Consider the following 44,608-nt stretch of genomic DNA (forward strand, 5'->3'; position numbering starts at 1 on the left):
GCCGCCGCCGCGGCGTGCGGGAATGCGGCGGTTGCGGGCGGCGGATGGCCGGGCGCTGGACGATGCGCTGGTGCTGGTGTTTCCGGGTCCGGCGACCGCGACGGGTGAGGATCTCGTCGAACTGCATTGTCATGGCGGCCGCGCCGTCGTGGCCGGGGTCGAGGCGGCGCTGGGGCTTTGCCCCGGGTTGCGATCGGCGGAACCCGGCGAGTTCACCCGGCGGGCGCTGACCAACGGCCGGATCGATCTCGCAGAGGCCGAGGGACTCGGCGATCTGCTCGCCGCGCAGACCGAGGGGCAGCGGGTCGCGGCGCTTGCGGCTGCGGAGGGACGGGTCAGTCGCGCGGTGCGCGCTTGGCTGGCCGCGATCGCGACGCTGTCGGCACGAGTCGAGGCGGTGCTCGATTTTTCGGACGAGGGCGATGTGCTGGACGACGACGCGATGCTCGCCGCGGTCGCGCGCGACATGGTTGTACTCGGCGACGCGATCGATACGGTGCTCGCCGCGCCACCGGTCGAGCGATTGCATGACGGCATCCGCGTCGTGATCGCAGGGCCGCCCAACGCCGGCAAGTCGACGCTGCTGAACCTTATGGCGGGCCGCGATGCGGCGATCGTCTCGCCGATATCGGGCACGACGCGCGACCGGATCGAGGTGCCGGTCGTGCGGGAGGGAATCGCCTATCTGCTGACCGATACCGCGGGATTGGCCGACGCGACCGACGATCCGGTCGAAGCGATCGGGATCGAACGCGCGACCGCGGCGATGGCGGCGGCAGACCTATTGGTGTGGCTCGGCGACGATGATCCCCCGCGAATAGCGGCGATCGTCGTCCAGCCGCGCGCCGATCTGCCCGGTCGTGGACGATTGCGCGCGGGGGGCGATCTGCTGGTATCGCAGGCCGATGTCGGATCGATCGAGCGATTATGGGCGGTTCTGGGGGAACGTGCGGCGGCGTTGCTGCCACGCGGCGATGCGGTGGCCTTGCGCGAACGGCAGCGTCGGCTGTGTGCAGCTGCGCGGGACGATCTGCGTATGACGACGACGGACGCGCTGGTGATGGCGGAGCATTTGCGGCGGGCGCACCGGTCGCTTGCGGCGATCCTCGGTATCGATGCGACCGAAGCGATGCTGGATGCCTTGTTCGCGGGCTTCTGTCTCGGCAAGTGATGTTCCACGTGGAACATCTTTGACCCGCTTGGCAGTGATGCCTTAGGCAAATGCGATGTACGACGTCATCGTCATCGGAGCCGGCCATGCCGGGGTCGAGGCTGCAGCCGCGGCCGCGCGGCGCGGCGCGCGAACATTGCTGCTCACCTTCGACCGCAGGCGCGTCGGGGCGATGTCGTGCAACCCGGCGATCGGCGGTCTCGGCAAGGGTCATATCGTCCGCGAGGTCGATGCGTTCGACGGGTTGATCGCGCGTGCGGCGGATGCGGCGGCGATCCACTACCGAATGCTCAACCGGAGCAAGGGGACCGCCGTCCAAGGTCCGCGCGTACAGGCCGACCGGCGACGTTACGCGGGCGCGATCCGGATGATGCTCGCGGCGCAACCGGGGCTCGATATCGGCGAGGGCGAGGCGGTCGGCCTGGCGGTTCGGGGCGATGCCGTGCGCGGGGTCGTGCTGGCCGACGACACGATCGTCGCCGGCCGGACGGTCGTGCTCGCCACGGGTACGTTTCTCGGCGCGCGAATCTACCGCGGCGACGAGCGGGCGGAGTCGGGCCGGATCGGCGAACGCGCGGCGACGCCGTTGGCGGCGCAGTTGCGCGCGCTCGGCCTGCCGATGGCGCGGCTGAAGACGGGGACGCCGCCGCGGCTCGACGGGCGGACGATCGACTGGGCGATATTGGCGGAGCAGCCATCGGATACCGCGCCATGGACGATGTCGCCGATGACGCCGCGGCGCGCCTTGCCGCAATTGTCCTGCGCGGTCACGCGAACCAACGCCGCGACGCATGCGATCATCGCCGGCGCATTCGATCGATCGCCCCTGTTCACCGGTGCCATCGACGGGCAGGGGCCGCGCTATTGCCCGTCGATCGAAGACAAGGTGAAGCGGTTCGGCGACCGCGACGGGCATCAGATATTCCTCGAGCCGGAAGGGTTGGACGATCACCTTGTCTATCCCAACGGCCTGTCGACCTCGCTGCCCACCGACGTGCAGGCGGCGATGGTCGCGAGCATCGCCGGGCTGGAGCGTGCCGTCGTCATGGTGCCGGGCTATGCGGTCGAATATGATCATATCGACCCGCGCGCGCTGGACCACCGGCTGGCACTCGGCGCTATCGAGGGGGTGTTCTGCGCAGGCCAGATCAACGGCACGACGGGATATGAGGAGGCGGCCGGGCAGGGGCTGGTGGCGGGGTTGAACGCCGCGGCATGGGCGTCGGGCGAAGCGCCGGTCATGCTCGACCGGGCGTCGAGCTATACCGGCGTCATGATCGACGATCTGGTCCTGCAGGGCGTCACCGAGCCTTACCGGATGCTGACCGCGCGCGCCGAATATCGGCTGAGCCTGCGATCGGACAATGCGGAGACGCGATTGGGCGCGGTTGCGGCCGCGGCGGGCTGTCTGGGGCCGGACCGGATCGCGCACCAGCGACATCGGCGCGGGGCGAAGGCGGCGGCGCGGGCGGCGCTCGATCACGCGATCACGGCGTCGGCGCTGGTCGATCGCGGGGCCGGTGTCGGACTGGACGGCGCGCGGCGGACCGCGTTCGAATGGCTTCGCTTCGACTGCGTTTCCCTGGCGCACGTCGCGCCGGGGGGAATTCCGGCAGACGCCGACGTCATCGCCGAACTCTGCGAAGATGCGCGTTATGCACCGTATCTCGACCGACAGGCGGAGGAGATCGATCGCCTGCGGCGCGACGAGGGTGTGATGTTGCCCGCCGATATCGACTTTGCGGCGATCCCGGGATTGTCGAACGAGATGGTCGACCGGCTCGGCAGCGCGCGGCCGCCGTCGCTGGCGGCGGCATCGCGCATCCGCGGCGTGACCCCCGCGGCGCTGTCGGCGATCCTGCTCCACGCGCGCCGCCGCGCCGCGTGACGGAGGACGAGGCCAGAGCGATCCTGCGCACGCGGTTCGGCCCGGCGGTAGAGGCCAGGCTGGAGGCGTTCGCGGCGATGGTCGTCGCGGAGAATGCCGCCCAAAACCTGATCGCGCCATCGACGATCGCGCGGATATGGGGTCGGCATATCCTCGACTCGCTGCAACTGGTGGCGCTCGCGCCCCGCGGGCGGTGGCTCGATATCGGGACCGGCGGCGGTTTTCCTGGGCTGGCGGTGGCGATCGCGACCGATCTGCCGATGACGCTGGTCGAGCCGCGCAAGCGGCGGGCGCAGTTCCTGTCCGACTGCGTCGATCGATTGCAACTGGGCCACCGCGTCACCGTGGTCGGGACTCGAGTCGCGAACGTGGATGCCACCGCGGACGTCATCTCCGCCCGTGCGGTCGGGTCGGTCGACACGTTGCTCGGCTGGGCGTATCGTTGTGCGACACCGACGACGCGCTGGTTGCTTCCGCGGGGCAAGATGGATTATCCCGTGCTGCAGGCGGCAGAGGGAAAATGGCAGTTTATGTTCCACGTGGAACAAAGCCTTACCGACCCCGAGTCGCGAATCCTGATCCTGGACGGAGTAAGACCGCGATGATCTGCATTGCGGTGGCGAACCAGAAAGGCGGGGTCGGGAAGACCACCAGCGCGATCAACGTCGCGACGGCGCTGGCGGCGACGGGATCGCGCGTGTTGCTGGTCGATCTCGATCCGCAAGGCAACGCGTCCACCGGTCTGGGCGTACCGCAATCGGCCCGCAACAAGTCGAGCTACGATGTTCTGGTCGGCGAAACCGGCATCGATGCCGCGACGATCGCGACTCGTGTGCCGCGGCTCGATCTGCTGCCGGCAACGGTCGACCTGTCGGGCGCAGAGATCGAGCTGGTCGAGTTCGACGCCCGCACGCACCGACTGGATACCGCGATCAAGGCATCGAGCGCGCGGTGGGACATCGTCATGATCGATTGTCCGCCGTCGCTCGGGCTGCTGACGATCAACGCGATGGTCGCGGCGGATTCGCTGCTGGTGCCGTTGCAATGCGAGTTCTTCGCGCTGGAGGGGCTGTCGCAATTGCTGAGCACGGTCGAGCGGATCCGGGCGCGGTTCAACCCCGGATTGTCGATCCTCGGCGTCGCGCTGACGATGTACGACCGTCGCAACCGGTTGACAGAGCAGGTGTCGACCGATGTCCGCGCGGTGCTCGGCGGGGTCGTGTTCGATACCGTCATCCCGCGCAACGTCCGCCTGTCCGAAGCGCCGAGCCACGGCCTGCCCGCGCTCATCTACGATCATCGCTGTTCGGGGTCGGAGGCGTATATCGCGCTCGCCCGCGAACTCATCGCGCGGCTGCCCGCGTCGGCGAAGGCGGCATGACCGACAAGCGCGCGCGCCCCGGGCTCGGCCGCGGTCTGAACGCGCTGCTGGGCGAGATCGCGCGCGAACAGCCGGTGACGCCGGGCTCGATCGCATCGCCCGGTGTACGGATGCTGCCCGTCGGATCGCTGTCGCCGCATCCGAACCAGCCGCGGCGGCGCTTCGACGAGGCGCTGCTCGACGAACTCGCCGCCTCGATCGCATCGCGCGGGCTGATCCAGCCGATCGTCGTCCGGCCCCATCAGCATGGCTATCAGATCGTCGCGGGCGAACGGCGCTGGCGCGCGGCGCAGCGGGCGCGGTTGCACGAGGTGCCGGTCGTCGTCCGCGAGCTGAACGATTCCGAAACGCTCGAGATCGCGCTCGTCGAGAATATCCAGCGCCAGGACCTGAACGCGATCGAGGAGGCGCAGGCCTATCAGCGGCTGGCGGGCGATTACGGGCACACGCAGGATGCGCTCGCCAAGATCGTCCACAAATCGCGCAGTCACGTCGCCAATCTGCTGCGGCTGCTCGAATTGCCCGAGCCGGTGCAGGCCCGTGTGGTCGAGGGGACGTTGTCGATGGGCCATGCCCGCGCGTTGCTCGGCGCGCGCGATATCGAGGCGCTGGCGGACCAGGTCGTCGCGCGCCAATTGTCGGTGCGCGAAACCGAAAAGCTCGCGCGCGACATGAAGATGGGGCGCGCGCGGGCGGCGGCTGCGCGCACGCGCAACGTCGAAGCCCCCAATGCCGACATCGCCGCGCTGGAGGGGCAGCTCGCCGACCTGCTCGGCCTGTCGGTGCGAATCGCGCATGCCGACAAGGGCGGGACGCTGTCGCTCGGCTATTCGACGCTCGACCAGCTCGACATGCTGTGCCAGCGGCTGACGGGCGAGACGATCTGACGTCGTATATTCCGACACCTGACAATCATCGCAATCATAATGTAATGCAAACTTGACAACCGAACCGCGACAACGTAAACCGTCCTTGACTCGAGGACGGGGATACTTGTCATGGCCAATCCGGCGCAGCGGCGCTACAATCGGCGGATCATCGCACTCGGCGTCGTCTACGCGCTCCTGCTGTTCGGCGCGGTCGCGCTATTTGAAGCGCATCGGCTTCATGGGGCGCTGGCCTATGTCGTCGCCATCCTGCCGTCGCTGCCCATCGTCGGGATGTTCGTGGCCATCGGCCGGTATCTGGTCGAGGAGACCGACGAATATATCCGCGACTGGTTCGTTCGCCAGGCGCTGATCGCGACCGGATTTTCGCTGAGCATCGCGACCGTCTGGGGATTTCTCGAGAATTTCGATCTCGTCCCGCACGTCTATGCCTATTACGCCGCGATCCTGTGGTTCGCGGGACTCGGCGTCGGATCGTGCGCGAATCGGCTGCTGTCGCGTCGGTCGCGGGCATGAAGAACCGCCTCAAGGTCCTGCGCGCCGAGCGCGACTGGAGCCAGGGCGATCTCGCCGAGCGGCTCCAGGTCTCGCGCCAGAGCGTCAACGCGATCGAGACGGGGAAATACGACCCGTCGCTGCCGCTCGCGTTCCGGATCGCCGAATTGTTCGACCGCCGAATCGAAGACATCTTCACCAGTCCGTCCAGGGGAGAATCGAAATGATCCGTCATTGGCCACTCCGTATCGCCGCCAGCGCGCTTGCCCCGCTGCTGCTGTTCCACCCGGCGTCCAGCTGCGCCAACGCCATCGCCCTGCCGGCGGAGACGCGGCTTGCGCATATCTCGGTCGTGAAGCTCGGGCACGGCGATCCCGTCGTGCTGATCCCGGGCTTGTCGAGCCCGCGCGCGGTATGGGACGGGGTCGCGCCCGGTCTGGCGCGGGCGCACACCGTCTATCTGGTACAGATCAACGGCTTCGCGGGCGATGCGCCGGGGGCCAATATCACGCCCGGCCTGCTGGCGGGGATCGTCGCCGATCTCGATACGTATCTGGCGCGCGAGCAGGCGGGCGCGGTACCGGTCGTCGGGCATTCGCTGGGCGGCCTGGTCGCGCTGATGACGGCGCGGGCGCATCCGGCGCGGGTGTCGCGGCTGATGATCGTCGATTCGCTCCCCTATATCGGTCTGCTGTTCTCGCCGGCGGCAACGGTGCCGCTGGTCGAACCGCAGGCGAAGACGATGCGCGATGCGATCGCCGCGACCTATGGCAAGCCCGCCGACCCCGCCGCGGCGGAGCGTACCGCGAACGGCCTGGCGTCGAAGCCGGCTTCGCGGGCCGCGGTGAAGGCCTATGCGATGGCCGCCGATCCGCGAGTCACGGCCGAGGCGCTGTACGAGGACATGACGACCGACCTGCGTCCCGATCTGCCGCGGATCGAGGTGCCGATCACGCTCGTCTATCCCGCGCCCGCCGCCGGGCCGGATCGTGGCGAGACGCTGTACAAGCGCGCTTATGCCACCGCCCCGCATGTCGTGTTCGTGCCGATCGCGGACAGCGCGCATTTCGTGATGCTCGACCAGCCCGCCGCCTTCCGCGCCGCGCTCGATGCGTTCCTTGCCGCCTGATCGGCCGGTCGCGCTTCCGCAGCGCGTGCGATGGCGCTAGCGGAAGCGCGATGACCGACCAGCCGCCCGCCCCGCCGCGCCCGACGCTCGCCTATCACCAGACCGAGGGCGCGGGGCCGACGATCGTCTTCCTGCCCGGCTATGCGTCGGACATGCGCGGGGCCAAGGCGCTGGCGCTGGAAGGCTGGGCGAAGGCCGCAGGACGGGCGTTCCTGCGGTTCGATTATGTGGGTTGCGGCGCGAGCGATGGCGATCTCGCCGCGCAGACGCTGGCGGACTGGCGCGACGATGTGCTCGCGATGCTGGACGGACCCGCCGCCGGGCCGGTGGTGCTCGTCGGATCGTCGATGGGTGGCTGGCTGATGCTGCTGGCGGCTCGGGCGCGGGCGGAACAGGTCGTCGGGCTGGTCGGCATCGCCGCCGCGCCCGACTTCACCGATTGGGGCTTCAGCACCGAAGAGAAGATGCTTTTGCTGACGCAAGGGCGGCTGCTGCGCGCCAATCCTTATGGTCCCGAACCGACGCTCTACACGCGCGCGTTCTGGGCATCGGGGGAGGCCAACCGACTGATGTTCGGGGACATCGCGATCGATTGCCCGGTGCGGCTGATTCAGGGCATGGCCGACCGCGACGTGCCCTATCAGCGCGCGATCCGGCTGGCGGAGCTGATCCGTTCAGCGGATGTGCAGTTGACCCTCGTCAAGGACGGCGATCACCGTCTGTCGCGCGATGCCGATATCGCGCGCATGATCGTCGCGGTCGAGGACCTGGTTTGACGCTGATCGTCCCCCTGCTGCTCGCCGCCGCCACCGCGAAGGCAGGGCCCGTCGACGCGGACGCCGCGCGCTACCAGCGTTGCCTGGTCCTGACCCGGACCGATCCGGCCGCGGCGCGCGCGGAGGCGGAGCGGTGGCGCGGTGCGGGCGGCAGCTTCCGTGCGCAGGAATGCGTCGGGCTCGCCGACGCAAGGGACGCCGCCTGGCCGGCGGCGGCGGCGGCGTTCGAGGAGGCGGCGCGGGCCGCGGTCGTCGCGCATGACCGCCATGTCGCCGCCTATTGGGCGGAGGCGGGCAATGCCTGGCTTGCGGCCGGCGAACCGGTCAAGGCGCGCGGTGCGATCGACCGGGCGATCGCGGTCGGCGCGCTGACCGATCTGCCGCTCGGCGAGGCGCAGCTCGATCATGCGCGCGCGTCGGTCGCGATCAGCGATCTGCCGATGGCGCGGACGGATATCGACCATGCGCTGGCGAACGCGTCCGCCGATCCGCTCGCATGGCTGTTGTCCGCGACGCTTGCGCGGCGGATGGGCGACCAGCCGCGCGCGCGCAAGGACATCGCGCAGGCGTTGAAGCTGTCGTCGGACGACGCCGCGGTACAGCTGGAGGCGGGCAATCTGTCCGCGCTGGCGGGCGACGAACGGGGCGCGCGGGCGGCCTGGACGCAAGCCGTGCGCCTGTCGCCGGACAGCGCGGCCGGCAGAAGCGCATCGGGCGCGCTGGCGCAGTTCGACGTGCCCGCCGCGACCGCCGCCTCGGTCGGCGCCCGCACGCCGCCCGGCATGGTACCGGCGGCGACCGCCACGCCGCCGCCGGTGGAGCATCGATAGGCCGGGTAGAGGCTGGCACGACGCCGCCCGCATCGCTATCTTCCCCGCGAACAGCAGCCGGAACGCGCCATGCAATATCTCCACACGATGATCCGAGTCAGCGATCCGGACAAGACGATCGCGTTCTTCGATCTGCTCGGCCTGAAGGAAGTGCGGCGGATGGAAAGCGAGCAGGGGCGGTTCACGCTGATCTTCCTCGCTACGCCCGAGGACATGGCGGGCCCCGGCGAGCGCGCACGCGCCGAGGTGGAGCTGACGCATAACTGGGACCCCGAAACCTATGCCGGCGGGCGCAATTTCGGGCATCTCGCCTACCGGGTCGACGATATCTACGCGACCTGCCGGCGGCTGATGGAGGGCGGCGTGACGATCAACCGCCCGCCGCGCGACGGCCATATGGCGTTCGTGAAGACCCCCGACGGCATCTCGATCGAGCTGCTGCAGAACGGCCAATTGGCACCTGCCGAGCCATGGGCCTCGATGCCCAATAGCGGGACCTGGTAGATGGCGCTCGAGATCGTCCGCGTGCCCGTCCTCGGCGACAATTACGCCTGGCTGATCCATGATCCCGAAACCGGCGACACCGTCGCGGTCGACCCGGGCGAGGCGCAGCCGGTGCTCGACGCCGCCGCGGCGCGCGGGTGGACGGTGGGGCAGGTCTGGACGACGCATTGGCATCCCGATCACACCGGCGGCAACGCGGCGATGAAGGCGGCGGGCGCGCGGATCACCGGGCCGGCGGCGGAGGCGGACAAGATCGCGGCGCTGGACGTTCAGGTCGGCGAGGGCGACACGGTCGCGATCGGCGGGCATGTCGCGGCGGTGATGCTGGTGCCCGGCCATACCGCCGGGCATATCGCGTTCCACCTGGCCGCCGAGCCGGCGATCTTCACCGGCGATACGCTGTTCGCGATGGGGTGCGGCCGGTTGTTCGAAGGCACCCCGGCGCAGATGTTCGCGAACATGCAGCGTTATGCGGCGCTGCCCGACGAGACGTTGGTGTATTGCGGGCATGAATATACGCAAGGCAACGGTCGCTACGCGCTGGTCGCGGAGCCCGATAACGCCGCGATCGCCGCGCGGATGACCGTCGTGGACGGCGCGCGGGCACGCGGCGAGGCCACGGTGCCGACGACGATCGGGCAGGAACGCGCGACCAACCCGTTCCTCCGCGCGGACGACGTCGAAAGCTTTGCGGCGCTTCGCATGGGCAAGGATAATTTTCCCGGTTGATGCGCTATAGGGGTCGGGGGCGATGGAGATGATGATGCGTAGCCTGATCCTGCCACTGATCGCTGCCGCCGGGCTGGCCGCCTGCACCCAGACCCCCGCCGAAACCGCCCGTGCCGCGGATCGCGAAGCGGGCGAACAGGCGAAGCTGCAACAGCGTCTCGCCGGGCTCGTGCCCGGCAAGCCGCAGTCGTGTATCGACGAGTACGACACCCGCGACGCGCAGGTGAGCTCGTACGGCAACACGATCCTCTACACGCTCGGGCGCGGTACCGCCTATCGAAGCGATACGTCGGGCGGCTGCTCGGATCTGGGTAGCGGCGGGCACAACATATTGGTGACCAAGACGTCGTCCAGCCAGCTATGCCAGGGCGATATCGCGACCACGGTCGACAATTCGTCGCATCTCCAGAGCGGGTCGTGCGGCTTCGGGCCGTTCGTCCGCTATTCGCGGCCGAAATAACCTCGTCCTACAGGACGAACCGGCTGAGATCGGTATTGCGCGCGATCGCGGCCAGTTGCCGGTCGACATAGGCCCCGTCCACCGTCACCGGCTCCTTGCGATCCTCGGCGTCGAAGCTGACATCCTCCAGCAATTTCTCCATCACCGTCTGCAACCGCCGCGCGCCGATATTCTCGACCGCCGCGTTAACCTCGGCGGCGACGCGGGCGATCGCGGCGATGCCGTCCTCGGTGAAATCGACGGTCACGCCTTCCGTCGCGAGCAGCGCCCTGTACTGCAGCGGCAGCGACGCCTTGGTGTCGGACAGGATCGCGATGAAATCGGCCTCGGTCAGCCCTTTGAGTTCGACGCGGATCGGCAGGCGGCCCTGCAGCTCGGGCAGCAGGTCGCTCGGCTTGGCGACATGGAACGCACCGGACGCGATGAACAGGACATGGTCGGTCTTCATCGGCCCGTATTTGGTCGAGACCGTCGTGCCCTCGATCAGCGGCAGCAGGTCGCGCTGGACGCCTTCGCGGCTGACCGACGCACCACGCCCGTCGCTGACCGCGATCTTGTCGATCTCGTCGAGGAAGACGATCCCGTTCGCCTCCGCATCCGCCAGCGCCACGCGGGCGACATCGTCCTGGTCGAGACGCTTGTCGGCCTCCTCCTCGACCAGTTTCTCCCAGGCGGCGCGCACCGACAGCTTGCGGCGCTTGAGCGTCTGGCCGCCGCCGAACGCCTTGCCCATCATCTCGCCCAGGTTGATCATCCCGACCTGGCCGCCGCCGCCGGGCATCTCGAACGGCATCTGCGGGGCCTGTTCCAGCTCGATCTCGATCTCGGTCGTATCGAGATGGCCATCGTCGAAGCGCCGGCGGAAGCTTTCGCGCGTAGCCTGGCTGCTATCCTTGCCGACCAGCGAGTCGAGCAGGCGGTTCATCGCCGATTCCTCGGCCTTGTCCTTGACCGCCAGCCGGCGGCGTTCGCGCTCCAGCCGGATCGCCTCCTCGACCAGATCGCGCGCGATCTGTTCGACGTCGCGGCCGACATAGCCGACTTCGGTGAACTTGGTCGCCTCGACCTTCACGAACGGCGCGTCCGCGAGCTTCGCCAGACGGCGGCTGATCTCGGTTTTCCCGCACCCGGTCGGCCCGATCATCAGGATATTCTTCGGCGTGACCTCGTCGCGCAGATCGGCGGCCAGTTGCTGCCGCCGCCAGCGGTTGCGCATCGCGACCGCGACCGCGCGCTTGGCGTCGGTCTGCCCGATGATATGCGCGTCGAGCGCGGCGACGATGGTCTTCGGGGTAAGGGCGTCGTTCATGGTCTTCTTCGCTCCCCGCCCGTTTTACGGGAGGGGTTGGGGGTGGGCGCTCGCTTCGTCGCGGGCGGTGATTGCGGAGGAGAGCGGGCGCCCACCCCCGACCCTCCCGCAAGCGGGAGGGGAGAAGGCACTACGTCGCGATCGTCTCCACCGTCAGCCGGTCGTTGGTGTAGACGCACAGCTCCGACGCGATGCCCATCGCCTTGCGGCAGATCGTCTCCGCATCCGTCTCGTAATCCGCCAGCGCGCGCGCCGCGGCGAGCGCGTAGTTGCCGCCCGATCCGATCGCGGCGATCCCCGCCTCGGGTTCCAGCACGTCGCCGTTGCCGGTCAGGATCAGCGTGATGTCCTTGTCGGCGACGATCATCATCGCCTCCAGGTTGCGCAGGAACTTGTCGGTCCGCCAGTCCTTGGCCAGTTCGACCGACGCGCGGAGCAACTGGCCCTGATGCGCCTCCAGCTTGCGTTCCAGCCGCTCGAACAAGGTGAACGCATCCGCGGTCGCCCCCGCGAACCCGCCGATCACGCCGCCGTCGCCAAGCCGGCGCACCTTGCGCGCATTGGGTTTCATGACCGTCTGCCCCATCGAGACCTGGCCATCGCCCGCCACGACGACCGCGCCGCCGCGCCGTACCGACAAGATGGTGGTGCCATGCCAGACCGGCATGGAGGTCTCGTTCCCGCTCATGGCGCGGATATGGGAAGGCCGGGGTGGACGCGCAATCATGCCCTTCGCTCCGTTCGCCCTGAGCTTGTCGAGGGCGGATTCGAAGCGGGCGTCGGCAAGCTCCGCGCGAACGGGGGTTAACGCGAATGCGCCATCAGGAACGCGGTGCTGTCGTCCAGCGTCGGTACACGGCCGCGGAACGGCTTCGACAGGCCCATGACCAGATCGACATGGCTCTTGCCGGGATATTCGCGCAAGCGCACCGGCGCGCCAAATGCCTTCAGTCGATCGGCCAGCGCGACGCTGTTGCGCGGTTTGACCGTCGTATCGGCGGTGCCGGCGGCGAGCCACATCGGCGGCGCGTCGGCGCGGGCATAATGGATCGGCTGCGTTTCCTCGGGGCGCGGCCAGTCGGCGAACGCATCGACCGCGCGGCTGTCGTCCCAGGGGTAGAAATCATACGGCCCCGCCAGCAAGGCAGCGGCGCGGATCGTCGTCGGGGCGACGCCGATGTCGGTCAGATAATGCGGGTCGAGCGCCAGCATCGCGCCGATATACGCCCCCGCCGAATGCCCCGCGATCGTGATCCGCGTCGGATCGCCGCCGAACCGTGCGGCATGGTCGCGCGTCCACCGGATCGCCAGCGCGCCGTCCTGGACGAAGGCGGGGAAGCGCACGCTCGGCACCAGCCGGTAATCGGGGACGACGGCGACGAAGCCCCGCGCCGCATAGGCACGGCCCGCAAAGCCGTAATCGCCGCGCGATCCCTTTACCCAGGCACCACCGTAGAAGAAGATCACGACGGGCCGCAGACCAATACCGTTCGATCTGGGCGTCCACACGTCGAGCCGCTGGCGGGGCGCGGGGCCATAGGCCACCGCAGTCGCTGCACGGTGCGCATCCGAATCACCAGGGGTGAGCGAATTGAGCGTATCGAGAATGCCGGGCGGCGAGCATCCCGCCGCGGCGAACACCATGCCGAGCATGGCGAGGCGGCGGGCGATGGGGCGGCGGCGGATCACCCCGGCGGTGTACGGTATTCGCCACCGAAGCGCCACCGCCCGTCATTCGCGGTACCGCTAACCGATCCGGTTGGCGAGCCAGCCGTACAGGAACGCCTCGTCCGCCGGACGGTGCTCGGCGAGCGTCAGATAGCGTTCGCCTTGCAACGCCTCGATCGCCTTGACCAGCACCGCCTCGCCGCCGGGCGCGCGGTGCGCGAGAAAGGCGTCGAGCGCGGCGAGCGTCTGGTCGGTGATCTTCCCGTCGACGGGCCGGTCGGGATAATCGCGCCCGCCGCGGTTGAGCGCGTTGAGCGTGCGTTGCAGGAACCCCGTCGCGACCGCCGCCCCCATGTTCACGGCGGTATCGAACAGGTCCGCCGCGAGGTGCGGCGCGCGCGTGGCGACCCGGTCGAACCCGGGTGCCGACCAGTAGAGCCGGCGATAGACATCGACCGCGGCGGCGCGCGGATAGGCGCGCATGTCGCCCGCATACCCGTTCGCCCTCGCCACCGCACGAGTCACGCCCCAGCACGTCGCGCCGCCCGGATCGGCCGGATCGTCGACGAAGCCGCCTTCGCGATCGATCACGTCGTCGATCAGTGTCTCCAAGTCCACGGGCATCGGCTGTCTCCCTGAATGTTCGACGACCGTGAACCATAAAGGTTCGCTGTAGGACAGGGAAAAGCGTATGTCCGATCGGCCGCGCGCGCTTACCCCGCGGGCACCGCCATGGCTTGCGCGCTCGTCACCGGCTTCGGCACCACCGCCATCGTCCAGTCGCGCGCCGGGACCAGATATTTCGCGGCGGTCGCCTGCAGATCGGCGGGGGTGATGGCGGCGAAATCCTTCGCGATCGACCGGGTCGCGTCGATCCGCCGCGGATCGAAGGTCGCGCCCGCCATCAGCTGCAGCCAGAACGGGTTGCCGGTGGAGGCGCGCATCAGCACCTGGCGCATCGGTCCCATGATCCGCACCAGTTCGTCCTGCCCGATCGGATTGGCGACAAGGTCCGCCGCGATCGCGCGCGCGGTGGTGAAGAACAACGGCACGTTGGCCGGCGCGACCTGCCCGATCGCCAGCATGCGGCCGCCGCCGGGCAGCCCGATCGGCCAGCTCGACGAGACGTTGGGGCTGTAGCTCGCGCCGTCCGCCTGGCGCAGTTTCTCGAACAACCGGTCGGAGAACACCTGCGCCAGGACGTCGAGCCGTCGGCTGTCGCGGATGTCTTCGATCCCGGCCCCCGTCGGCCACGCGATCACCGCGACCGCCTGGTTCGCCGCGCCGTCATGCCGACGCATCACCGGCGTGTCGACATGCGCGGGGAAGCGGACCGGCGGCACCGGCGTGGCGTCCACCGTCCGCGGCGGCAGCGCGCCGAAGGTCGCGGCGACCGCGGCGACCGCGGCGTCCGCCTTGAAATCGCCGAACACCGAGACCTCGATCGGCCCGCCGGCGACGAGCGGCTGCCACAGCGCGCGGAAGGCCGCCGGGGTCAGCGTGTCGATCGCGGCGCGCGGCGGCGTGCCCCAGCGCGGGTCGCCGTCGTGGAGCAGCCGTTCGAGGTCGCGCGAGAGCACGCCGTCAGGCGAGGCCGAATAGCCGTCATAGCTGGTCAGCGCGACCGCGCGCGCGCGCGCGACCGGGGCAGGGTCCCAGCCGGGCCGGGCGAGCGCGGACGCCATCAGCTTCAACTGGTCGGGCATGTCCTGCGCGGACGTCAGCCCGGCAAGCGAGAAGGCATCGTCGCCGATGTCGAAATCGATGCCGATCCGCCGTCCCGCGGTCATCTGGTCGAGATCGCCCTGGTTGAGCTTCCCGATCCCGCCCTGCATCAGCGCCAGATCGCCCGCCCAGGCCGCGCTTTCGTGGCCGGCGGGCAAGGCGTCGTAGCCGCGGCCGAAACGGATTCGGACATAGACACGCCCCGTCTCGCCGCTGTTGGGGAACAGCAGCAGGTGCACGCCGTTGGCGAACGCGATCTGTTCCATGTCCAGCCCGTCGACGGGGGTGCGCGACACGATCGTCCCGGGCTTGCCGAGCGAGGGCAGCCGGGCGAAGCTGACCGACCCCTGCGCGCGTTTCTTCTGCGCCAGCCCGCCGACATCCGCCTTCAGCGCCACCGCCAGCTTGCCGACGCTGTTGTCCTCCGCGACGCGGGTGTTGACGACCGCGCGCGTCGCGTCGCCGGTGAAGATGCGTTTCGTCGACGCGAGCACCGCGGCGGGGGTGAACATGCCCTTCGCGCGCGCATCGGTCAGGATCTTGTACGATACCGCGGGCGACGCGACGGTTTCGCGGATGTCGATCGCCTCGCTCATATTGTCCGCCTGGCGTCCGCCCGCTTCGACCTTCGCGGTTTCCACCTCGGTGCGCATGCCGGTATCGAGATCGGCATATTCGCGGTCGATCTCGGCTTGCGTGGCGGGGTTGGTCTTCGCGTCCTCGATGACGCCGCGCACGTCCTTCAGCGCGGATTCCCAGTCGTTGCCGACGGGTATGATATTGACCGAGGTGATGTTGGCGGAACGCGACACGTCGTCGAGCGAGACCGCCGCCTGGAGGAAACTGCCCCCGGCGCGTGCGCGCGTTTCCAGCCGGCGGCTGATGAGCCGGGTCGCAAGCGTATCGACCAGCCGCTTCTGGTTGAAGATCGCGGTGTCGGAATTATAATGCCAGGGGCGCACGACGCCGACCGCGACGATGGGGGGCAGCGACGGTTCGGCGACCGCCCCGGCGGCGGGCCTGGCGGGGTCGGGCTTGCCGAAATCGGGCTCCGCCGGGTTGTCGCCGACGCCCTTCCACTGCGAGAAATGCCGGACGATGCCGGCGGCGAAGACGTCCGGGTCCATGTCCCCCGAAATGATGACGACGGTTCGGCTGGGACGATACCAGCGGTCGTGGAACGCGCGCACCGCGTCCGCCGTCGCGGCGTCGAGCGTCTTGACCGTGCCGATCGGCGCGCGGTCGGCGATCGGTTGCCCGGCGAAGAAGGTCGCGCGGATCGCGTCGCCCATCCGCACCTGCGGCCCCGGCTGCTCGCGCTGTTCGGCCAGCACCACGGGCCGTTCGGCGTCCAGCGCGGCGGGGGTGATCGCGGGCTGCGCCATCATGCCGGACAGGATCTTCAGGCTTTCGTCCAGCCCCGCCGGCGTCGCGGACGGGAGGTCGAGCTTGTAGGTCGTCGACGTATAGGTCGTCTGCGCATTGGTGTCGGTGCCGAACGACGCGCCGAACCGCTGCCATACCCGCTTCGCCTCGCCGTCGGGGACATATTCGGAGCCGCGGAACGACAGATGCTCGATGAAATGCGCGAAGCCGCGCTGGCCGTCGGTCTCCATCAGCGATCCGGCATCGACATGGACCCGGATCGCGACCTGACCCGGCGGCACGCCGTTCTTGCGAACCGCGTAGCGAAGGCCGTTGGGCAGAGTGCCGAAATGCCATTCGGGGTCGGGCGGGATGTCGCTGTCGGCGAACAACCAGGCGCGGGTGTCGACCTTTGAAAGATCGACGGGTGCGACGGTGGCGGGGACGGTGACTTGAGAAGGGGCAACTTGTCGTGGCGACCGGCCCGTTGCGGTGCCGGTGAGGCTTGCGGCCAATAAAAGGGGCGCAACGAACGCGCGGGGGATGTGCACCATGTGACCTGCCAAGCTCCTCACCCCCTTGCGCTCGCCCTTAGGTCCCGCCAACTTCGCGCGCAACGGCCATGATTTCGACCCAGAGTGCGGGTAGTCGGCCGGTCGGAAACGGTCGCGCCGGTGACGGGGGTATGCGCGGGCACCGTTCACGAGAAGGGCCGGACGGTACGAGGACGATGGGAATGACGGTCAAGATTGAAACGAAGCGCACGTCCGGCTCCGGAGCGGCAATGTGGCGGAATTCGGGCGAGGACGGTGTTGGCGGCGACGGCGCGCGATCGCTCCGGGTACCCGATCTGAACGTCATCTCCGGCGCGCCGGCGCTGGGCAGCAAGATGCAGGCGGAGCCCAACCGACCCTTCATCATCAAGTTCGGCAAGCATCTGCGCGGCGTGTTCGACACGCTGATCGCATCATCGTCGCTGGTGACGAACGACCCCGTGCTCGACGTGCGCGATTTCGCCTGGACCGCGATCCTTCGCGACCATTGGGAGACGATCCGCGACGAGGCGGTCGCGGTGGCGTTGCAGGGCGAGGCGGCCCCCAGTCTCGCGACGATCTCCCCCGATCACCGCGCGATCGCGGAAGTGAATAAATGGCGATCGTTCTTCCTGTGGGGATATGGTTTCCCGATCGACGAGAACCTGGCCCGCTGCCCCGAAACCGCGAAGATCGTCGCGCAGATCCCGGGTCTCAACAGCGCGTTCTTCTCGATCCTCGCGCCCGGTACGCACATCCCCGAACACCGCGGCGTGACCAAGGGGCTGATCACCTGTCACCTCGGGCTGATCGTGCCGCGCGACGGCGACGTCCGGATGCGCGTCGACGACCGGATCGTCCGTTGGGCGGAAGGCGAGACCTTGGTTTTCGACGACACGTATCAGCACGAAGTGTGGAACGACACCGACGGCACCCGGGTCGTCCTGCTCGTCCAGTTCGGGCGCCCCTTGCGCAATCCGGGCAAATGGATCGCGGATTTCTTCCTGGGCTTCGTCCGCCGGTCGGCATTCGTCCAGGAAGCGCGCGACAACATCAGCAGCTGGAACGCCGCGGTGAAGCAATTGGACGTCTGAGCTCGGCGTCCGGAATTAGCGAAGCTAATTTCGGATAAATCGCCGAGCCCGGCCAGCGGTGCCACCGGCACCGTCTGAAGACGCGGCTTCGCCGCGGCGCGGCCAGCCTCATCAGTCGTCATGCCGGGCTTGTCCCGGCATCCAGGTCACGCTGCTTGGCTCTGGATCCCGGCACGACGCCGGGATGACGAAAGGCGCGGTCAGCGCCTTGCGTCATCGCGTCGTCCGCGCCACATGCCCGCCATGCTGATCGAGACCGAACCGACGCCCAACCCGGCGACGCTGAAATTCCTGCCGGGCCGCACCGTCATGGAAGCCGGCACGCGCGATTTCGCGACGCCCGAGGAAGCCGAGGCGAGCCCGCTCGCGGAAGCGATCTTCGGTCTGGGCGATGTTACGGGCGTGTTCTTCGGGCGCGATTTCGTTTCCGTCACGGCCGCGCCGGGCGTCGGCTGGCCGGCGCTCAAGCCCGATATCCTCGCGATCCTGCTCGATCATTTCTCCGCCGCCATGCCGCTGTTCCGCAGCGCCCGTGCCGGTTTCGCGGTGCCCTCCGCGGACGACGCGATCCCGACCGATCACCCGGAGGATGCGGAAATCATCACCCAGATCCGCGACCTGATCGATACCCGCGTTCGGCCCGCCGTCGCGAACGACGGCGGCGATATCGTCTACCGCGGCTTCGACAAGGGCAAGGTGTTCCTTCAGTTGCAGGGCGCGTGTGCGGGCTGTCCCTCGTCGAGCGCCACGCTGAAGAACGGCATCGAGCAGCTGCTGCGCTATTATGTTCCCGAAGTCACTGAAGTGAGGGCCGTCTGATGCGCGCACCTATCGACTCCGCCGCGATCGACGCGCTGTTCCGCGAAGGGCGTAGCTATAACGGCTTTACCGACGAACCCGTATCCCAGGCGGACCTGCACGCGATCTGGGACCTGATGAAGATGGGTCCGACATCGGCGAACCAGTTGCCCGCACGGATGATATGGTGCGTCAGCGACGAGGCGAAGGCGAAGCTCGCCGAATGCTGCAGCGCGCAGAACGCGCCCAAGATCCTGAAGGCCCCCGTCAGCGTCGTGATCGGCATGGACAACGACTTCCACGAATATCTGCCCGAACTGTTTCCGCATGTCGACGCGAAGGCGTGGTTCGACGGCAATGCCGAGCTGCGACAGGTGTCGGCGTTCCGCAATTCCAGCCTGCAGGGCGCATATCTGATCCTCGCCGCGCGCGCGTTCGGGCTCGATACCGGGCCGATGTCGGGGTTCGACGGCGGCAAGGTCGATGCGGCGTTCTTCCATGAGACGCCCGCGGTGCATGTGAACTTCATCGCGACGCTCGGCCATGGCGATCCGGCGACGATCTACGACCGGCTGCCGCGCCCTGCGTTCGAAAAATTCAACCGCATCGCCTGAGCGTTAGGCACTGCGCACGCTCGTCATCGAGACCGCGACCGCGGCGTGTTCAATCGCGCTGATCGAGGGTCCCGACGTGATCGCGCGGGCGCACGACGTCGTCGGCCGCGGGCATGCCGAGCGGCTGGTGTCGATGATCGCCGACCTGCCCGAGGGCGGTCGCGCGGACGGGGTCCTCGTCGATTGCGGGCCGGGCAGCTTCACCGGCATCCGCGTCGGGCTAGCCGCCGCGCTTGGGCTGTCGCTCGGCTGGCACGCGGACCTTGCGGGCTTCTCCTCGCTGGCGATCGTCGCCGCGGCGGGGATCGCGCAGCGGGGGGCGGCGCTTGCGGTCGTGCTCGAAGGGGGGCATGGCGAGGTCTTCATGCAGGCCTATTCGTCCATGCTCGTGCCGCTCGCGCCGCTGGTATCGCTGAAGCCGGCGGATGCGGTCGCGGCGATCGGCGGGTTGCCGGCGATCGGCAACGGCGTGCGGCATCTGATCGCGGTCGATCCGTCGATCGATGCGGTCGATACGCTGCCCGATGCGGCCGACGCGGTGCTGCTGCCGGCGCGGTTGCGCGATCTGCCGCCCAGGCCGATCTATGGCCGCGCGCCGGACGCGAAACCTGCAAGTCCGCGTTGATGGCGACTCGCAACATATTGCTGCGCGGCGGGGATGCGCGCGACATCGCCGCGATCGAGACGCTGATGGCGCAGGCGTTCGATCCACGCTTCGGCGAAGCGTGGAACAGGAGCCAGACGCTCGGCGTGATGGCGATGCCCGGGGTGCGGCTGACGCTCGCTTATGTGGACGACATACCCGTCGGCTTCGCGATGACCCGCACCGTGATGGACGAGGCGGAATTGCTGTTGCTGGCGGTCGTGCCGGCGACGCGGCGGACGGGGATCGCGACCGCCCTGCTCCGTTCGGTCGAGGCGGATCGCCGCGATGCCGGGGTGCGCCAGCTCCACCTCGAGGTCCGCGCCGGGAACGAGGCGGCGAAGCTTTACGCCATCGCCGGTTTCGCCAAGGTCGGGGAACGCCGCAACTACTATCGCGGTGCCGATATGCAGGCGCATGATGCCCACACCTATCTGAAGATGCTCGCCTGATTCTTATTGCGAGTCGGTCGTGCTTCTCGCAACAGCCGGGACGCGCTACATGTGGCCGGGAACGGGAACGGACGGACATGGCGCGCAAGATCGACCTGGAGGCGCTCTGCAACAAAAAGGGGCTGCGCATCACCGAACAGCGCCGCGTGATCGCGCGCGTGCTCTCGGAAGCCGAGGATCATCCCGATGTCGAGAAGGTTTACGAGCGCGCGTCGTCGATCGACCCCGGCATCTCGATCGCGACGGTATACCGCACCGTCCGCCTGTTCGAGGAAGCGGGGATCCTCGACCGCCATGATTTCGGCGACGGCCGCGCGCGCTACGAACCCGCGCCCGAGGCGCATCACGATCATCTGATCGACGTCGAGACCGGCAAGGTCATCGAATTCGTCGATCCGGAACTGGAACAGCTGCAAAAGGCGATCGCGGAAAAGCTCGGCTTCCGCCTGGTCGATCACCGGATGGAATTATACGGCGTCAGCCTCGACCGCAGGGCCTGATCGCGCGGTGGCGACACTACGTCTGTGGCGGCGTGCGGGGCTGCTGCTGCTCGCGCTCGGGCTGGCGTTGGTCCTTCACGGGGCATGGCGGCTGGTGCGTCGTCCTTCGCCCTGGCCGCGGTGGTTGCTCGGGACCTGCGCCCGGATCGTCGGTGCGCGCGCGCGGATCGTCGGGACGCCGCTGGCGCGCGATGCCGTCATCGTTTCGAACCATTTGAGCTGGATCGACATCCTGTTGCTGGCGGGCGCGACCGGCACCGCGTTCGTGGCCAAGGCGGAGCTGCGCGGCGCGCCGCTGGTCGGCTGGCTGTCCACGCTGAACCACACCTTGTTCGTGGCGCGCGACGACCGGCTGAACGTCGCGGCGCAGATCGACGCGATGCGCGCCGCGATCGCGCAGCCATGGCCGATCGCGATCTTTCCCGAAGGAACGACGGGGAACGGCCGGACGCTTTTGCCGTTCAAGGCGACGTTGCTCGCGGCGCTCGATCCGCCGCCGCCGGGGGTGCGGGTCCAGCCGGTGCGGATCGATTACGGCGATGCGACCGGCGATCTGGCCTGGGTCGGCGACGAACCGGGCGCGGCGCATGCGAAGCGGGTGTTGCAGCGACAAGGGTCCTTCACCGCGACGTTGCGGTTCTGCGCGCCGTTCGATCCGGCGGCGGTGGGCGGGCGCAAGGCGATCGCCGGCGAAGCGCGCGCGCGGATGGAGGCCGCTTAATCCTCCCCTTGCAGGGGCGGAGTTGCTAAAGGCTCCCGATGAACGCGCCTCCCAAGACCTTCCACGTCAAATCCTTCGGTTGCCAGATGAACGTCTATGACGGCGACCGGATGGCCGAACTGATGGCCGCGGACGGGTTGGCCCCGGCGGATGCGGACGTCGCCGATCTGGTCATCCTCAACACCTGCCACATCCGCGAGCGCGCGACCGAGAAGGTGTATTCCGACATCGGCCGGATCCGCAAGGTCGCGGGAAAGCAGGGCCGCGTGCCGATGATCGCGGTTGCCGGCTGCGTCGCGCAGGCCGAAGGTCAGGAGATCGTCGCGCGCGCCAGGGTCGACGTCGTCGTCGGACCGCAGGCCTATCACAATCTGCCCGAACTGGTGGCGAAGGCGGCGGGCGGCACCGCGGCGCTCGACACGGACATGCCGGCGCTGTCGAAATTCGCCCGGCTGCCGGCACGACGCCGCGTGCCGCCCTCCGCGTTCCTCACCGTCCAGGAGGGATGCGACAAATTCTGCACCTATTGCGTCGTGCCCTATACCCGGGGCAGCGAGATCAGCCGGCCGTTCGCCGCGATCGTCGACGAGGCCAGGGCCCTGGTCGATGCCGGCGCGCGCGAGATCACATTGCTGGGGCAGAACGTCAACGCGTGGGCGCAGGGGGATCTCGGCCTGCACGATCTGATCCGCGCGCTGGACCGCGTGCCGGGGCTGGCGCGTATCCGTTACACCACCAGCCATCCCAACGACATGACGCAAGGACTGATCGACGCGCATGGCGATGTCGCCTCGCTGATGCCGTTCCTGCATTTGCCGATCCAGTCGGGCAGCGACCGGATCCTCAAGGCCATGAACCGGTCGCACGGGCGCGACTCCTATCTGCGCGTGCTGGACCGGGTTCGCGCGGTGCGGCCCGATATCGCGCTGTCGGGCGACTTCATCGTCGGCTTCCCCGGCGAGACCGAAGCCGATTTCGCCGACACGCTGAGCCTGGTCGATGCGATCGGCTATGCGCAGGCGTTCAGCTTCAAATACAGCCAGCGGCCCGGCACCCCCGCCGCGACCATGACCGATCAATTGCCCGCGCACGTGATGGACGAACGGCTGCAGCGGCTACAGGCGGCGCTGAACCGCGACCAGCAGGCGTTCAACCGGGCCACGCTCGGCCGGACCTGCACCATCCTGGTCGAGCGTCGGGGGAAACTGCCCGGGCAGATGCTCGGCAAATCGCCCTGGCTGCAATCGGTGCATGTCATCGGCGATCATGCGATCGGCGATCTGATAGCGGTGGATTTGATCCGTGCCGATCCCAACTCGATGGCGGGTAGCGTTCCGATACCCGTCGCTGCATGCGCTCCGCCCGGGCCGCTCGACGTTGCCGGGCATTCGAACGAAGCCCGAGCATCGATCGGACCTTTTGCCGATTAGCACTGTCCTACAGCCCGGCTCGCTGCCACAATCGACGGCGATGCAGCAGCGCTCGACCGACCTTGCTCTTCGGGAACCGCTCCGTCGGCGGTCGCCATTCCCCTGGTTGGGCGATGAAACGCGCGAACGTCCGTAAACTTTGTAACCTTAGCGTCTTCGAAAGGACCGCATGAGCCGTAAGCCAGTGCCGGCACAAGCCGGCGATCGTTCCCGCCTCGAGCTTCTGTTCGACAAGCCGCAACTGCTCAGCACGTTGTTCGGTCAATATGACCGCAACCTGGTGGCGCTGGAAAACCGGCTCGGCGTCTATATCACGGCACGGGGCAATCGGGTCGGTCTGGAGGGCACGGCGGAACAGGTCGCGGTCGCGCGCGACGTGCTGAACGACCTGTACGCGCGGATCGGGCGCGGCGACGAGGTCGATACCGGGCTGGTCGACGCGTCGATCGCGATGGCGGCGGAGCCGGTGCTGCACGGTATCATCAGGGCGGATGCCGGGCCCGGCGCGCCGCCGATCATGATCCGCACGCGCAAGAAGACGATCGTCCCCCGTACGCCCGCGCAGGCGCATTACATGCGCGAACTGACGGCCAACGACATGATCTTCGCGCTCGGGCCGGCGGGCACCGGCAAGACCTATGTCGCGGTGGCGCAGGCGGTGGCGCAGCTCATCAACGGCAGCGTGCAGCGGCTGATCCTGTCGCGCCCCGCGGTCGAGGCGGGCGAGCGGCTGGGCTTCCTGCCCGGCGACATGAAGGAGAAGGTCGATCCGTATCTGCGGCCGCTGTACGACGCGCTGTACGACTGCCTGCCCGCCGAACAGGTCGAACGGCGGATCGCGAGCGGGGAAATCGAGGTCGCGCCGATCGCCTTCATGCGCGGACGCACGCTGGCCGACGCGTTCGTGATCCTGGACGAGGCGCAGAACACGACGCAGGCGCAGATGAAGATGTTCCTGACGCGGTTCGGCCAGAACAGCCGGATGGTGATCTGCGGCGATCCCAAACAGGTCGACATCCCCGGCGGCATCGCGGCTTCTGGTCTAGGCGATGCCGTCACCCGCCTGGAAGGGGTGGAGAGCATTTCGATCTGCCGCTTCACCGTGGGCGACGTCGTGCGCCATCCGATTGTCGGGCGGATCGTCGAGGCGTATGAGGGGACGGACGGTTAAAGCGGAGCTGGCCGATGAACGCACATACTCCTCCCCCGACCCGGGCACAGCAGCAAGCACTCGCTGCGCCTTTTGTGATCGATGACGTGACCTTGGTCGGCACCATCGCCCGGATCGCCGACGAACGGGGTACGTCAATGATCGAGATCGTCGATCTGGCCATTCAGGATTATCTTCAACGGCTCGAGCTCTCCGAAAAAGCCCCTGCGTCGATGCTCAAATTCTGGGAGGAACACCCGATGCCGCTTCCGACCGGCCTGAAAGCTGACAAGGCCTTCTTCGATGCGTTGTCCGGCGATTTGTGAGTTTGTTCTTGGACGCCTCCGCAATCGTCGCGATATTGGCGCGGGAACCTGAATCGGTACGGTTTGCACAGCGGGTTGAATGGGAAACCGACCGGATGTCGTCGGCAATCGCGATATGGGAGGCGAGCCGGGGGCTGGCCGGTGCTCGGGGGCTGGAATTCGAGGAAGCCCGGTCTATCGTCGCTGAGTATGTCGAAGAATTCGCGATCAGGATCGTCGCTATCGGAGCCGAAGAAAACACGTTGGCACTGGATGCCCATGCGCGATACGGCAAAGGTCGACATCCTGCGAAGCTGAACCTGGGCGACTGCTTCGCTTACGCCTGCACCAAGTGCAGCGGTGCTGAAATACTCTTCAAAGGCGATGACTTCACGCAGACCGATCTGATCGATGCAGTGCTGGGATGATCCAGATCGAACTTTCGCGCGATGGCACCTGGCCCGAAGGCGATTGGGATATGCTCGCCAAGGCCGCGGTGCGTGCCACGATCGCCAATACGCCGCATGGTGCGTTGCTGACCGATCCCGCCACGATCGAGATATCGATCCGCCTGACCGACGACGACCAGGTCCGTACGCTCAACGCACGATACCGGCACAAGGACAAGGCGACCAACGTGCTGTCCTTCCCGATGATCCAGCCCGATCTGCTGGAGACGGTGACGCAGAACTCCGACGACGGTGAAGTGCTGCTCGGCGATATCGTCCTCGCCTACGGGGTATGCGCGGCGGAGGCGGCGGAAAAGGGGGTTTCGGTCGACCATCACGCCACGCATTTGGTGGTGCACGGCACCCTGCATCTGCTAGGCTATGACCATCTGGGGGACGGGGAGGCCGACGCCATGGAGGAGATCGAGCGCGCAGCGCTCGCCTCGCTCGGCATTGCGGATCCCTATCTGGTACGTGAGGATTGATCCGCCGCAATGGCAGAGGACCGAAGTAGCGCCGGTGGCGGCGACCCGAACGAGAACGGAATCTGGCGCGGACTGAAGGCGCTGATCTTCGGCGGCGGCGCGGAAGAGTCGCTTCGCGACCAGCTCGAGGACGTGATCGACCGGCACGAGGACGATCCTGCCCCCGACGCGGCCGGCGATCTTTCGCCGCTCGAACGCCAGATGGTGCGCAATCTGCTGCATTTCGGCGAGCGCGACGCGGGCGATGTCGGTGTCCCGCGCGCCGATATCGTCGCGGTCGAGGAAGGGACTTCGTTCGACGATCTGGTCCGCATCTTCGCCGAAGCGGGGCACAGCCGCCTGCCCGTCTACCGCGACAAGCTCGATACCATCATCGGCATGGTCCATGTGAAGGACGTATTCGCGATTCTCGCGACGGGGGCGCCGCACCCGCCGATCGCGGCGCTGATCCGTGAACCGCTTTATGTCCCGATGTCGCGCGGTGCGCTCGATCTGCTTGCCGACATGCGGCAGAAGCGGGTTCATCTGGCGATCGTGCTCGACGAATTCTCCGGCACCGAAGGGCTGGTCACGATCGAGGATCTGATCGAGGAGATCACCGGCGATATCGAGGACGAGCATGACGACGCGCCCGAGGCGCTGCTCGTGCCGATCGAAGGTGGCGGATGGGAAGCCGATGCGCGGGTCGAATTGAAGGATGTCGCGGAAACCGTCGATCGGCGGCTGGCGGAGGCGGATGGCGATGTCGACACGCTGGGCGGGCTCGCCGCGCTGCTTGCGGGGCGGGTGCCGGCGGTCGGGGAATGCATCGATCACCCCAGCGGCTGGAAGCTGGAGGTGACCGAGGCGGACGAACGGCGGATCAACCGGCTGCGGCTGCATCCGCCGACCGGCGCAGTCGACGAGGACTGAGGCCGATCTGCCTGCGTCACCCCGGCCTTGTCCCGGGGTCCAGGGCCACAGGCGGATCGCGCGCAGCCCTGGATGCCGGGACGAGCCCGCATGACGGCGGAGGGAAAATTACGCCGCGCGCATCTTCACGATCTTGCCGGGTTCACGCGGCGGTTCGCCCTTGGGCAGCGCGTCGATCAGATCCATGCCGTCGGTGACGTGCCCCCAGACGGTGTACTGGCCGTCGAGGAAACGCGCATCGTCGAATACGACGAAGAACTGGCTGTTCGCGGTGTCGGGCTGATTGGTGCGTGCCATCGAACAGACACCGCGGACGTGCGGCTCCTTGGAGAATTCCGCCTTCAGGTTCGGCTTGTCGGAGCCATGCATTCCGGTCCCCGTCGGATCGCCGCCCTGCGCCATGAAGCCCGGGATGACGCGGTGGAACACGACGCCGTCATAGAAGCCGTCATTGGCCAGTTCGACGATCCGCTCGATATGCGTAGGGGCCAGATCGGGGCGCAGCTTGATCGTCACGTCCCCGCTGTCCAGCGTCATCGTCAGCGTTTCCGGGGTGTCGGCCATCGTTCGTCTCCATGAATGATCGCGCGCAGATAGGGAGCCGGGGCGCGGCTGGCAAATGATGCCGTGCCGCGATAGGGCCGAACCGACGCGACGCAATCGGCGAGGATGGCCGCGATGAGCGAAACCGATCTTTTCCCCGAAGCCGCGGTGCCCGCGATTTCCCCCGGGCACCCGTTCGACGAGGACGACCGGCTGCGCCCCGATTATGTCCGTGCGGTGCTGAACGCGGTCGGGACGGGCGATGCCGCGCGCGTGCACGCGCTGGTCGAGCCGCTGCATCCCGCCGATGTCGCGGACCTGTTCGAGCTGACCCCGCGCGAGGACCGTGCCGACCTGGCGCATGCGGTCGCCGACCTGCTCGACGGCGACGTGTTCGCGGAAATGAACGATTATGTCCGAGAGGACCTGATCGACGCGCTCGAGCCGCACCAGGTCGCGCATATCGCTGCCGCACTCGATACCGACGACGCGGTCGCGATCATCGAGGACATGGAGCCTGCGGACCAGCGCGAAGTGCTCCGCGCGATGGAGCCGGACGACCGGGCCGCGATCGAGGAGGCGCTGTCCTATCCCGAGGAATCCGCCGGTCGCCTGATGCAGCGCGAACTGATCGCGGTGCCCGAACATTGGAGCGTCGGCGACGCGATCGACTATCTGCGCGACCATGAGGAATTGACGACCGATTTCTGGGAAGTGTTCGTGGTCGATCCGGCGCGCAAGCCGGTCGGCACGGTTGCGCTGTCCTGGATGCTTCGTACCCCACGCGGCATCGCGATCGGCGATGTCATGCAGCGGGAACAGACGCTGATCCCGGTCGACATGGACCAGGAGGAGGTCGCGCTTCGGTTCCAGAAATACGCGCTGATCTCGGCCGCGGTCGTCGATCAGGCGGGGCGGCTGGTCGGGATGATCACGGTCGACGATGTCGTCCACATCATTTCCGAAGAAGCGGGCGAGGATACGCTCCGGCTGGCGGGCGCGGGCGACGGCGACATCAACGAACCGATCGGGCTGACCGTCCGGACGCGCGTCGTCTGGCTGGTCATCAATCTCGGCACCGCGGTGGTGGCGGCGGGTGTCGTGGGGTTGTTCGAAGGCGAGATCGCGAAGTTCGCGCTGCTCGCCGCCTTGATGGGGATCGTATCCGGCATGGGCGGCAATGCCGGGACGCAGACGCTCGCGGTCGTCGTCCGCGCGATGGCGACCAACCAGCTGACCAATTCGAACACGATGTGGATGATCCTTCGCGAATTCCGCATCGCGTTGGCTAATGGCCTGTTGCTCGGGGTGCTGATCGGGGGCGGGACGATCCTCGTCTATCACAACGTGCCGTTGGGGATCGTGTTCGGGCTGTCGATCCTGATCAACAATCTGGTCGCGGGACTGTCGGGCGTGCTGATCCCGATCGGGCTGGAGCGGTCCGGGGTCGATCCCGCGGTATCGTCCGCGGTGTTCGTGACCATGATGACCGACTGTTCGGGTTTCTTCGCGTTTCTGGGGCTTGCCGCGCTCTGGGGATTGCACGGTTGATCGCGGACGCAGCGTGGCCCATCTGGCGGACGTGCCCCTTCACCTCACCAAGGTCGCGTTCGGTGCGACGAGCCTCGAAATCCTGACCGACCGATTGAACCTGCGCGCCGCGGCGGGGCCGCTGTTCCTGACGACCCGGTATCTGCCGAAGCGGCATACCGAGATCACGGGGCCGGACGGCGAGGGGTCATTGTACTGGATCATCAAGCACCAGCTCGTCGCCCGCTCGCCGATCACCGCGTTCGGCGAGGCGGACGGCGGCCGGGTCGCGATCCATCTGGCGCCGGGTCTCGTCCTCGTGCAGGCGCGGCCCAAGCGGGCGCATCAGGGCTGGCGCTATCTGGAGGGCGCGGACGCACCCGTCGACCTGGGCGAAGGGGCGGGCGGCGTCGCGGCGATGCCGGCGGTTCTGGTCGGGAAACTGGCGGAACTCGCGCTGATCTGATCCGGCAATCGTGCAATTGTCGGGTCACCCCGCGTTATTGCGCGGGCCCGCAGGTCACCGGTCCGCCGGCGGCGGCGCGGACGGTGCATTTCGGGTCGCCGAGCACCGTCACGCGCCCCAGCCCGACATCGTCCACCGTCGCGGTATAGTGCGCGCGCGCCTGGATGGCACCGGGTCCGTCGAGCCGGACGAACAGCTCGCCCGCATCGAGCGCGGCCGCATCGATCGTGCCGGTGCCGTTCGTCACCAGCCGGGCCCGGCCGGTGCGGCCCGCGATGCCGATCGTCCCCGCGCCGATCACCGTGGCGTTCAGCGAGTCGCCGCTCGCCTCGCCGACGACAATGCTACCCGCGCCGGTGACCGACAGGTCGATCCGGTCGCCGCGCATCCTCGTCACCGACAGCGTTCCGCCGGCGACGACGAGCGCGCCGGCGAGGTCTATCGTGCCCAGACGGACGACGATCGGCGCGGTCGGTGCGGCGCGGTGCTGTTCAGCCCAGCCGCCGATCCCGCGCCGGATGACGAGCGTGTTGCCGTCGGTCCGCAATTCGACCGTCTCGATCGCGCTCGGATCGCCGGCGATCGTCCCGCCAGGCGATCGACCGGTGTCGATATGGACCTCGAACGGGCCGTCGATCCGCACCCGGTCGAAACTGCCGATCGCGACGCGCCGCTCCGCGGCATCGGCGGGTATGGCGATGAGGGCGAACAGGAGGAGGGCGCGCAGCATCGGGTAGGGATCGGTCGAAAGACGGTGCCATGCAAGGGGCCACACAACTCCCGCTACCGCAACTTCCGCGCTTTTTGCCGCCCCGGCGGAGGCATGGGCGCAATTGCGCCGATTCACGTGATCGCGGGGCTACCCGATCTTATGTCCGTTTCTCCAACCGGGCCGCGGCCCTCGCCGGGAGGCGCAATATCCGCAGATCGGCGACCTACCCGCAATGCACGTTGCCCGCGCCCATCTTCGTCACGCTGCACTTCGCGCCGCCCGCGATGGTGACGTCGCCCGATCCCAGGATCGTGACATCGGCCTTGCTATGCACCGTGGCTTCGACATTGCCTGCCCCCGCGATCGAAACCGATGCGGTGTCCGCAACGAGACCGTTGGCGAGCAGCTTGCCCGATCCCGCGATCGATAGGTCGACATCGCGTGCTTTACCGGCTGCGGTGATCGTACCCGATCCGCCGATGCCGAACCCCGCCTGCCGTACGTTCATCGTCGCGATGCTGATCGTGCCGGAACCCCCGATATCGGCCTGGAACTGGGTTCCCTCGACCTTGTCGACGCGTATCGTCCCCGATCCACCGATATTCGCCTCGCTGATACGCGGCATCATGACGAGCCAATGTATCTTGTCGCTTCCGGTCCAGTGGACCCCCTGCTTGCGGCCGAGCCCAAGCGTGTTGCCGTCCTGCGTCACCTTCAGCGTGTCGAGCGCCGCCGGATCGCCCGTTGCGGTGACGGCATAGGACTGCCCGCCCGTTCGAACCTCGACATCGCCCGACGCGGCGAGCGCCACTTTATCGAAGCCGGACACCGTCCAGTGCCGCTCTCCGCCGCTACCGCTCGCGGCGATCCCGGGCTTGCCGTCGTCATCGGTATTCCAATGCACCGAACAGGCAGCAACGGGCAAGGCAAGCAGCAGCAGGGTCACGGCGGGGTGCAGACGGTTCACGGCAAATCTCCTGTGTGTTGGTTACATAATACACAGGATCATTACGTACGCAAGCGACGAAAAGGGCGACCCGTCGAGGCCGCCCTCATATCGTTAAGACGGAAGCGGTCGGCTCAGGCCGGCAGCTTGTCCTTGTTGTAGATCGCGGCCGATGCGCGGAGGATCTCCAGGATCTTCTCCTGCGCCTTGGGTTCGTCGACCTCTTCCATCGCGGCCAGTTCGCGCGCGAGGCGGCTGGTCGCCGCTTCGAAGATCTGACGCTCGGAATAGCTTTGTTCGGGCTGGTCGTCGGCACGGAACAGGTCGCGGACCACTTCGGCGATCGACACCAGGTCGCCCGAATTGATCTTCGCCTCATATTCCTGCGCGCGACGCGACCACATGGTGCGCTTGACCTTCGGCTTGCCCTTCAGCGTCTCCATCGCCTCGCGCATCGTCTTGTCCGACGAAAGCTTGCGCATGCCGACGCTTTCGGCCTTGTTGGTCGGCACGCGGAGCGTCATCCGCTCCTTCTCGAAGCGAAGCACATACAGTTCGAGCTGCATGCCCGCGATCTCCGATCGTTGCAGCTCGATCACGCGGCCGACGCCGTGCTTTGGGTAAACGACATAGTCACCGACATCGAAGGACAGCGCCTTGACAGCCATATTGGGCCTTTCCGGGTCAACTCCCGCGATGCGTGGCCTGCGCGGAACATCCGCGGGGCGTAGGTCGCCAGGAGGAAGGTGGGTCGAACGTCTCCGTACCGGGCCGCACGCGGCGGTGCACCCGTTGGGACGACCTTAACATACCAGCAATAAAATTACCAGCCGGATGAGTCAGCAGCACTGCCGTTGCAGCGCTTCACGGCACGATATCAGTCGCCCTTGCCGGGCTCGGGCGTAAAATATTTGGTGTATTTGTCGGTCCCACCCTTGTGCTCGTCGGCATCGGCGGGGGTCTGCCCGGCGTTGCGCGTCACATTGGGCCACTGCGCCGAGAACGTCGTGTTCAACTCCAGCCACTGCTCCAGCCCGCTTTCGGTATCGGGCAGGATCGCCTCGGCGGGGCATTCGGGTTCGCAGACGCCGCAATCGATGCATTCGCTGGGGTTGATGACCAGCATCGTCTCGCCTTCGTAGAAGCAGTCGACCGGACAAACCTCGACGCAATCCATGTACTTGCAGCGGATGCAGGCATCGGTGACGACATAGGTCATTGCGAGAGGCTCCCTGGCGGCCGATGGACGGCGGCGACAATCGTGCTGCTATGCGCAGGTCCCGGCCTCGTCAATCGATCGGCGCTTGCTGCGAGACGTTCGCACCATGTGGCGCATCGATGAGCTCGTCATAACAGCCCTGCGCCTCCGCGGCCGGTCCGCGCCGCACCGGCAGAGCGGATATGCGGATCACCCGGATCCGGCCATGTGCGGCGAAGGTCAGGACGTTGCCGATACGCACCGCGGCATGCGCACGGTCCACCGCGCGCCCGTCGATCCGCAGATGGCCGTCCTCGGCGATATCTTGCGCGACGGCGCGCGACGCGGCGAGCCGTACCCACCACAGATACCGGTCGAGCCGCATCGTCGCCATCCCCTCAGCCATACAGCCGGAGACTCGCGAGCGCGGCAAAGGCATTGTCGGGATCATGCGTCACCGCCGCGCGCTTCGCCGGCGGGCGTCCGCGCCATATCCAGCGCGGCACGTCTTCGCCCGCCACCGCGCGGAACCCCAATTCGGTCATCAGCCGGTCGAGCGTCGCGGGTTCGAGCCCGATCGACGTCGACAAGGCCGCGTCGGGCGCGAACGGCGCGCGGCCCTGCCGTGCATCATGCGCGGCGCGCGCGATCCGTTCGACCAGGTCGATCCGCACCGCCTGCTGCCCAAGCGGACGGAACCCCGCATCGGGTGCGGCCGCGCCCCGCGGCAGGACGGTCGCGCCGTCGGGCGACAGCACCGGCGCTGCCCCGCGCAAGCCCATCAACATCCGCCGCAACCCCGCCGCGCGTGGTTTCAGCAGGCGCGGATCGTAGAGATCGAGCGCACCGATCACCACACCCATTCGCCGCAACCCGCGCCGCTCCTCGATCGACAGCGCGTCGATCGCCGTGCGGTGTGCCAGCCGGGGCGCGATCCCGCCCGCCGCCTCCAGCATCGCCGCGACCGCGCGAAGCGACGCGCTCGCCTGCCGGTCGCGCGCTGCGGCACCGAGTGCCACCAGCGCGGGAAGCTGTTTCGCCAGCAGCGCCGACAGCCATCCGGTCAGCCGCGCGTCGACCTTGTCGCGCATCGGCCGGTCGAGACAGTCGAGCGACCGGTCTAGCGCGATCTTCGCGCGCACGAGCGACGGGCCGGCCGCGACCGCCGCGACGACGTGCCCGGCCCAGCGCACATCGCCACCGTCCAGCACGAACGCGTCGTCCGGAGCCGCCAGCAACGCTTCGGCCCGCCGCCGCCGTTCGCCGGCCAGTCTTTTCTCCGCCGCCGCCAGCAACAGTCGTTTGTCGCCCGCGCGCGCATCGCCCGCGACGGTGAAGCGGAACCCATCGAGCCGCCCGATCACATGCTCCTCGACCATCACCTCGCCTTGCGCGCCGATGACGACGGGCAACGCGGACGAATCCGCGCCGATCTGGCGGAGCAGCGCGGTGGTGCGCTTGTCGACGAAGCGTTGCGTCAGGCTCGCATGAAGCGCGTCGGACAGCCGGTTCTCGATCGCGCGCGTCCGATCGGCCCAATGCGCCGGGTCGGCAAGCCAGTCGGGACGCTGCGCGATATAGGCCCAGGTCCTGGCCGATGCGATCCGCCCCGCCAGCACCTCGACGTCGCCCGCCACCGTATCCAGTCGCGCGATTTCGTCCGCGAACCATTGGTGCGGCAGATGGCCGTTGGCCTCGCTCAAATGCCCGAACAGCCGCGCGACGAAGCGGGCATGCGGATCGAGCCCGACCTTGCGGAAATCGGGAACGCCGCACGCTGCCCACAATCGCGCGACCATCGACGGCGCGCGCGTGCGGTCGCGGACCCAGCCTTCCTCCGCCAGCCGCTTCAGCACCGACAGGTCGATCGCCTCGGGCGCGGCGCGCAACATGCCGGCGGGGGGCCGCGCTTCCAGGCCGGCGACCAGCGCGTCGATGCTCGACAGATCGGGTTCGCCGTCGCGCCAATAGAGGTGATCGAGCCGGGGGAAGCGATGTTCCTCGATCGCCAGCACCTCTTCGGGCAGGAACGCACCGGGGCCTTCTTCGGCGATCGCGCCGAACGTCCCGTCGCGCTGGTGCCGCCCCGCACGGCCGGCGATCTGCGCCATCTCGGGCGTGGTCAGCCGCCGCTGCCGCCGACCGTCGAACTTGCTGAGCGACGCGAACGCGACATGCGCGACGTCCATGTTCAGCCCCATGCCGATCGCGTCGGTCGCGACGAGATAATCGACCTCGCCTGCCTGGAACATCGCGACCTGCGCATTGCGGGTACGCGGCGACAGCGCGCCCATCACCACCGCCGCGCCGCCACGCAGCCGCCGAAGCATCTCGGCGACCGCATAGACCTCCTCCGCGCTGAACGCGACGATGGCGGAGCGTTTGGGCAGGCGGCTGATCTTCTTCGCGCCGACATAGCTCAGCGTGGAGAAACGCGGTCGACCGACGATCTCCGCTTCGGGCACCAGCGTCTTCACGACCGGGCGCAGTGCCTCGGACCCAAGGATCATGGTCTCCTCGCGCCCACGCGCGCGAAGCAGCCGGTCGGTGAAGACATGGCCGCGTTCGGGGTCCGCACCCAGCTGCGCTTCGTCGATGCCGACGAAGGCGACCTCGTGTTGCGGCATCGATTCAGCGGTGCACAGGAACCAGCGCGCGTCGGGGGGAACGATCTTTTCCTCGCCCGTCACCAGCGCGACCCGCGACGCGCCCTTTTCGCGCACCACCCGGTCATAGACCTCGCGCGCCAGCAGGCGGAGCGGGAAGCCGATCATGCCGCTGGAATGCGCGCACATCCGTTCGACCGCCAGGTGCGTCTTGCCGGTATTGGTAGGCCCCAGCACCGCGGTGACGGTGCCCGTATCGCGGCTGGTCATGGATGCGAACATCGGGCTTTGCGGGCGCGCGCGCAATGGCTCGGCGCGAAACGAACCGGCGTGTGGGCGAAACGTCCCGCCGCACGCGGAGTCGCGGACGGCCAGGGTTAATTTGACTTTATCGTTTACCCCGCAATAGGTCGGCACCAGCGCCGGGGGGATCGGCGACGTTCCCACGGAGCGCGACCGACTTGTTCTTGCGTAACGAATCTGGGTTCGAACTCGCCGGCGGCACCGCCGCGCGCGGGTTCGGTCGCCCGGCAATCGACCGTTTGCCCGTCATGGGCTGGCGCACGCTCGGCGACCGGACGCGCGGAGTCGACTGGGTGCCCGACCTCGGCATGCAGGTCGGGACGCGCGACTGGTGGCGCGGGCTCGCGACCTGTACCGCATTGTGCACCGCGACCTGGGTCCTGTCGCCGCCGCTGCATCGGCCGATTCCGGCGGCGGTGCCTGCCCCGATGACGTCGTCCGAATGGGACGAGGCGCGCGCGCAGGGGATCGCGCCGCTCGCCTGGGGTGGCGATACCGGGCGACGGATGGCGGCGAACGACCTCGTGCGTCCGCTGGCCGAGGCTCCCGAGCGGCCCAGCATCGACCTGACCGCGACGCTCGGCGACGGCGATTCGCTCGACCGCGCGCTGGTCCGCGCCGGGGTCGGGCGCCTCGATGCCGACGCCGCGGCGCGGTTGGTGGCGCAGGCGGTGCCGCCCGGCGAACTGGTGACCGGCACGCGGATCGCGCTGACGCTCGGCCGGCGCGCGGACAAGCGTGTCGCGCGGCCGCTGGAGAAACTCTCGCTGCGCGCGCGGTTCGATCTCGCGCTGACGCTCGGCCGCGCCGCGCAGGGATTGACGATGACGCGCCAGCCGATCGCCGTCGACGACACCCCGCTTCGCCTGCAGGGGCTGGTGGGTGCCAGCCTCTATCGTTCGGTCCGTGCCGCGGGGGCACCGGCGCGCGCGGTCGAGGCGTTCATCAAGGCGATCGCCACCAGGATGTCGGTCGGCCGGGATATTTCGTCGGCGGACGGCTTCGACCTCGTCATCGCCCGCGCGCGCGCCGCGACCGGCGAGACGCGGATCGGCGACCTGCTGTTCGCCGGCATCGATCAGGGATCGAAAAAGGTCCAGCTCGTTCGCTGGTCGGGCGACGACGGCGACGGCGATGACGCCAGGACCAGCTGGTTCGACGCCGCCGGGACGGGCGAACGCCGCGGCATGGGCACCCCGGTCGCGGGGCATATCACGTCGACCTTCGGGTGGCGGATGCACCCGATCCTCGGCTTCATGAAGCTGCACAAGGGCGTCGATATCGGCGCATCCTATGGATCGCCGATCTATGCGGTGAAGGATGGCACCGTATCCTTCGCCGGCCGTGCAGGCGGCTACGGCAATTTCGTCAAGCTCGCGCATGCCGGCGGACTGGAGACCGGCTATGGCCATATGAGCCGGATCGCGGTGTCGCCCGGCAGCCATGTCGCCCGCGGGCAAGTGATCGGCTATGTCGGCTCGACCGGCATGTCTACGGGTCCGCACCTTCACTGGGAGGTCTGGCGCGGCGGCGTCTCGGTCGATCCGCGGCGGCTGTCCTTCGACAGCGCCGCGCAACTGACGGGCGCGCGATTGCGGGCGTTCAAGGCGCATGTGGCCGGGTTGCTGGCGGTGAAGCCGGGACCAAATATCTAGCATGGGATTGGTGATGATGGCCTCCACCAGCCGTGCGAACTCGTCGGGCTGCCCCAGCCGACTGGGGAATGGCACTTGGCACCCAAGCGCGTCCTGCGGCAGCGAGGCGAGAAGCGGCGTCAGGAACAGCCCCGACGCGATCGTTACGACCCGGATGCCGTAGCGCGCGAGCTCGCGCGCGATCGGCAGCGTCATGCCGACCACCCCGCCCTTTGGACGCGGCATAGGCGGCCTGACCGATCTGCCCGTCGAACGCCGCAACCGACGCGATGTTGACGATGACGCCACGCTCCTCGCCGATCGGATCGGAGTCGTGCAGTCGCGCGGCGAACTTGGACAGCACGTTGAAGGTGCCGAGCAGGTTGACCGTCACGATCCGGCTGAAATCGATGAGCGGCAGCGCGCGGCCGTCACGGTCCACTACCTTCGCCGGCGGTCCGATCCCGGCGCAGTTGACCAGGATGCGCGCTTTTCCGTTCGTCGCTTCCGCCTCGCCCAGCGCCGCGTCGACCGCGCCTTCGTCGGTGATGTCGGTGCGGACGAAGTGACCTTTGATTTCCGCGGCGGCGCTCGCGCCGAGGTCGGCGTTGACGTCGAGCAACGTCACCTTCGCACCCGCCGCCACGAGCCGCTTTGCCGTGCCCAAGCCCAGGCCCGACGCGCCGCCCGTCACCACCGCGGCCATGCCGTTGATGTCCATGTTCTTGGTTCCTTCGTTCAGAGGGCGCGCGCGATGACCATGCGCTGGATGTCGGACGTGCCCTCGTAAATCTGGCACACGCGCACATCACGGTAGATCTTGGCGAGGCCGTATTCCTCGAGATAGCCGTAGCCGCCAAGCGTCTGGATCGCGCCCGACACGATCGCCTCGGCCGCCTCGGAGGCGAACAATTTGGCCATCGAGGCTTGCGTCAGGCACGGCTCTCCCGCGTCCTTCATCGCCGCCGCCGCGAGCGTCATCTGGCGCGCCGCCTCCAGCCGGGTTGCCAGATCGGCAAGCCGGAAGCCGACCGCCTGGTGTTCGATGATAGGCCGCGCGAAGCTGTGGCGCTCTTTGGCGTAGCCGACCGCGATCTCCAGCGCGGCCTGCGCCATGCCGACGCTCTGCGCGGCGATCCCGATCCGCCCGGCCTCCAGGTTGGCCAATGCAATGCGGTAACCCTCGCCTTCGCCGCCGAGCATGAGCGCGTCTTCGACGAACAGGCCGTCGAAGCGGATCGCGGCGGTGTCGGACGCCGCCTGGCCAAGCTTGTGCTCGACCTTGTCGATTGAGTAGCCGGGCCGATCCGTCGGCACGAGGAAAGCAGACATGCCGCGCTTGCCCGCCGCCGGGTCGGTCACGGCGAACACCATCGCCAGGCCCGCGATGCGACCGGACGTGATGAACTGCTTGGCGCCGTTCAGCACCCACCCGCCGTCGGCGCGGGTCGCTCGCGTGCGCATCGCAGCAGCGTCCGAGCCCGCGTCGGTCTCGGTCAGCGCGAACGCCCCGATCATTCGGCCAGCGATCAGGTCGGGCAGGAAGCGCCGCTGCTGCTCCTGCGTCCCGAGCCGGAGAATGCCGGACACGAGCAAGCTGTTTTGAATGGACACGATCGTGGAGAGGGCGCCGTCGGCCGCGGCGAGCTCGATCAGCGCGAGTGCGTAGGACACATAATCGCTCTCCGCACCGCCATGGGCCTCGGGCGCGGTCATCCCCATCAGGCCAAGCCCGGCCAGCTCCTCGAACAGTCCGTCCGGATAGCCGTGCGCGCGCTCGAAGGATTGCGACGCGGGCCGGATGCGCTCCTGCGCGAACTCGCGGACGGTGTCGCGCACCGCCCGCTGCGTCTCGTTCAACATCATTCCGTCACGTCCTCACTCGCTTGCCATCACCTGCTCACGCAACACATGCTTCACCATTTTGCCTGTCGGCAGCCGCGGCAGTTCGGCCCGGAAGATGATCCGTTTGGGCGCCTTCACGCTCGACAGCTGGCGTCGCAGCCAGGCGTCGAGCTCTCGCGCGAAACCTGGCGTCGCGTCGGCCATGTCGAGCGGCTGAATCACTGCCGTGACCCGTTCGCCGAGGTCGGCGTCCGGCAATCCGATGACGCCGGCGTCGGCAACCCGCGGATGCGTGACCAGCAGGTTCTCGATCTCTTGCGGGTACACGTTGACCCCGCCCGTGATGATCATGAACCCTTTGCGGTCGGTCAGGAACAGATAGCCATCCTCGTCGAGGTAGCCGAGGTCGCCGACCGTGCTCCACCCGCGCCCGTTGCGCGCCCGCGCGGTCTTTACCGGATCGTTGTGGTAGAAGAAGTCGGCCGCGCCGTCCGAATGGATCTGGCCGATCGTGCCTGGCGCCACCGGCTCGCCCGCGTCGTCGCAGATGTGCAGCGTCCCGAAGACGCAGCGGCCGACCGAGCCCGGGTGCTCCAGCCATTCCGCCGAGCCGATGAACGTCAGCGCGGTCTGTTCGCTGCTGCCGAAGTATTCGAGCAAGATCGGGCCGAACCAGTCGATCATCGCTCGCTTGACCGGCACGGGGCAGGGCGCGGCGGCATGGACCGCGAGCCGGAGCGACGACAGGTCGTAATGCGCCCGGGTCGAGTCGGGCAGCTTCAGCAGGCGGACGAAGTGCGTCGGTACCCACTGGCTGATCGTGACGCGGTGGCGCTCGATCAACGCCAACGCTTCCTCGGGATCGAACCGCTCCATGACGACGACGGTGCCGCCCAGCAGCAGGGTGGCCATCGACCAGCCGTAGGGGGCGGAATGGTAGAGCGGCGCCGGGCAAAGATAGATCACGCCCCCATCGACGTCGAGCATCCGAAAGGCCGACAGCACAGACTCCGTGACGCCGGCCGCCTCGCCAGGCCTCGTCCGATAGCGGATGCCCTTCGGACGGCCGGTCGTGCCGGAGGAGTAGAGCATCTCGCTCCCGACCGCCTCGTCCGCGATCGGCGCGGCCGGCAAGTCGGTCCGCTCGTCCGGCCAGGACGTGAAGCCCGGGCGGGCCGGTCCGATCGACACGAGCGTAATCTTGGTAAGCAACGACGGTAATGTGGGAAACGTGTCACCGATGCCGGGCGAGGTCAGCAGCGCTTTTGCGCCGCTATCAACGACGATGAAGGCGATCTCGGCCGCCGTCAGCTTGGCCGAGATCGGGACGAACGTCAGGCCGGACCGCATTGCGGCGCAGGCGGCCTGAAGGAACTCCGGACGATTTTCGACGCAGACCGCCAGAACGTCACCGGCGTTCAAGCCTAGACGTCGGAACAGGCGCGCGAAGCGGTTCGATTCCGTTTCCAGCTCGGCGAAGGTGGTGACGCCGCCGGTGCCCATGACGATGGCGGGCTTGCCGCCCCAATCAGCGAAGGACGGCGTCGCGGTCACTCTCCTGGTCTCCCGCCGTCCGAAGCGGTCAGGCCGCCTTCTCGTACAACGTCACCACGCACGCGCCGCCGAGGCCGAGGTTGTGTTGCAGCGCATGGTGCACGCCTTCGACCTGTCGGTCGTCCGCCGTGCCGCGCAGCTGGTGGCTGAGCTCGTAGCATTGCGCGAGGCCTGTCGCGCCGAGCGGGTGGCCCTTTGAGAGGAGCCCACCCGACGGATTGGTGACGACCCGGCCGCCATAGGTGTTGTCGCCATCGGCGATGAACTTCTGCGCGCCGCCTTCGGGACAAAAGCCCAAGCCTTCATAGGTGATCACCTCGTTATGCGCGAAGCAGTCGTGCAGCTCGGCGACGCCGATGTCCTCCGGCCCGATCCCCGCCTTTTCATAGACGGCCTTGGCGGCGCGCTGCGTCATCTCGCTGCCGACCAGCATCATCATGTCCTTGGAGCCGAGCGTGTCCGGCGTGTCGGTGGTCATCGCCTGCGCGGCGATGCGCACCTGGGGATCGAGCCCGTGCCTCTTCGCGAACTCGCGCGAGACCAGCACCGCCGCGGCGGCGCCGCAGGTCGGCGGACACGCCATCGGCCGCGTCATCACGCCCGGCCAGATAACGTGCGCCGCGAGCACCTCCTCTTCCGTCATCTCCTTGCGAAACACGGAGAGCGGGTTGCGCGCGGCGTGACGGCTCGCCTTGGCACGGACCTTGGCGAAATCGGCGAGCGTGGTGCCATAGCGCTTCATATGCGCCTGCCCCGCGCCGCCGAAATAGCGCAGCGCCAACGGCAGGTCGACGTCGACCAGCTCCGAGCAGGCGTTGTCGAAATCCTCGAACGGGCTGATGCGGTCGGAGAAGATCGGCGCGATCGCGCCGGGGCGCATCTGCTCGAACCCGACCGCCAGCGCGCACTCGACCGCTCCGCTCTCCACCGCCTGCCGCGCGAGGAACAGGGCGGTCGAGCCGGTGGAGCAATTATTGTTGACGTTGACGATCGGGATGCCCGTCATCCCCGCCTTGTAGATAACCCGTTGGCCCGAACAGCTCTCGCCGAATACGTAGCCGGCATAGGCCTGCTCGACCTCATCGAACGTGACGCCGCCATCCTCGAGCGCGAGCCGGATCGCGTCGCTTCCCATCTCGTCATAGGGCGGGTTCTGCCCCGGCTTGGTGAAGGGGATCATCCCCACGCCTGCGACCAGCACTTCGCGCGCGTAACCAGCCATTGTCGCTCTCCTACGTCCGTTTCGCGACCTCGAGCCGCCCGGAATGTCTGCTACGTCGGTGGGGTGATGGCCGGTGTCAAAGTCATTCAACATCATTACCATTCCCGAAGGGCATGGCAGGGAGAGCACCCTCATGCCCGCCGCGCTCGGCTAACCGCTCCCATGCGCGGAAGGAATGGACGCCTTCAAGAAGGCATTGGACGGCTAGGCCGTCGGACCGCACCGTTGCTCTCACGACGCAGAGAGGCGCTGAACGACAGACGGGCCGAACCGAGTCGCGCGACGTGTCGGCAGTGGGGAGAGGGCAAATCGATGTCAGACAACGCAGTCGCTGCGACCAATCGCGGGCTGTTCGATCGCAGCACTAAGGGGCTGACTGTCGCGCCCGTGTTCGTCCCGATCGAGCGCGGCCGTATCCAGTTCTTCGCGCAGGTCCTGGGCATTACCGACCCCGTGCACATCGACGTGAACGCCGCGCGCGCGAACGGCTATCCCGACCTGGTCGCGCCGCCTTCATTCTACATGGTGATCGAGGCGGCGGCGAATGACGAGTTGAAGCGCACCGGCCAGCCTTCGACGTTCGACCGGATCGGGTGCGACTATCGCTACCTGCTGCACGGGGACGAGAGCTACGAATACATAGGCCCGATTTTCGCGGGCGACGAGGTGTCGCTGACCACGACCGTGGTGGACTTCTACGACAAGAAGGGCGGCGCGATGGAGTTCGTGACGCTCCGCTCCTCGATCGAGCACGCCGATCGCGGCGTGCTGGTGCGCGCGACGCGCAACCTCCTTCACCGGCTGGGCTGAGGACGAGAACGATGACCACGCCATTAGACGCGACCGTCGGCGACCAGCTTCCGACGATCACCTTCGGCCCCATTTCGCGGGCGACGCTCGCCCTCTACGCAGGCGCTTCGGGCGATCACAATCCCATCCATATCGACAGCGACATGGCGAAAGCGTCCGGGATGACCGACGTGTTCGCGCAAGGGATGCTGTCCTTCGGCGTGCTGGCTCGGGTGCCGACCGAATGGGCCGGGGCTGATCGGCTGCGGTCGTTCGGCGCACGGTTCGTGTCGATGACGCAGGTGCATGATCTCGTCACCTGCACCGGCGAGGTCACCGAGTGCTTCGAGGCAGACGGCGAGCGCCGCGCCCGCGTCGCGGTGACCGCGACCGCGCAGGACGGGCGCCGGACGCTCACCGGCGAGGCAATCATCGCTCTCGACTGAACACTTCACCATCGACCGAGGAAATGGGCATGGATTTTCGCTTCGACGATCGCGTCGTCATCGTCACCGGCGCCGGGCAGGGGCTTGGCCGCTCGCACGCGCTCGACTTCGCGCGGCGCGGTGCCAAAGTGGTCGTCAACGACTTAGGCGGAGCGGCGGCCGGCGGTGGCGCGGATGGCTCGGTCGCACAGCAGGTCGTGGACGAAATCAAGGCGGCGGGTGGCGAGGCGGTAGCGAACACCGACAGCGTCGAGGCCGGCAGCCGTATCGTCGAGACGGCGATGGACGCCTACGGGCGGGTCGACGTGGTCGTGAACAACGCGGGCATCCTGCGCGACGCCTCTTTCGCCAAGATGCAGGAAGCCGACTGGGACTTGATCTACCGCGTCCACCTGCTCGGCTCCTTGCGCGTGACCCAGGCCGCTTGGCCGCACATGCGCAACGCCGGCTTCGGCCGCGTGATCATGACCACGTCGGTCGCAGGCATCTACGGTAATTTCGGCCAAGCGAGCTATTCGGCGATGAAGCTCGGCCTAGTCGGGCTGGGCAAGACGCTGGCGATCGAGGGGGCGTCCAAGAACATCCTGGTCAACTCGATCGCACCCACGGCGGGTTCGCGACTGACCGCGACGGCGCTGCCGCAGGAAGTGGTGGACGTCCTCAAACCTGAATACGTCACGCCGTCCGTCGTGTTGCTCTGCCACGAGGACTCGACTGTAACGGGGCGCATCTTCGAGGTCGGCGGCGGCTGGGTCTGCGAGACGCGATGGGAGCAGACCGAAGGCGTGTTCTTCCAGAACGACTACACGGCCGAGGAACTTGCGGCGCACTGGGACGAGGCAACCTCGTTCGAGAACTCGCGTCACGCGACGTCGGTGGGCGAGTCCAAGCTGGGTATCAAGGAGCGTGTCGGTCATGATGTGGCGCTCGCGAAGCAGTGAACTTCGCCGCCCGAAGCCCGCGCGGCGGTCCCGACAGAACCGCTAAACACCCGTCCTCGCCTGCGACGGAGCAAGCCATTTCCTCAACTATTGCCGAGCTAGAACGCCGCCGCGCGGCCGCGCGCATCGGCGGAGGCGAGAAGCGCATCGCGGCGCAGCACGCCAAGGGCAAGCTGACCGCGCGCGAGCGGCTCGGCGTAGTGTTCGACGAAGGCTCGTTCGAGGAACTCGACATGTTCGTCGAGCACAACGCGGTGGATTTCGGCATGGCCGATCAAGTGATCCCCGGCGACGGCGTGATAACGGGCTAGGGCACTATTAACGGCCGGCTGGTGTTCGTGTTCTCCCAGGACTTCACCGTGTTCGGCGGTTCGCTGTCCGAGCGGCACGCGGGCAAGATCTGCAAGATCATGGACATGGCGCTGCGCGTCGGCGCGCCCGGGATCGGGCTGAACGATTCGGGCGACGCGCGCATCCAGGAGGGCGTGGCGTCGCTGGGCGGTTATGCCGAGGTGTTCCAGCGCAATGTGCTCGCCTCGGGCGTGGTGCCGCAGCTCAGCCTCATCATGGGCCGTGCGCGGGCGGCGCGGTGTATTCGCCGGCAATGACGGACTTCATCTTCAGGGTGAAGGACTCGTCCTATATGTTCGTGACGGGCCCGGACGTGGTCAAGACCGTCACAACGAATGCACCAGTTACCTCGCTAACGCCGGTTACGCATCAGCATAACGTCATCCGATTCTAGAAGCTAAACAGCCTAAGTGGCGTATCGTTCAGGATGCGTTTCCGGGCCGATACGTCCGGTACCCAGCGATCCAGTGCGGCGCGCGCTTGGTGGGGGCTCGCCACCTTCTCAAACTGGGTGTGGGGCCAGTCGCTTCCCCAAACGAGTCGGTCCGGTCCCAGAGCATCGAGCAGGAGCGGAGCGGCTGCGTCAGCCACCGCATCGCCGATGCGATACGCACCAGACAGTTTGACGTAAAGCCGAGAGGATGGGGCAGTTTTCAGGAGATAACGGAAGCCAGGATCGTCGACACCCAGCTTTGCATCCGGCCTTGCGAAATGGTCGAGGACCACGGGGGAGCCGCTGCGCATCAGCTGTGGCAGGAGGCGCGGAAGCCGGGCAGCCTCGCATTGGACCTCGACTTGCCAGCCAAGCGAAGCAACGCGACGGAGATGGTCCCGCCACCGCTCGGACGCGAGGTCAGGGTCCGGCTGCCCGATCAGGTTGAGACGAACGCCGACGATGCCTTTCCTGGCGAGGCGGCTCAACTCCGCGCCGGTCGAGGTTTCCGGTACGACGGCGATGCCCTTCAGCATCGCGCGATGTCGCCCGATCGTGTCCAGCAGGAAGGAATTGTCGTAGCCGAGGAAGCTCGGCTGCACGAGCACACCGCGCGCCATGCCGTTGCCGGCGAGCATGGCGAGGTAGGCGCTCGGCAGCGCATCGTAGGTGATCGTGTAGCGACG

48 protein-coding genes and 2 pseudogenes are annotated in these 44,608 nt (G+C 67.8%); 33 read left to right on the plus strand and 17 right to left on the minus strand.

The genetic code is table 11. The features are described 5' to 3' along the window. From mnmE to HUU99_RS12645, 13 genes are all read left to right on the plus strand, one after another. On the plus strand, window positions 1-1,171 hold a 1,171-nt coding region (mnmE, locus tag HUU99_RS12585), incomplete at its 5' end, for a tRNA uridine-5-carboxymethylaminomethyl(34) synthesis GTPase MnmE (RefSeq protein WP_174286929.1). Between the two features lie 55 nt (window positions 1,172-1,226). Continuing rightward, window positions 1,227-3,059 (plus strand): tRNA uridine-5-carboxymethylaminomethyl(34) synthesis enzyme MnmG, encoded by a 1,833-nt coding sequence (gene mnmG, locus HUU99_RS12590; protein WP_174286930.1) that lies wholly within the window; start codon window positions 1,227-1,229, stop codon window positions 3,057-3,059. Further along, complete coding sequence (rsmG, locus tag HUU99_RS12595) at window positions 3,056-3,664, plus strand: 16S rRNA (guanine(527)-N(7))-methyltransferase RsmG (protein ID WP_174286931.1); 609 nt, start codon at window positions 3,056-3,058, stop codon at window positions 3,662-3,664. Before mnmG ends, rsmG begins: the two co-directional genes overlap by 4 nt. Beyond that, the gene (locus HUU99_RS12600) at window positions 3,661-4,440 is read left to right on the plus strand and encodes a ParA family protein (RefSeq protein WP_174286932.1); all 780 of its coding nucleotides are present in this window, start codon (window positions 3,661-3,663) and stop codon (window positions 4,438-4,440) included. The genes rsmG and HUU99_RS12600 overlap by 4 nt, the downstream gene beginning before the upstream one ends. Then, window positions 4,437-5,327: a ParB/RepB/Spo0J family partition protein gene (locus HUU99_RS12605; protein ID WP_174286933.1), complete on the plus strand. Its 891-nt coding sequence runs from the start codon at window positions 4,437-4,439 to the stop codon at window positions 5,325-5,327. Before HUU99_RS12600 ends, HUU99_RS12605 begins: the two co-directional genes overlap by 4 nt. A gap of 111 nt (window positions 5,328-5,438) precedes the next feature. Further along, on the plus strand, window positions 5,439-5,843 hold the full coding sequence (locus tag HUU99_RS12610; protein WP_174286934.1) for a hypothetical protein: 405 nt from the start codon (window positions 5,439-5,441) through the stop codon (window positions 5,841-5,843). Next, window positions 5,840-6,049 carry a helix-turn-helix transcriptional regulator gene (locus tag HUU99_RS12615; protein WP_174286935.1) on the plus strand — a complete coding sequence of 70 codons (210 nt, stop codon included), beginning with the start codon at window positions 5,840-5,842 and terminating at the stop codon, window positions 6,047-6,049. The genes HUU99_RS12610 and HUU99_RS12615 overlap by 4 nt, the downstream gene beginning before the upstream one ends. Next, window positions 6,046-6,951 (plus strand): alpha/beta fold hydrolase, encoded by a 906-nt coding sequence (locus HUU99_RS12620; protein WP_174286936.1) that lies wholly within the window; start codon window positions 6,046-6,048, stop codon window positions 6,949-6,951. The genes HUU99_RS12615 and HUU99_RS12620 overlap by 4 nt, the downstream gene beginning before the upstream one ends. A gap of 50 nt (window positions 6,952-7,001) precedes the next feature. Continuing rightward, window positions 7,002-7,727 (plus strand): alpha/beta fold hydrolase, encoded by a 726-nt coding sequence (locus HUU99_RS12625; RefSeq protein WP_174286937.1) that lies wholly within the window; start codon window positions 7,002-7,004, stop codon window positions 7,725-7,727. Further along, window positions 7,724-8,557 (plus strand): hypothetical protein, encoded by an 834-nt coding sequence (locus HUU99_RS12630; protein WP_174286938.1) that lies wholly within the window; start codon window positions 7,724-7,726, stop codon window positions 8,555-8,557. The genes HUU99_RS12625 and HUU99_RS12630 overlap by 4 nt, the downstream gene beginning before the upstream one ends. Before the next feature lie 69 nt (window positions 8,558-8,626). After that, window positions 8,627-9,061 carry a VOC family protein gene (locus HUU99_RS12635; RefSeq protein ID WP_174286939.1) on the plus strand — a complete coding sequence of 145 codons (435 nt, stop codon included), beginning with the start codon at window positions 8,627-8,629 and terminating at the stop codon, window positions 9,059-9,061. Beyond that, complete coding sequence (gene gloB / locus HUU99_RS12640; protein ID WP_174286940.1) at window positions 9,062-9,790, plus strand: hydroxyacylglutathione hydrolase; 729 nt, start codon at window positions 9,062-9,064, stop codon at window positions 9,788-9,790. A 34-nt stretch (window positions 9,791-9,824) separates the two neighbouring features. Continuing rightward, entirely contained in the window at window positions 9,825-10,250 is a 426-nt protein-coding gene (locus tag HUU99_RS12645; protein WP_174286941.1) for a hypothetical protein, read from the plus strand. Window positions 10,251-10,257: 7 nt separating this feature from the next. Here the strand turns inward: HUU99_RS12645 and hslU are convergent, their stop codons facing one another. The 5 genes from hslU to HUU99_RS12670 form a co-directional block, all read right to left on the minus strand. After that, the gene (hslU, locus tag HUU99_RS12650) at window positions 10,258-11,559 is read right to left on the minus strand and encodes an ATP-dependent protease ATPase subunit HslU (protein ID WP_174286942.1); all 1,302 of its coding nucleotides are present in this window, start codon (window positions 11,557-11,559) and stop codon (window positions 10,258-10,260) included. Window positions 11,560-11,689: 130 nt separating this feature from the next. Further along, window positions 11,690-12,226, minus strand: coding sequence for an ATP-dependent protease subunit HslV (gene hslV, locus HUU99_RS12655; protein WP_174286943.1), 537 nt, complete (start codon window positions 12,224-12,226; stop codon window positions 11,690-11,692). 137 nt (window positions 12,227-12,363) lie between these two features. Next, complete coding sequence (locus tag HUU99_RS12660; RefSeq protein WP_254603175.1) at window positions 12,364-13,284, minus strand: alpha/beta hydrolase; 921 nt, start codon at window positions 13,282-13,284, stop codon at window positions 12,364-12,366. Between the two features lie 21 nt (window positions 13,285-13,305). Then, window positions 13,306-13,845, minus strand: coding sequence for a glycoside hydrolase family 108 protein (locus HUU99_RS12665; RefSeq protein WP_174286971.1), 540 nt, complete (start codon window positions 13,843-13,845; stop codon window positions 13,306-13,308). Window positions 13,846-13,940: 95 nt separating this feature from the next. Continuing rightward, window positions 13,941-16,871 (minus strand): M16 family metallopeptidase, encoded by a 2,931-nt coding sequence (locus HUU99_RS12670; protein ID WP_174286972.1) that lies wholly within the window; start codon window positions 16,869-16,871, stop codon window positions 13,941-13,943. A gap of 182 nt (window positions 16,872-17,053) precedes the next feature. Between HUU99_RS12670 and HUU99_RS12675 the strand changes: the two genes are divergently transcribed. From HUU99_RS12675 to HUU99_RS12735, 13 genes are all read left to right on the plus strand, one after another. Beyond that, complete coding sequence (locus HUU99_RS12675; RefSeq protein WP_254603177.1) at window positions 17,054-17,944, plus strand: aspartyl/asparaginyl beta-hydroxylase domain-containing protein; 891 nt, start codon at window positions 17,054-17,056, stop codon at window positions 17,942-17,944. 243 nt (window positions 17,945-18,187) lie between these two features. Continuing rightward, a complete protein-coding gene (locus HUU99_RS12680) occupies window positions 18,188-18,763 on the plus strand; it encodes a NifU family protein (RefSeq protein WP_174286944.1) in 576 nt (191 codons plus the stop codon). Beyond that, complete coding sequence (locus tag HUU99_RS12685) at window positions 18,763-19,356, plus strand: malonic semialdehyde reductase (protein ID WP_174286945.1); 594 nt, start codon at window positions 18,763-18,765, stop codon at window positions 19,354-19,356. The genes HUU99_RS12680 and HUU99_RS12685 overlap by 1 nt, the downstream gene beginning before the upstream one ends. A gap of 10 nt (window positions 19,357-19,366) precedes the next feature. Further along, window positions 19,367-19,981 carry a tRNA (adenosine(37)-N6)-threonylcarbamoyltransferase complex dimerization subunit type 1 TsaB gene (tsaB, locus tag HUU99_RS12690; protein ID WP_174286974.1) on the plus strand — a complete coding sequence of 205 codons (615 nt, stop codon included), beginning with the start codon at window positions 19,367-19,369 and terminating at the stop codon, window positions 19,979-19,981. Next, window positions 19,981-20,451, plus strand: a complete 471-nt coding sequence (locus tag HUU99_RS12695) for a GNAT family N-acetyltransferase (RefSeq protein WP_174286946.1) — start codon at window positions 19,981-19,983, stop codon at window positions 20,449-20,451. The genes tsaB and HUU99_RS12695 overlap by 1 nt, the downstream gene beginning before the upstream one ends. A 77-nt stretch (window positions 20,452-20,528) precedes the next feature. Beyond that, on the plus strand, window positions 20,529-20,951 hold the full coding sequence (locus tag HUU99_RS12700; protein ID WP_174286947.1) for a Fur family transcriptional regulator: 423 nt from the start codon (window positions 20,529-20,531) through the stop codon (window positions 20,949-20,951). 7 nt (window positions 20,952-20,958) lie between these two features. Beyond that, complete coding sequence (locus HUU99_RS12705; RefSeq protein WP_174286948.1) at window positions 20,959-21,672, plus strand: lysophospholipid acyltransferase family protein; 714 nt, start codon at window positions 20,959-20,961, stop codon at window positions 21,670-21,672. Between the two features lie 38 nt (window positions 21,673-21,710). Next, entirely contained in the window at window positions 21,711-23,102 is a 1,392-nt protein-coding gene (gene miaB / locus HUU99_RS12710) for a tRNA (N6-isopentenyl adenosine(37)-C2)-methylthiotransferase MiaB (RefSeq protein ID WP_174286949.1), read from the plus strand. A 169-nt stretch (window positions 23,103-23,271) separates the two neighbouring features. Further along, a complete protein-coding gene (locus tag HUU99_RS12715; RefSeq protein ID WP_174286950.1) occupies window positions 23,272-24,273 on the plus strand; it encodes a PhoH family protein in 1,002 nt (333 codons plus the stop codon). Between the two features lie 14 nt (window positions 24,274-24,287). After that, window positions 24,288-24,578 (plus strand): hypothetical protein, encoded by a 291-nt coding sequence (locus HUU99_RS12720; RefSeq protein WP_174286951.1) that lies wholly within the window; start codon window positions 24,288-24,290, stop codon window positions 24,576-24,578. 8 nt (window positions 24,579-24,586) lie between these two features. Continuing rightward, window positions 24,587-24,985 carry a type II toxin-antitoxin system VapC family toxin gene (locus tag HUU99_RS12725; protein WP_254603179.1) on the plus strand — a complete coding sequence of 133 codons (399 nt, stop codon included), beginning with the start codon at window positions 24,587-24,589 and terminating at the stop codon, window positions 24,983-24,985. Then, window positions 24,982-25,491, plus strand: coding sequence for an rRNA maturation RNase YbeY (ybeY, locus tag HUU99_RS12730; RefSeq protein ID WP_174286953.1), 510 nt, complete (start codon window positions 24,982-24,984; stop codon window positions 25,489-25,491). Before HUU99_RS12725 ends, ybeY begins: the two co-directional genes overlap by 4 nt. 9 nt (window positions 25,492-25,500) lie before the next feature. Further along, on the plus strand, window positions 25,501-26,403 hold the full coding sequence (locus HUU99_RS12735) for a hemolysin family protein (protein WP_174286954.1): 903 nt from the start codon (window positions 25,501-25,503) through the stop codon (window positions 26,401-26,403). Window positions 26,404-26,511: 108 nt separating this feature from the next. On the opposite strand, the gene HUU99_RS12740 is transcribed toward HUU99_RS12735, so the two are convergent. Continuing rightward, window positions 26,512-26,967, minus strand: coding sequence for a peptidylprolyl isomerase (locus tag HUU99_RS12740; RefSeq protein ID WP_174286955.1), 456 nt, complete (start codon window positions 26,965-26,967; stop codon window positions 26,512-26,514). A gap of 114 nt (window positions 26,968-27,081) precedes the next feature. On the opposite strand from HUU99_RS12740, the gene mgtE reads away from it, so the two are divergent. Both mgtE and HUU99_RS12750 read left to right on the plus strand, forming a co-directional pair. Further along, window positions 27,082-28,497: a magnesium transporter gene (gene mgtE / locus HUU99_RS12745; RefSeq protein ID WP_174286956.1), complete on the plus strand. Its 1,416-nt coding sequence runs from the start codon at window positions 27,082-27,084 to the stop codon at window positions 28,495-28,497. Window positions 28,498-28,510: 13 nt separating this feature from the next. Beyond that, the gene (locus HUU99_RS12750) at window positions 28,511-28,942 is read left to right on the plus strand and encodes a DUF1489 family protein (protein WP_375380188.1); all 432 of its coding nucleotides are present in this window, start codon (window positions 28,511-28,513) and stop codon (window positions 28,940-28,942) included. 34 nt (window positions 28,943-28,976) lie between these two features. Here the strand turns inward: HUU99_RS12750 and HUU99_RS12755 are convergent, their stop codons facing one another. The 6 genes from HUU99_RS12755 to HUU99_RS12780 all read right to left on the minus strand — a co-directional run bounded on the left by HUU99_RS12755 (window position 28,977) and on the right by HUU99_RS12780 (window position 34,674). Next, window positions 28,977-29,672, minus strand: a complete 696-nt coding sequence (locus HUU99_RS12755) for a GIN domain-containing protein (RefSeq protein WP_174286958.1) — start codon at window positions 29,670-29,672, stop codon at window positions 28,977-28,979. Window positions 29,673-29,877: 205 nt separating this feature from the next. Beyond that, window positions 29,878-30,621 (minus strand): head GIN domain-containing protein, encoded by a 744-nt coding sequence (locus HUU99_RS12760; protein ID WP_174286959.1) that lies wholly within the window; start codon window positions 30,619-30,621, stop codon window positions 29,878-29,880. Window positions 30,622-30,734: 113 nt separating this feature from the next. Beyond that, window positions 30,735-31,268, minus strand: coding sequence for a CarD family transcriptional regulator (locus HUU99_RS12765; protein ID WP_174286960.1), 534 nt, complete (start codon window positions 31,266-31,268; stop codon window positions 30,735-30,737). A gap of 209 nt (window positions 31,269-31,477) precedes the next feature. Continuing rightward, the gene (fdxA, locus tag HUU99_RS12770) at window positions 31,478-31,819 is read right to left on the minus strand and encodes a ferredoxin FdxA (protein WP_174286961.1); all 342 of its coding nucleotides are present in this window, start codon (window positions 31,817-31,819) and stop codon (window positions 31,478-31,480) included. 70 nt (window positions 31,820-31,889) lie between these two features. Further along, window positions 31,890-32,183, minus strand: a complete 294-nt coding sequence (locus HUU99_RS12775; RefSeq protein WP_254603185.1) for an RNA-binding S4 domain-containing protein — start codon at window positions 32,181-32,183, stop codon at window positions 31,890-31,892. A 13-nt stretch (window positions 32,184-32,196) separates the two neighbouring features. After that, complete coding sequence (locus tag HUU99_RS12780; RefSeq protein WP_174286963.1) at window positions 32,197-34,674, minus strand: helicase-related protein; 2,478 nt, start codon at window positions 34,672-34,674, stop codon at window positions 32,197-32,199. Between the two features lie 197 nt (window positions 34,675-34,871). Between HUU99_RS12780 and HUU99_RS12785 the strand changes: the two genes are divergently transcribed. Continuing rightward, the gene (locus HUU99_RS12785) at window positions 34,872-36,362 is read left to right on the plus strand and encodes a M23 family metallopeptidase (protein ID WP_368039963.1); all 1,491 of its coding nucleotides are present in this window, start codon (window positions 34,872-34,874) and stop codon (window positions 36,360-36,362) included. Here HUU99_RS12785 and HUU99_RS12790 read toward each other — a convergent pair. The 4 genes and pseudogenes from HUU99_RS12790 to HUU99_RS12805 form a co-directional block, all read right to left on the minus strand. Next, window positions 36,357-37,062, minus strand: a pseudogene (locus tag HUU99_RS12790) (SDR family NAD(P)-dependent oxidoreductase); the annotation flags it as partial. The gene HUU99_RS12785 and the pseudogene HUU99_RS12790 overlap by 6 nt on opposite strands. Before the next feature lie 17 nt (window positions 37,063-37,079). Further along, entirely contained in the window at window positions 37,080-38,204 is a 1,125-nt protein-coding gene (locus HUU99_RS12795) for an acyl-CoA dehydrogenase family protein (RefSeq protein WP_174286975.1), read from the minus strand. Window positions 38,205-38,219: 15 nt separating this feature from the next. After that, the gene (locus tag HUU99_RS12800) at window positions 38,220-39,740 is read right to left on the minus strand and encodes an acyl-CoA synthetase (protein ID WP_302479989.1); all 1,521 of its coding nucleotides are present in this window, start codon (window positions 39,738-39,740) and stop codon (window positions 38,220-38,222) included. A gap of 28 nt (window positions 39,741-39,768) precedes the next feature. Beyond that, window positions 39,769-40,962: a lipid-transfer protein gene (locus tag HUU99_RS12805; protein WP_174286965.1), complete on the minus strand. Its 1,194-nt coding sequence runs from the start codon at window positions 40,960-40,962 to the stop codon at window positions 39,769-39,771. A gap of 312 nt (window positions 40,963-41,274) precedes the next feature. Here HUU99_RS12805 and HUU99_RS12810 point away from each other — a divergent pair, with 312 nt between their 5' ends. The 4 genes and pseudogenes from HUU99_RS12810 to HUU99_RS12825 form a co-directional block, all read left to right on the plus strand. After that, window positions 41,275-41,772: a MaoC family dehydratase N-terminal domain-containing protein gene (locus tag HUU99_RS12810; protein WP_174286966.1), complete on the plus strand. Its 498-nt coding sequence runs from the start codon at window positions 41,275-41,277 to the stop codon at window positions 41,770-41,772. An 11-nt stretch (window positions 41,773-41,783) separates the two neighbouring features. Beyond that, a complete protein-coding gene (locus HUU99_RS12815; protein WP_174286967.1) occupies window positions 41,784-42,197 on the plus strand; it encodes a MaoC/PaaZ C-terminal domain-containing protein in 414 nt (137 codons plus the stop codon). A gap of 29 nt (window positions 42,198-42,226) precedes the next feature. Then, window positions 42,227-43,138, plus strand: coding sequence for an SDR family oxidoreductase (locus HUU99_RS12820; protein WP_254603181.1), 912 nt, complete (start codon window positions 42,227-42,229; stop codon window positions 43,136-43,138). A 77-nt stretch (window positions 43,139-43,215) separates the two neighbouring features. Continuing rightward, a pseudogene (locus HUU99_RS12825) lies at window positions 43,216-43,820 on the plus strand (carboxyl transferase domain-containing protein); the annotation flags it as partial. 59 nt (window positions 43,821-43,879) lie between these two features. Here the strand turns inward: HUU99_RS12825 and HUU99_RS12830 are convergent. Next, the coding region (locus tag HUU99_RS12830; RefSeq protein WP_174286969.1) for an amidohydrolase family protein at window positions 43,880-44,608 on the minus strand (729 nt) is incomplete at its 5' end.

This window comes from Sphingomonas bacterium (genome assembly GCF_903642285.1).
In the GTDB taxonomy this organism is placed as follows: domain Bacteria; phylum Pseudomonadota; class Alphaproteobacteria; order Sphingomonadales; family Sphingomonadaceae; genus Sphingomonas.

Coding starts and splice junctions, on each gene's coding strand:
- HUU99_RS12605 (WP_174286933.1), top strand. CDS start 4,437: ATGACCGACAAGCGCGCGCGCCCCGGGCTCGGCCGCGGTCTGAACGCG.
- HUU99_RS12680 (WP_174286944.1), top strand. CDS start 18,188: ATGCTGATCGAGACCGAACCGACGCCCAACCCGGCGACGCTGAAATTC.
- mgtE (WP_174286956.1), top strand. CDS start 27,082: ATGAGCGAAACCGATCTTTTCCCCGAAGCCGCGGTGCCCGCGATTTCC.
- fdxA (WP_174286961.1), bottom strand. CDS start 31,819: ATGACCTATGTCGTCACCGATGCCTGCATCCGCTGCAAGTACATGGAT.
- HUU99_RS12735 (WP_174286954.1), top strand. CDS start 25,501: ATGGCAGAGGACCGAAGTAGCGCCGGTGGCGGCGACCCGAACGAGAAC.
- HUU99_RS12815 (WP_174286967.1), top strand. CDS start 41,784: ATGACCACGCCATTAGACGCGACCGTCGGCGACCAGCTTCCGACGATC.
- HUU99_RS12740 (WP_174286955.1), bottom strand. CDS start 26,967: ATGGCCGACACCCCGGAAACGCTGACGATGACGCTGGACAGCGGGGAC.
- HUU99_RS12610 (WP_174286934.1), top strand. CDS start 5,439: ATGGCCAATCCGGCGCAGCGGCGCTACAATCGGCGGATCATCGCACTC.
- miaB (WP_174286949.1), top strand. CDS start 21,711: ATGAACGCGCCTCCCAAGACCTTCCACGTCAAATCCTTCGGTTGCCAG.
- HUU99_RS12755 (WP_174286958.1), bottom strand. CDS start 29,672: ATGCTGCGCGCCCTCCTCCTGTTCGCCCTCATCGCCATACCCGCCGAT.
- HUU99_RS12625 (WP_174286937.1), top strand. CDS start 7,002: ATGACCGACCAGCCGCCCGCCCCGCCGCGCCCGACGCTCGCCTATCAC.
- HUU99_RS12775 (WP_254603185.1), bottom strand. CDS start 32,183: ATGCGGCTCGACCGGTATCTGTGGTGGGTACGGCTCGCCGCGTCGCGC.
- mnmG (WP_174286930.1), top strand. CDS start 1,227: ATGTACGACGTCATCGTCATCGGAGCCGGCCATGCCGGGGTCGAGGCT.
- HUU99_RS12600 (WP_174286932.1), top strand. CDS start 3,661: ATGATCTGCATTGCGGTGGCGAACCAGAAAGGCGGGGTCGGGAAGACC.
- HUU99_RS12615 (WP_174286935.1), top strand. CDS start 5,840: ATGAAGAACCGCCTCAAGGTCCTGCGCGCCGAGCGCGACTGGAGCCAG.
- HUU99_RS12820 (WP_254603181.1), top strand. CDS start 42,227: ATGGATTTTCGCTTCGACGATCGCGTCGTCATCGTCACCGGCGCCGGG.
- HUU99_RS12685 (WP_174286945.1), top strand. CDS start 18,763: ATGCGCGCACCTATCGACTCCGCCGCGATCGACGCGCTGTTCCGCGAA.
- HUU99_RS12635 (WP_174286939.1), top strand. CDS start 8,627: ATGCAATATCTCCACACGATGATCCGAGTCAGCGATCCGGACAAGACG.
- HUU99_RS12675 (WP_254603177.1), top strand. CDS start 17,054: ATGACGGTCAAGATTGAAACGAAGCGCACGTCCGGCTCCGGAGCGGCA.
- HUU99_RS12715 (WP_174286950.1), top strand. CDS start 23,272: ATGAGCCGTAAGCCAGTGCCGGCACAAGCCGGCGATCGTTCCCGCCTC.
- gloB (WP_174286940.1), top strand. CDS start 9,062: ATGGCGCTCGAGATCGTCCGCGTGCCCGTCCTCGGCGACAATTACGCC.
- HUU99_RS12765 (WP_174286960.1), bottom strand. CDS start 31,268: ATGGCTGTCAAGGCGCTGTCCTTCGATGTCGGTGACTATGTCGTTTAC.
- HUU99_RS12645 (WP_174286941.1), top strand. CDS start 9,825: ATGCGTAGCCTGATCCTGCCACTGATCGCTGCCGCCGGGCTGGCCGCC.
- HUU99_RS12620 (WP_174286936.1), top strand. CDS start 6,046: ATGATCCGTCATTGGCCACTCCGTATCGCCGCCAGCGCGCTTGCCCCG.
- ybeY (WP_174286953.1), top strand. CDS start 24,982: ATGATCCAGATCGAACTTTCGCGCGATGGCACCTGGCCCGAAGGCGAT.
- HUU99_RS12695 (WP_174286946.1), top strand. CDS start 19,981: ATGGCGACTCGCAACATATTGCTGCGCGGCGGGGATGCGCGCGACATC.
- HUU99_RS12700 (WP_174286947.1), top strand. CDS start 20,529: ATGGCGCGCAAGATCGACCTGGAGGCGCTCTGCAACAAAAAGGGGCTG.
- HUU99_RS12720 (WP_174286951.1), top strand. CDS start 24,288: ATGAACGCACATACTCCTCCCCCGACCCGGGCACAGCAGCAAGCACTC.
- HUU99_RS12805 (WP_174286965.1), bottom strand. CDS start 40,962: ATGGCTGGTTACGCGCGCGAAGTGCTGGTCGCAGGCGTGGGGATGATC.
- hslU (WP_174286942.1), bottom strand. CDS start 11,559: ATGAACGACGCCCTTACCCCGAAGACCATCGTCGCCGCGCTCGACGCG.
- hslV (WP_174286943.1), bottom strand. CDS start 12,226: ATGCCGGTCTGGCATGGCACCACCATCTTGTCGGTACGGCGCGGCGGC.
- HUU99_RS12795 (WP_174286975.1), bottom strand. CDS start 38,204: ATGTTGAACGAGACGCAGCGGGCGGTGCGCGACACCGTCCGCGAGTTC.
- HUU99_RS12810 (WP_174286966.1), top strand. CDS start 41,275: ATGTCAGACAACGCAGTCGCTGCGACCAATCGCGGGCTGTTCGATCGC.
- HUU99_RS12780 (WP_174286963.1), bottom strand. CDS start 34,674: ATGACCAGCCGCGATACGGGCACCGTCACCGCGGTGCTGGGGCCTACC.
- HUU99_RS12670 (WP_174286972.1), bottom strand. CDS start 16,871: ATGGTGCACATCCCCCGCGCGTTCGTTGCGCCCCTTTTATTGGCCGCA.